Source organism: Streptomyces sp. NPDC001100 (assembly GCF_053598575.1).
In genome coordinates, this window is record NZ_JBSFKO010000023.1 from 54,917 (window position 1) to 112,587 (window position 57,671).

The following is a 57,671-nucleotide window of genomic DNA, read 5'->3' on the forward strand; positions in this document are numbered from 1 at the left end:
CCCTGGCCGAGTTCTCGGCCGCGTTCGGGTACGAGTGGTGCGCCGAGATCGGGGGAGCGGTTCCGCTGGCGCTGCCGACCGGAGACGCCGTTCTGGACATCAGTTGCGCCTCCTCCCGGACACTCCCTCGACTGGAGATCGTCCGACGGGTGCCGGGCACCCTGTGGGAACCGGTGGCCGGTGGGGGAGTGCACCACGTCGGCTACTGGTCGGACGACGTCTCCGCCGATGCCGCCGAACTCACCCGGCAGGGCTTCGTGACCGAGGCGCGCCGGACCGGCTCCGGGGGCGCGCCCTTCGCCTTCCTGCGCGGCCCCAGCGGTCTGCTCGTGGAACTCGTGGACCGGGTGGCGCGGCCGGGCCTGGAGAAGTACTGGAGCCACGGAGGAGGGACCGCATGACGACCGTGGGCATCGCGACCGGGGCCGGGCGGGGCATGGGACTGGCCTGCGCACGACGGCTCACCGGCCTGGTGGACACACTGCTGCTGGTGGACCGCGACGAAGCGGCCGTCACCGCGGCGGCGAAGGAACTGTCGGCCGCGCACGGGGAGGTGCGGATCGAACCCTTCGTCCTCGACGTCACCGACCCGGCCGGACTCGATCAACTCGCTGCCGTTGCCGCCGAGTTGGGCACCCTGAGGGCCGTCTCCCACGCCGCCGGGATCTCGCCCACGACGGCCGACTGGCGACGCATCTTCGAGGTCGACCTGGTCGGCACCGCGCGCCTCGCGGAGGCCCTCCGCCCGCTCGCCACCGAGGGGACGGTACTGGTGTGCTTCGCCTCGATGGCCCCGCTGCTCGGCAACCTGGAGGCCGACTCCGCCGTAGCGGCGATCCTCGACGACCCGCTCCGGGACGACTTCCTCGACCGGCTCCGGGACGCCCTCGGGCCCGCCGTCGAGAACTCCGGGCTCGCCTACGCGTGGGCCAAGCACGGGGTGCACCGGTTCGTACGGCGGGAGGCGGTACGGCTGGGGCCGTACGGCGCCCGCGCGTGTTCCGTCTCACCGGGTGTCATCGACACCCCCCCCAGGGGCGGCAGGAGGCAGCGGCCCAGCCCGCGATGGCCGTGCTGGTGGAACGCACGCCGCTCGGCCGGACGGGCCGGGCCGAGGACGTGGCGGCGGCGGTGGCGTTCCTGCTGTCGGACGAGGCCGCGTTCATTTCCGGGATCGACGTTCTCGTCGACAGCGGGGTGTGTGCGGCGGTCCGGTGACACCTTGCCGCGTCAGCGCCGACGCCCGCTGCGGCGCGCGGACCAGCCCGTTCCCAGGCCGGCCGAGTGCGCGGCGAGGAAGGCCAGTCCGAGGAGCATGAGGCTCGTCGGGGTGAAGACCAGTTGGGTCGATGTCTCGGTGACTCGGATGAGGAAGGCGATGACGAAGAGCGCGGCAGCCACGAAGGCAAGCATGTGAAACCCCTATGAATGGACGACGAGCCACCGGTGACCCCGGCGGCTCGTCGTTCCGTGTGCCCCCGATGACGCCGATCAGTCGTGCCCGCCGCGCCTGGTGCACTCAGGCCCAACTCGCCGATCAGACAAGAGATTCCGAGCGCTGGACGGTACCCGTGAGGCCAGTGGCGTCCTGACCCGCGAGGAACACCGCGGCCCTCGCCATCGCCTCCGGCGGCTCCACCATCTCCGGTGGGATCTCCCGGCCCCCGCCGCCGGCCTGCCAGCCCTCCGTGAGCACCACCCGTGAAGGCGCGAGGCAGTTGACCGCGATGTTGTCCTTCCGCAGGTCGGCGGCGAGCCCCAGATAGAGGCGCTCGACCGCCGCCTTGGACACCCAGTACGCGTTGGCGCCCCGGTCCGTCATGCCCACCCCGCCGGTCGTCACGGCCACCAACGACCCACCGCCACGCGCCCGTACGTGCGGAATCACCGCCCGGGTCACCAGGAACACCCCGGTCAGATTGACGTCAAGACACAGCTGCCAGCGCTTGAGCGGTGTCGACTCGACCGGGCCGAGCCACAGCACCCCGGCATTGGCGACGAGGATGTCGATCCTGCCGAACTCCTCGACCGTCGCGGCGACGGCCGCGTCGACCGACGCCTCGTCGCTCACATCACAGGGCACCGGCAGCGCGCGCCCGCCCTCGGCCTGGATCCGGTCAGCGACCGAGTGGATCGTCCCGGGCAGCCGACCTTCCTGCTCGGAGCGCGCGGCTACGGCGACCGAGGCGCCCGCCTCGGCGAGCGCCAGCGCGACCGTACGGCCGATGCCGCGGCTGGCGCCCGCGACGAAGGCGACCTTGCCCGTGCAGCAGTGCGGCCGGGCTGCGATGGACCCGCAGGAGATGAGCGTGCGCCGGATCACGGGACGTACCGAACTCGGCGAGGTCGCCCCCGCTGCAGAACGCGGGACCGTTCCCGTACAGGTCGACTCGGGTGATCGACGGGTCGGCCACGGCCACCTGGAGCGCCTCGCACAGCGCGTCCCGCGTCGCCGCGTCGAACGCGTTGCGCACCCAGGGCCGGTCCAGCGTGACGACCAGCCGGGAACCGTCGCGACCGAGCCGTACGGGAGTCTCGGCCGGGCGGTGCGTGCGCGGGGGAGCGGCGGCCAGCCAGGACCGGAAGTCCGCTCCGCCCTGGAGCGTCGAATAGGCGAGGGATTCGAGAACCAGCCTGTCCGGGACCGAGAGCCCGCGGCCCATCCGCAGTACCTGCACCAGCGCGACGGCCGCGGCGGGCCGGCTCTCGACTACGTGCCCCAGGTCCCGAGCCGTGGCATGCGGATCCGCACACCACACCCACGGGCCGGGCGGATCGGGGACGGCGGTGAGCAGTACGTCGTACCCGTCGATCGAGTCCTTGGGTGCTGCGGCCACACCGATCACGACACGGTCGCGGGTGTCTGGTTCCCATGCGGGGGTGCGGTCGAGATCGACGATCACGAAGGGCGACTCCACGGTGATCTCCCTCCAGGCGTGGACCGGAGTGCAATTTGAGATCACCTGTGGAGAGAAGGGGGTTCGGTTCATGGAGAATCGCGCTCTCCACGCCTGGATGGAAACCGTCGAGCCGTACCTGGCCCCCCTGACCGACGTCGCCCGTTCGTTCACCGAGCTGACGGGCGTGCCGGTTGATCTGCCGAGCGCACTGTTCCTCCGGGCCCAACTGGCCGGTCTGGAACGCCCGGGCAGGACCTCGGCCAACGGCTCCTGCCACCTCCTGCGAGCCGCCGACGGCTGGGCCGCCGTGAACCTGGCCCGCCCCGACGACCTCGCCGCCGTACCCGCACTGCTGGCACTGCTCGGTTCACCGTTCGCCGGGACCGGGGGCCTGCACGAGGCCGCACAACGGGTCACGGCCGCCGAAGTGGCCGAGGCTGCGCAGCTGGTGGGCGTCGCGGCCGCGGTAGCCGGATCGGCCACCCAGGACGCGCGGCCTGCGGTACGCGCCGAGCGCTGGGGCGAGCGGCGTGTGCGTGCGACGGCCGAGCTGCGGATCGTCGACTTCTCCGCACTCTGGGCGGGGCCGCTGTGCGCCCGGCTGCTGGGGTTGGCGGGCGCGCGGGTCGTGAAGGTGGAGAGCGCGACACGACCGGACGGCGCGCGCCTCGGGACACCGGCCTTCTACCGCTGGCTGCACGACGGGCACGACAACCTGGTCGTGGACTTCGCCCCCGGCGCGCTGGACGAACTCGTCGCCGAGGCCGACGTCGTCATCGAGGCCTCGCGACCGCGCGCGTTGCGGCGACTCGGGCTTCGCGCCGAGGAGTTCCTCGCCGCCCGCCCCGGCCGGGTCTGGGTCGGCATCACCGGTTACGGACGCGAGAACGACCGTATCGCTTTCGGAGACGACGCCGCCGTCGCCGCCGGTCTGACCGGCCTGGACCCGAACGGCGATCCCGTCTTCCTCGGCGACGCGCTCGCCGACCCCGTCACCGGCGTCTTCGCCGCCCACGCGGCGGCCCGCTCTCTCGCCGACGGAGGCGGAGAACTCCTCTGCGTCTCCATGGCCGCCTGCGCCGCGGCCCTCGCGGACGCGCCCGCACGGGTCCGCCCGCCGTGCTGATCAGAAACGTGGAGGTGGCGGGCCACGCGGCGCCGGTGGACGTACGGATCACGGGCGGGCGGATCGCCGAGATCGGGACCGGACTGCCGGGGCGGGGTGAAGTGGACGGTCGGGGCGGTGCGTTGCTGCCGGGGCTGCACGACCATCACGTCCACCTCGCGGCGTTGGCCGCCGAAGCCGCGTCCGTGCGTGTCGGACCGACGGACGTACGAGACCGTACGGCCTTTGCGGCGGCCCTGGCGAGTGGGCCGCCGGGGGAGTGGGTGCGGGCCGTCGGCTACCACGAGTGCGTGGCAGGGGAGTTGGACCGGTGGACGCTGGACGCGCTGGTCCCCGATCGGCCGGTCCGGGTGCAGCATCGCACCGGCGCCCTCTGGGTGTGGAACAGCGCCGCGCTGCGGGCGGCCGGGCTGGAGGGCGACGGACGGTTCTGGCGCGAGGACGAGCGGCTGCGCGGGTTCGTGCCGCCCGTACGGCTGGATCTGGAGGGTGTGGGGCGGCGGGCGGCGGCACTCGGCGTCACGGGGTTCACCAACGCCGACCCGCACCCGGCCGGCGGACTCACCCGGATGCTGTCGGTCCTCCCGCAACGGCTCCTGGTGATGGGCGTCGACGAACCCGTGAAGCTGCTGCTCGACGATCCGACGCTTCCCACCCCCGCCCAACTCGCCCACGCCATAGGGAAGATCAGGCCCAGACCGGTCGCCGTGCACTGCGTGACCCGGGTGCAGTTGCTGGTGACGCTGCTCGCCCTGGACGAGGTGGGCCCGGCCGACGGCGACCGCATCGAGCACGGCTCGGTCATCCCGGCCGAGACGATCCCGTGGCTGCGGCGGCTCGGGGTGACCGTGGTGACCCAGCCCCACTTCCCGGTCGAGCGGAGCGCCGCGTACGCCACCGACGTGGACGCCGACGACCGCCCCCACCTCTACCGCTGCCGGACCCTGACCGAGGCCGGCATCCCCCTCGCCGCGGGCACCGACGCGCCCTACGGCACCCCGGACCCCTGGGCGGTCATGCGGGCGGCGACGGAACGGGACGACGGTGAGCGGGTCCAGCCCGAGGCGGCGCTGCGGCTGTTCACCGGCGAGCCCCGACATCCCGCCCGCACAAGGCGGTTGGCGGTCGGCGCGGTCGCCGACCTGTGCCTGCTCCACGTGCCGTTGCGCGCGGCCCTCGACGCGCTGTCCGGTGAACTGGTACGCGCCGCATACGTGTCGGGCCTCCACATCCCGCCCGCATGACCTCTACACGCTGTAGCCGCCGTCAACTCCCAACGCCTGTCCGGTGATGAACCCGGCCCGGTCCGAGGCGAGGAACGCGACAGCCTCCGCGATGTCCGTGGCGTCGCCGAAACGGCGCAGCGGGATGTTGCGCCGGGTGACGGCGAGGGCGTCCTCGTCGAGTTCGCCGGAGCTGATCAGACGGCCGGCGATACCGTCGTTGAGCATGCCGGGCGCCACACAGTTCACGCGGACGCCGTAGCGGCCCTCCTCGGCGGCCAGCGCCCGGGCCACCGCCTCGACCGCGCCCTTCGCACCCGACGACAGCCCGTCCCGTACCGGGAAGCGGCGGGTGGCGACGGTCGTCACGGCGACGATGTTGCCCCGGCTCTCGCGCATCAGCGGCAGCGCGGGATGCACGAGGTTGAAGAACGCCGCCGCGTCGCCTTCGAGTTGGGCGCGGTACTCGCTCGGTGTCACCCGGCTCAGGTGTCTCATCGGGACATGCGGGCCCGCCGCGTACACGAGGGTGTGGATGCCGCCGGTTGCCTCCGCCACGGCCTTGGCAGTGGCGGACTCGTCGGTCAAATCGAGCCGTATCGCCCGCACTCGACGGCCCAGCTTCGTCACCTCGGAGGCGACGGCGTCCGCCGCCTCCTGGTTGGCCCGGTAGGTGAGGACGATGTCGCTGCCCCGCTCGGCGAGCAGTCGTACGACCGCCGCCCCGATCCCGCCCGAGCCGCCCGCCACGAACGCGACACCTGGTCTGCTGGAGAAGTCCGGCACCGTAACCGCCTCACAATCCGAGGGACTTGGCGATGATGACCTTCATGACCTCGCTGGTTCCGGCGTATATGCGAGTGATGCGAGCGTCCGCGTAGAGCCGGGCGATGGGGTATTCCAGCATGTAGCCGTAGCCGCCGAACAGTTGCAGACAGCGGTCGACCGCGCGGGCCTGCATCTCGGTGCAGAACAGCTTGACCTTGGCGGCGTCGGGTCCGCTCAGTTCGCCCCGGACTAGTTCGAGCACCGCACGGTCCAGCATGGCCTGCGCGGCCTCGATCTCGGCGGCCACCGCGGCGAGTTCGAACTTGGTGTTCTGGAAGGAGGCGACCGGCTTCCCGAACGCCTTGCGCTCCTTGACGTAGACGATCGTCGTGTCCAGGGCCGCCCGCGCCTGCGCGACCGATCCCACCGCCACAGTCATCCGCTCCTGCGGGAGGTTGTGGCCGAGATAGCCGAAGGCGGCGCCTTCCTCGCCGAGCCGGTTGGCGACCGGCACCCGCACGTCGCCGAAGGCCAACTCCACCGTGTCCTGCACCTTGATGCCCAGCTTGTGCAGTACCCGGCCCCGCGTGAAACCGGGCATGCCGTCCTCGACGACCAGCAGGGTGAGCCCGGCACGGCGGTTGTCCGGGTCGGTCGACGTGCGGGCCACGGCGATGACCAGGTCGGCGAGAAGCCCGCCGGTGATGAAGGTCTTGGTGCCGTTGAGGACGTACGCGTCCCCGTGGCGCACGGCGGTCGTACGGATCCCGGCGAGATCCGAGCCCGTGCCCGGCTCGGTCATCGCGATGGCGGTCAGGAGCTTCCCGGAGGCCAGGCCGGGGAACCAGCGTGCGCGCTGATCGCGGTCGGCGTAGGTGAGGAAGTACGGCAGCACCACGTCGAGTTGGGTGCGGACGGTGCCCAACGTCACCAGGGCGCGGGCCGCTTCCTCCTGGAGGACGACGTTGTAGCGGTAGTCGTCGAGGCCCGCTCCGCCGTACTCCTCGGGCACGGCCGTGCCCAACAGGCCCAGCGAGCCCAGCTGTTCGAAGAACGTGCGGGGGAGTCGGCCGGTCTCCTCCCACTCGGCGTAGTGCGGGACGACCTCCTTGGCGATGAAGTCCCGCGCGAGCCCGCGGAATGCCTCGTGGTCGTCGGTGAAGACGTCTCGGCGCACAACATCCCCTGTCAGGAAGCGAGTTCGACGACGGTGGCGTTGGCGGTGCCGCCGCCCTCGCACATGGTCTGCAGGCCGTAGCGGATCCTGTGGTCCCGCATGTGGTGGAGCATGCGCGTCATCAGGACGGCACCCGACGCGCCGAGCGGATGCCCGAGCGCGATCGCGCCCCCGAGAGGGTTGAGAAGGGCGGGTTCCGCACCGGTCTCGGCCAGCCAGGCCAGCGGGATCGGCGCGAAGGCCTCGTTGACCTCGAAGACGCCCACCTCGGAGAGGGCCAGTCCGGCCTTGCGGAGCACCTTCTCGGTCGCCGGGATCGGTCCGGTCAGCATCAGCACCGGATCGGAACCGGTGACCACGCCCGCCCAGTAGCGCGCGATCGGCGTCAGCCCCAGCTCACGGGCCTTCTCCGGGGTCGTCACCAGCAGCGCCGCCGCACCGTCGGAGATCTGCGAGGAGTTGCCCGCGTGGATCACCCCGTCCTCCTGGAAGGACGGTTTCAGCTTCGCGAGAGTGGCGCTGCTGGTCCCTCGCCGTATGCCTTCGTCCAGGGTCACCGTGCCTCCCGTGCCGTCGGGCACCGGCACGATCTGCGCGTCGAACGCCCCGCCGACCTGTGCCGCCGCCCGCTCGTGCGACAGCGCCGCGAACTCGTCGAGGACATCCCGGCCCAGCGCCCACTTCCGTGCGATCAGCTCGGCCGAGACACCCTGGTTGAAGGAGAAGTCCTCGTAGGGCCTCGCGCATCAGGTCGTCGGGCGGGACCGTGCGGTTGGCGAGGCCGAACTCGACCGCCTTGGCCGCCGGGATGCGGTCACCGGTGAAGAGGTACTCCTTCACCCGCAGCAGGCTGGTGAGCAGCGGCCACAGGATGACTCCGCCGTCGCCCGCCACCAGGCCGACCGACACATGCGGGTCCGCGAAGTAGGCGTCCTCGGCGATCAGCACGAGATCGCAGGCCAGCGCGAGGCTGCAACCCAGGCCCACCGCCGGGCCGTTGACGGCGGCGATCACCGGCAGCGGGAAGCGGATCATCTCGGTCTGGATGGTGCGGTCGGTACGGATGGACCGCTCCCGCAGCTCCGCATCGGTGTGGTGCCGCAGGAGATGGTCGAAGTCGCCGCCGGCGCTGAACGCCCGTCCCGCGCCGGTGAGGACGACGGCCTGGGCCTTGGTGTCGTCCGCGAGCTCGCGCCGCACCTCCGACAGCCGTCGGTGCAGCTCCTCGGACACGCCGTTCAACCGGTCGGGGCGGTTCAGGGTGACGATGCGGACGTCTCCGTCTGCGGCCACGGTCAGCACGGAACTCACCTTGCTCATACCGCCGATGGTATTAAAGGTCAGACTGAAAATGCCAATGGTGTTGCACGAATAAGAGAATCACATTCTCATCCCTGCTGGGGTCAGTTCTCCGGATCTGTCAGCTCCACGCCGTCCCGTCGGTCCACCTCGGCGGCCGCCCGGGCGAAGCCGCACAGATGGCGGGTCATACGGCGCATCGCCGCCTCGCTGTCGCCGTCCCGGATCGCCTCGGTGATCCGGGCGTGCGCGCGGGCGGTGAGCCTGCGGATGTCCGCGTCCATGAACTGCTCGATGTCGGTGGCCGCGTGAATGGACTGCGAGAGAGCGCTCATGAAACCGATGAGAAGCTCGTTCTCACCGGCCCTCGCCACGGCATTGTGCCAGTGGATGTTCGCGCGCAGGAACCGCTGGATGTCGTCCCCCGCCGCGACCAGCTCCGCGTGCGCGTCGTCCAGCTCCGCGAGGTCGGCGTCCGTGCGGCGCCTGGCTGCCAACGCCGCGCACGCGGGCTCGATCGCCTCCCGGGTCTCGTGCAGGTCCTCCAGGCGGATCCGCTGCCCCCGGATCACCAGCCGCACGGTGTTCGCGAGCGATTCACGCCCGGGCCGGTGCACGAAGGCGCCGCCCCCGCGCCCCGGCCTGATCTCCAGGAGCCGTTCGACCTCCAGGACCCGCAGCGCCTCGCGCACCGTGGCCCGGCTCAGTCCCGTCTGCTCGACCAGTTGCCGTTCCGGCGGCAGCGCCATGCCCTCCGTGAACTCCCCGGAGAGGATCCGCTCGCGGACCTCCGCCGCCAGCACGTCCGACGCCTTGGGAACCGTGAGCGTGTCGAAGCGCGGCCGGGGCTCACCGGCCGCGGCGCGCCCCCGGGCGGTGCGGGAAGGGTGCTCGGCGCTCTGCACAGGTTCGGGCCTCTCGTCGCAGGCCGTGCTCCTCGGCCTCTTTGGCTGAACCATTCAACACAGGACGCGCCAACTGTCACATCACGGGCCCGCCCGTCACATCACCATTCCGCCGTCCACCGGCAGCACCTGACCGGTGATGAAGGAGGCCGCGTCCGAGGCGAGGAACACGAAACTGCCCGCGATCTCCGCCGGCTCCGCCCACCTGCCCAGCGGAATCCGGGCGAGCATCTGGGCCGCGAACTTCTCGTTGGTGCGAATGGTCTCCGTCATGGGTGTGGCCGCCAGCGGGGCGAGCGCGTTCACGAGGACCCGCCGCCGCGCCAGTTCGCGGGCCAGGGACTTGGTCAGCCCGATGATCCCGGACTTCGCCGCCGAGTAGTTGACCTGTCCCAGTGTGCCGACCAGGCCGGCCGACGAGGTGACGTTGATGATCCGCCCCGTCCCGTCGTCCGGCAGGAACGGCAGTGCGGCCTGCGCGCAGTGGAAGGTCCCCATCACATGGATGTCGAGGACCCGCCGGAACGCCTCCTCCTCCAGCTTGTCGAACATGGCCGGGGCGATGACCCCGGCGTTGTTGACCAGGATGTGCAGCTTCCCGCCGGCGAGCGCCGCCGCGCGCCCCACGGCCGTATCGGCGGCGGCCGGGTCCCGTACGTCGAGGGCGGCGCTGTCCGCGGTGAGCCCCGCCGCGTTGGTCTTCCCGGCGACGGCCGCCGCGGCCGACTCGTCGACGTCGGTCACCAGCACCGCGGCCTCGCGGAAGTAGCGGGACACGCCGTACTCCTCGGCGTATCCCATGCCCCCATGGGTCTGCAGCGCCCGGTCGGCGGCCGTGAACCCGGCGTCGGCGCACAGGTACTTGGCGGTGTTCGCCTCCCGCCCGCAGGGCTTCCCGTTGTCGTGCAGCCAGGTCGCCTTGCGCAGCACGAGTTCGGCGGCGTCGAGGCGGGCCAGGGAGTCCGCGAGGGGGAACTGGATGCCCTGGCCCTCCTCGCCGACGCGGTCCTCGACGGGGATGCGCAGGTCGTCGATGAAGAGTTCGTTCGAGGTGACGGCGTTGCGGCCCATCTTCGGGATGGGGCGGATGTCGATCCGGTCCCGGTCGATGTCCGTCAGGAACAGGGTCATCCCGTCGGTCTTCCTGGCGACCTCGTCGGCTTTGCTGGTGCGGGTCAGCAACAGGATCTTCTCGGACTCCATCGCCTTGGAGATCCACACCTTGCGGCCGCTCGCGACGTAGTGGTCGCCGTCCCGTCGCGCGTACGTCGTGATGCTCGCGGTGTCGAGCCCCGCGCCCGGTTCGGTGACGCCGAAGCAGACGTGCAGGTCGCCGTCGGCGATGCGCGGGAGTGTCCGGCGCTTCAGCTCCTCGGAGCCGTGCACCACGACGGGATGCATGCCGAAGATGGACAGGTGGATCGCGCTGGCCGCGTTCATGCCGCCGCCCGACCGCGCGACCTCCTCCAGCAGGAGGCTGGCCTCGGTGATGCCGAGGCCGTGGCCGCCGTACTCCTCCGGGATCGTGATCCCGAGCCAGCCGCCGGCCGCGACGGTCTCGTAGAACTCCGTCGGGAACTCGTGCGCCTGGTCCTTCTCCATCCAGTACTGGTCGTCGAAGTCGCGCAGCAGTCCGGCGACGGACTTGCGGATCGTTTCCTGGTCCTCGGTCAGCTCGAAGTCCATGCACGGACCCTTCTCCGGTTCCGGATGCGAAACATGTCAAAGGTCAGACCGAAATCGTAGGGGCCAGTCGAAGAGTGGCGCCTACCGTCGAGTAATATCGCGCGGCAGGCCATCAGAGGAGGAACCGTGCCACGGTCCGAACGCTCGTCGCTGCTGCTCGCCGGACTGCTGGCGACCGCGGGGGTCGCCCACTTCGCCTCGCCGAAACAGTTCGACGCGACCATCCCGCGCGCCCTGCCGGGGGCGCCCCGGACCTGGACGTACGCGAGCGGTGCCGTCGAACTGGCGCTGGCCGCGGGGATCGCCGTGCCGCGCACCCGGCGCCCGGCCGCACTGGCCGCGGCGGCGTTCTTCGTGGGCGTGTTCCCCGCCAATGTGCAGATGGCGCTGGACTGGCGGGACCGCCCGGCCCCGCAGAAGGCGGCGGCCCTCGGACGACTGCCCCTGCAGATACCCCTCGTGCTGTGGGCCCGTAGTGTCGCGAAGAACAATGGGGAGGGACTGACATGAGCGATCGCCCGAACGTCGGCGACAAGGTCGAGGACTTCACGCTGCCGGACGAGACCGGCGCGGAACGCAGCCTCACGGAACTGCTCGCCGAGGGGCCCGTGGTGCTCTTCTTCTATCCGGCCGCCCTGTCCGCCGGCTGCACCGCCGAGGCCTGCCACTTCCGTGATCTGGCGGCCGAGTTCGCGGCCGTCGGCGCCCGGCCCGTCGGCATCAGTGGCGACACGGTCGACAAGCAGAAGGAGTTCGCCGGAAAGAACACCCTCGGCATGCCCCTCCTCTCCGACGTCGACGGGACGATCCGGGAACGGTTCGGAGTGAAGCGCGGGTTCTCGCTGGCACCCACCAAGCGGGCCACCTTCGTCATCGGCGAGGACCGCACGATCCTGGAGGTCGTCTCCAGCGAACTCCGGATGAACACCCACGCCGACCGCGCCCTCGCCGCACTTCGCGCCCACCGGAAGTGACACAGGGGCCGCGAATGCCGTATCGCGGTTGATGCGGTGCGGTACAGGGACCATCCTGGACGATATGGAGCAGGTCGCCGCCACGGCGGTCATTGATGCCCGGGGCATCGTGACGGGGTGGAGCGAGGGTGCCCGGACGCTGACGGGATACCCGGCCGAGGAGGCCGTGGGCCGGTCGGTGGCGGCACTCCTCGCCGAGCCTCCCGCCGCCACGTCCGTCGCCGCACTGGCCGGCCCGGTGGTCCTACGGCACCGGGACGGCTCCCCGCTCGCGCTCACCGTGCGGGCCTGCGCGGTGCTCGGCGCGGACGGTGCCCCGGACGGATACGTCCTCACCGCCGAACCGCCCGCCGACCCCGGGCCCAGCCTCGCCGAGCAGGCCTTCCAGCAGGCGTCGATGTCCCTGTCCGTCTTCGACATCGGGCAGCGCTATCTCCGCGTCAACGACGTCGCCTGCCGCGTGATGGGAGTCCCCGAGGATGCCCTGATCGGCCGGTTCTTCCCGGAGAGCGTCGAGGACGCCGAACACAGCAGGGGTTTCCTCCGCAACCTGCGCCAGGTGGTCGAGACGGGCAGACCGCTCCGCTACGACAGTTGGACGGCCGCCCCCGCCCTGGACCGGGAGCACGCCTGGAGCATCGAGATGTGGCCCCTCAGGGATGCCTCCGGCGAGCTGACGGCGGTCGCCCTCGCGGCCTTCGACAGCACCGAGCAGTACCTCGCCCGACAACGGCTGGCCCTGCTGAACGAGGCGGCGACCTGCATCGGCACCACCCTCGACGTGGTGCGCACCGCCGAGGAACTGGTGGAGCTGCTGGTGCCGCGCTTCGCCGACTTCGCCAGCGTGGACCTGCTGCCGTGGGTGCTCGGCGCGGACGAACCGCCGCAGGCCCCGGACGACGAGATCGTGCTGCGCCGGGTGGCCCACGGTTCCGTCACCGAGGGTGTGCCGGACGCCGCCGTGCACCTCGGGCAGGCGGACGTCTACCCACTCTCCTCGCCGCCCGTGCGGTCCCTGCGGGAGGGACGGGCGGTACGCGGCCAGGCCGGCGAACCCGACTTCGTCCGCTGGGTCGACGACCGCAACGCCCGCTCCCCCGAAGGGCGTTCGCACCGTAAGGGGGTCCACTCGATGATCGCGGTGCCGTTGCGGGCACGCGGCACCACCCTCGGCGTCGCGGTGGCCGTCCGTATGGCGCACCCGGACGACTACGCGGAGGACGACGCCGTACTCGCCGAGGAGTTGGCCAGCCGGGCCGCCGTCTGCATCGACAACGCCCGCCGCTTCGCCCGCGAACGCAGCACCGCGCTGGCCTTGCAGCACACCCTGCTGCCCCGAGGACTGCCCGGACAGGCCGCGGTCGAGGTGGCGCACCGCTACCGTCCGTCCGGCTCGCTGGCGGGCATCGGCGGCGACTGGTTCGACGTGATCCCGCTGTCCGGCAGCCGGGTGGCCCTCGTCGTCGGCGACGTCGTCGGACACGGCATCGCGTCCTCGGCGACCATGGGCCGCCTCTGCACGGCCGTCCGCACGCTCGCCGACGTGGACCTGCCGCCCGACGAACTCCTCACCCACCTCGACGACCTGGTCACCCATCTCGCGTCCGACGACGCGGGCGACGAGGTCGCGGAACTCGGCGCGACCTGCCTCTACGCCGTCTACGACCCCGTCTCGCGCCGCCTCGCCATGGCCGCCGCCGGACATCCGCCGCCGGCCCTCGTGCTGCCCGACGGGACCGCGAGCCTCGTTCCCATGACCGCGGGACCACCGCTCGGAGTCGGCGGACTCCCCTTCGAGGCGGTCGAGTTGGAGCTGCCCGAGGGCGCCGTGGTCGCCCTGTACACGGACGGACTGATCGAGGACCGGGACCGCGACGTCGACCACGCCACCGCCGAACTGTGCCGCGCGCTCACCGCCTCCGCCGAGTCCCTGGACGCGCTCTGCGACTCGGTGCTGAAGTCCGTGATGGCGGAGGAACCGAGCGACGACGTGGCCCTGTTGCTGGCGCGCACCCGCGCGCTGGGCGGCGACCGGGTCGCCACCTGGGACATCGAACCGGACCCCGCACGCGTGTCCGGGGCCCGGCAGGCCGCCACCGACCAACTCGCCGCCTGGGGACTGGAGGAGGAGGCCTTCGTCACCGAACTCGTCGTCAGCGAACTGGTCACCAACGCCATCCGCTACGGCCAACCGCCCATCCAACTCCGCCTGATCCGCGACCGCGCCCTCATCTGCGAGGTCTCCGACGGCAGTTCGACCTCACCGCATCTGCGCCGCGCCCACGCCTTCGACGAGGGCGGGCGCGGACTTCTCCTCGTCGCCCAGCTCACCCAGCGGTGGGGGAGCAGACAGACCGGCAGCGGTAAGACGATCTGGGCGGAGCAGCCGCTGCCGCCGGACTGACGCGAGGGCCTATTCGAAGGGGCAGCCCGGGTTCGGCGCGTCCTCCGAGAACGGCGATCCGTGCGGCAGGACGTACAGCACGTCCAGGACGAGAGGCGTCTTCCCCAGGTTGCGGCCGATGTGCACGTTGCCCGCCCCGGCCGGCTCCTGGATGGTGCTGCCCTTGCGGTAGACGCCGTCGGAGGCGCAGCTGGAGTCGAAGTGACTGAGCGTGCCCTCCTTGACGATTCCGTACAGCGGGCCGTCGTGGTAGTGCCAGCCGGTGGCCTGGCCGGGCGGAATGGTGATCTCGCGCACCGTGTAGTCGGTGTCGCCGATCGTGGTCTGGCTGATCAGCTTGGCGGTGACACCCGGCCCGGCGGGGGTCGCCTGGGCGGTGCCACCGGCCAGCAGGGCGGCGGTGGCCACCGCTCCGGTCACGGCGGTACGGAACGCGGTGCGCATACGGGAACCTTCCGGTGAGATCTTGAGCCTCCGCCGTGAACATAGAGGCAGGGAAGGCGAGTTGGGGGTGGAAACACGCAACTTCCACCCCGGGACTCTCAGAATTCCTCGTGCGTTTCCGGGTCCCCGCCCAGGCGCTGCGGGGCGTGGTCGGAGAGGGCGGCCCGCTGGGCCGGACCGAGTTCGAAGCCGAAGATGTCGAGGTTGGCGCGCTGCCGTTGCGGGTCGGCCGACTTGGGGATCGGGACCGCCCCGAGCTGGGTGTGCCAGCGCAGCACCACCTGACCGGGCGTGACACCGAAGGCCTCCGCGACCGTGACGACGGTCGGATCGTCGAGCAGCGCGGTACCGCGCCCCAGTGGACTCCAGCTCTCGGTGAGAACGCCCTTCTCGGTGTCGAAGGCACGCAGTTCGTCCTGCGGGAACAGCGGATGCAGCTCGACCTGGTTGACGGAGGGCAGCACGCCGGTCTCCTTCTCCAGCCGTTCGATGTGCCCGGGCGTGAGGTTGGAGACACCGATCGACCGGACGAGACCCTCCTCGCGGAGCTTGATCATCGCCTTCCAGGAGTCGACGTACTTGCCCACGCGGGGCAGCGGCCAGTGGATCAGATACAGGTCCACGTAAGCCACGCCGAGCCGCGCCCGGGACTCCTCGAACGACGCGAGGGTCTCCTCGTAGCCCTGATGGCGGCCCGGCAGCTTCGTCGTCACGACGATCTCCTCGCGCGGCACAGCACTGCGGGCGATGCCCCGGCCGACACCGGCCTCGTTGCGGTAGTTCGTCGCCGTGTCCACCAGGCGATAGCCCATGCGCAACGCGCTGTCGACAGCCTCCTCGGCCGTCGGGTCGTCCATCGGCCAGGTGCCCAGGCCGATGGCGGGGAGCTTCGTTCCGTCGTTGAGGGTGTGCGTCGGGATGCTGATCACGATCGACCTTCCCTTGGCTGCGCGGTAGAGCCAGTATGGGCGCCAGGGAGCCCTGTCGCCTTGTGCGGTGATCGCTGTCACGATCTTCTTGAACCCGGTACGACCTGGGTACGACCCGGTGGGCACGACCGACCGAGCAGGTACGACGACGGAGCGCGCATGACGAAGGACAGCGGTACGACGGACGAGGCGGTGCGGGGGGACGGCCTGGAGGTGAAGCCGGCCGCCGGACACATCGGGGCCGAGATCACCGGTGTCGATCTGGCCGGTGAACTCGACGACTCCGTGGTGGCCGCGATCCGGGCGGCGGTGCTGCGCTGGAAGGTCGTGTTCTTCCGGGACCAACGGCTCGACCATGCCGGGCATGTGGCCTTCGCGCGGAGGTTCGGCGAACCGGTCGTGCTCGGCCGTCGCGGCAGCGCCTCACCGGCAGGCTTCCCCGAGGTCGAGACGACCGCCGACCGGCTGGAGTTGGGCGGCCGGTTCGGCATGGAGCACGAGGAGTGGTTGGAGCGCCGCAGGCACACTCTGCTGCGCGGCTGGCACTGCGACCACGGCGCCCGTATCGATCCGCCGGCCGCGACGATCCTGCGCGCGGAGACGGTCCCGCCGTACGGCGGCGACACCACGTGGTCCAACCTGGCCGCCGCCTACGCCGGACTGTCGCAGCCGGTACGGGAGTTCGTGGACGGACTGCGGGCCGAGCACCGGCTCGGCGTCGGCTATCAGCCGCGGCCCGGCGACGACGCGTACGTCCGCCATCTGCTGGACCACCAGGTCGCCTCGGTGCACCCACTCGTACGGGTGCATCCCGAGACGGGGGAGCGGGTGCTGTACGTCAACGGCTACTACCTGGAGCAGATCACCGACATCTCCCGCGCGGAGAGCGCCGCGATCCTGGACATGCTGCTCGCACAGGCGACCCGGCCCGAGTACACCGTCCGCTTCCGCTGGGAGCCGGGCAGCGTGGCCTTCTGGGACAACCGGGCCACCATCCACCTCGCCCCCAGCGACAACGCCCACCTCGGCTTCCCCCGGACCATGCACCGGGTGATGCTCACCGGCGACATACCGGTGGGCGTCGACGGCAAGCCGTCGGAGCCGATCGTCGGTACGGAGCCGGGCCGCTGGTGAGGTCAGACGGCGGGCTGCCAGCCGAGTGCCGGTCCGAGCCTGGTCGCCATGTCCGTGAGGATCTGCACGTAGTCCTCGTGCTCGAAGGTGAACGGCAGCGCGAACGCCACCTCGTCGATCTCCCTGAACGCGGCGTGGGCGCCCAGGAGTTCGGCGATCTCCTCCGAGGTGCCGACGATGTCCGGCGCGAACATCAGCCGGGCCGGGCCCTGCGGTGACGTCGTACGGGGAGTGCGCTTACGGGCGAACTCCTCGTACTTCGCCCGCTGTTCGGGCGACGCGGAGTCGGTGGGGATCACGACCAGCCCCTGGGAGACGCGGGCGGCCTCCCCGTCCGGGTGGTGGGCGCGGAACGTACGGATGTGGGAGAGCTGGATCTCGGCGAAGTCCCTTGACTCGTCCGGCCCTTCGGCCTTGACGACGCTGCTCGTCAGGAAGTTCATGCCGTGCTCGCCGGCCCACTTCGCCGAACTCGCGCTGCCGCCGCCGTACCAGAGGCGACGGCCCAGACCGGGGGAGTGCGGTTGCACCCGGTCCGAGAACACCTCGAAGCCCTCGACGCCGCTGAAGTCGGTGGCCGGCTTGCCGCGGACGAAGTCCACGAGCCGCCGCACCCGCTCGTAGCCGAAGTCCTCGGCGTCGGCCGTGTCGGGGTACAGCGCTTCCTTGACCTGGCCGTAGTGCATCGGCGGGCCGACGCTGACGCCCGGGTTGATGCGGCCCCCGGACAGGATGTCGACGGTCGCCAGGTCCTCCGCCAGCCGCAGCGGGTTCTCCCAGCCGAGCGGTGTCACTGCGGTGCCGAGTTCGATCCGGCTGGTGCGCTGCGAGGCCGCCGCCATGATCGCGACGGGGGAGGAGATGCCGTACTGGAGATGGCGGTGGCGCAGCCAGGCGCTGTCGAAGCCGAGCCGTTCGCCGAGTTCGATGATCTCCAGTGTCGACTCGTGACCCCGGCGCGGATCGGCCTCGTCGAACAGGCCGATCGTCAGGAAGCCCAGCTTCCGCAACGGGCGTGAGGTGGGCGGCACGGGCTCCTCCGGCGGTCGTACGTCAGTGCTGTTCTGTCCCGATTGTGGCAGGTGAACATTGCGGGCGTGTGATCAGCGCAGCGGGATGGTGATCTCGTCCTCGACCGGCGGGTCGATCTCCTGGTCGCGGTTGCCGGTGGCCGCGAAGCAGCGCAGCCGGACCGCCTCCGGGGTGACGTCCAGCCGCAGGAAGCACTTGAAGAACGGCGGGCTGTACGTCACCGAGCTGGGCGAGAAGAGTTGCGTGTAGATCTTGCGCACCGGGAGGCGGAAGCGCGAGGTGCGGTCCGGACGGCCGCCCGCGCCCAGCAGGCTCGCGACCAGCCGGATCCGCCGGGTGATACGGACCGGTGGGCCCGGGGTGCGGGTCGGTGGGATGCCGAGGCGCTCGCAGATCACGGCAGACGCCTCGGCCTCGGTGAGGGTGAAGAAGCGCCGCAGGTGCAGTCGGCGCCCGTAGAGCCTGCTGTAGAAGGCGAGGGAGTCGCCGCGCAGCGGATAGCAGCGGAAGTCCTGCTCGGTGACGTTGCCGATGTCGACGCGGGGGACGGTGTGGGTCGCGTGCATGAACGCGCCGCCGCCGCCCGAGACCACGTACTGGAGCGTGCGCCCGTCGTCCAACCGCACCGGATAGCGCTGGTAGTTGTGGATGTCGCCGCCGATCGCCGCCACGAAGTGGTGGTCCGGATCGCGGACGATGTCGTCGACCGTGCCGCCGCCCTCGATGGCACAGGGGTCGTACTTGCCGTCCACGTACAGCGGCGAGCCCGTGACGAGGATCTTCGGCTTCGGCCCCTTCGCCGCCTCCCGCAGCCAGGCGCCCTGTTCGGCGTCGATCGTGCCCAACAGACCCGTGTCGATACCGATGATCCGCACGGGTCCCGCGTCGATTGCCCAGTACGGGCCCGGCTGGATGGCCTGTTGGAGCGGAGAGGAACGCAACTCCCGTTCCATGTTCAGGTGTTCGCCGTCGTTCGGGCGGGGGTGGTGCCACAGCAGCGAGCGCCACCAGGCCCGGGTCAGCGGGCGCGGCTTCGACTCCGGTGCGGGCAGCGCGGGCGCGTCGTCGCAGAAGACGCGCATGAAGCCGCCGAGGCCCTCGTACCAGTCGTGGTTGCCGGGTATCGCGTAGATGGGTGCCGGATAGTCCTGGTACGGCCGGAAGAACTTCGTGCCGTAGTCGTCCGCGGTGCCGACGGGATAGATGACGTCGCTGGCTATGACGGCGAAGTCCGTCCCCTGACTGGCCTTCAGAAACCCTGGCACGACGGCGTATTGGGGATCGTCGCCCTCGCCCGTGTCACCGATGACCATGAAGGAGAAGGTGTCCGCGTCGTCGTGCCGGATCACCTTGTCGGCGGGGGCGCCGGCTGCCGTGCGCTGCGCGACCCAGCGGCTGCGGGTGTCGCCGGTCGGGTCCCCGAACCAGGAGGCCAGCACACCGTTGCGCGCGGCCCACAGGGTCTTCGGATCGAGCCACGAGACCTTCTGGACGTGGGTCGGCATGAGTTGCTGGTACGCGCCGCGCTCCGCGGTGCCCCAACCGGCACCTTCGGCGGTATCGCGTGAGGATTCAGACACCGGCGAACCGTAACAACGAGCCATGGCGGGGCGAGAAGCGGGGGCCTGGCAACATCAACTCGACGACGCTCAACCGAAAGGCCCCCGCATGCCCGGCGAAGCCGACTTCATCGATCTGCTCCCCGACCCCGAACTCCGGTCGGACCGGCTGCTGTTGGGCATCCGCCACTTCGACGAACCCTTCCTCCTCACCGTCTCCCTCTCCCAGGGCCTCGGCTCCAGCGACCTGTGGCTGGACCGGGGCAGAGCCGGCAAGGCGCGGCTCGCGGAGTTCCGCCGGATCGGCGACCGGGTCCTGCTCGCCGTACGCAACAAACACTTCCTCACCTCTGGCGACGAGGCCGCCGTACGGGCCGGGGACGAGTCGTTCGCGCTGTCCGTGGTATGGAGCGGGCCCGTGCTGCGGGAGGAGAACGGGGCGGCGGTCGTCGACGCGACCGGCCTGGTCGTCGCCGACCACGACCGGGTCGCCGAGCATCTGCACGCACACGAGCAGGGCGACTACGCGATCGAGGAGTCGGCGAGCCTCCCGCTCGTCGCCGACAGCCGCAGCGGGCCGCGCGCCGTCCGGCTGCCCGCGCTCCTCACCTTCCGGGGCCCGGGCCGGGGCCGGGCGGTCCAGGCCGTGGCCGCCGACCCGCGCGCGATCACCGTCGTCCAGCAGCTCAACCTGATGCGGCTGCCCGCGACCCCGCTGCCCGTCCGCCGCTACCACCCCGCCTCGGGCGGCTACGGCATCGGCTACGCCGACCACGGCCTCGTCGGCCGGGCGGGCACCCAGGTCAGATTCCAGCCCCGCTTCCGAGCGGAACCCGGCGGCGACCCGATCGTCTTCCAGGTCGACCCGGCCGTCCCCGAACCCTTCCGCTCGGCGGTCGTCGAGGGCGGCAACTGGTGGCAGCGGGCCTTCGCCCGGACCGGCCTCCCGGACGCCTACCGGGTCGAGCCCGGTGGCGCGGGCTTCGACCCCTACGAGCCCGGCGTCAACGGCGTGGTCTGGGTGCACCGGGCCGGCCGCGGCTGGTCGCTGGGACAGGGGCTGACCGACCCGCGCACCGGCGAGATCCTGCACGCCCGGGTACGGCTCGGCTCCCAGCGCGTCGAGCAGGTCCGCGCCCTCGGCGAGGCACTCCTCGCCCCCTACGGCCACCCGGACGAGGCCGAACGGCTCGCCGCCGTCGAGGAGTTGGTGCTCGCCAGGCTGCGCCAGTTGGCCGCGCACGAGATCGGCCACGCACTCGGCTTCATGCACAACTTCGCCGGTTCGGGACACCCCGAACCGTCCGTCATGGACTACCCGCACGCCCGCATCCGCGTCACCGAGGACGGCGATCTCGACCTCTCCGCCGCGTACGGCACCGAACTCGGGCCGTGGGACCACTACTTGGTCGCGCACGCCTACGGACGGTTCGGCGAAGGCGAGGGCGAGGAGGAGACCGCGCTCGCCGCGCTGCGCCGGGAAGCCGCCGAGGCCGGTCTCACCTACGTCTCCGACGAGGACGCCCAGGGCCCGCACGCCGCGCACGCCGACGCAGTGCCCTGGGTGAGCGGATCGGACGCCCTCCAGTCGCTGGAGACGATGCTGCGGGTCCGCCGTATCGCCCTGGACGGATTCTCCCGGGGAGTGCTGCCGCCCGACCGGCAGACCGGCGAACTGGAGGAACGTGCCGCCCTGTTGCACCTCCTGCACCGGCACGAGGTGGCGGCCGTGGCCAGGCTGGTGGGCGGGGTGCGGTACGCGTACGGTCTCGCGGGCAATGCCGGCCGGGGCGCGGAAGCCGTCGACGCGGCCACTCAGCACACGGCACTGACCCGGCTCGCCGAACTACTGCGCGCCGAACAACTCGCCCTGCCGCGAACGGTGTTGGACACCCTCACCCCGCCCGCGATCCGCTACGGCCGGACGGAGCAGTACCTCGACACGGGTGCCGGACGGATCTTCGACCCCTTCGAGGCCGTACGGGCCGCGACCGCCCTGGTGACCCAGCAGTTGCTGGAGCCGGCCCGGCTCAACCGGGTCGCCTGGCAGCACGCGGCCGACCCGGCGGTGCCCGGTGTCGCGGAGATCGTCGACGCGCTCCTCGCGGCGACCTGGCGCCGCAGCGACCCCGTAGCCGGTGATCTGCTCGGCGGGGCCGCCGTGCAGCACGCGGCGGACTCGACCCTCCTCACCCACCTGCTGACCCTGCTCGACGACACCGCACTGCACACTCCGGTGCGCATGTCGTTGCGCGGTGCCGTGCGGCGGCTCGCGACGGAGCTGCGCTGCCAGGGCGACGAACAGGCCCGTGAGGCAGGGGAGTTGATCCGCGCCTTCCTCGCCGACCCCGGCTCGGTGCGGCTCGACCCGCTGCCCTGGGTGCCGCCGGGCGCGCCCAACTGAGTCGCCGCTACCGGGGTCTGCGGCGACCGGGGGCCGGACTCGGGCCGCGGCGACCGCTGTTGGTCACCACGGCCCGGGGTGCCGAGTCCCGTGCGGTGAGGGCCGGATCCGCTCGCTCGTCAGCCGTTTCCGGGGCGACGGGATGCCGGGCGAAGGAACGGTCCCAGTTGCCCTCGCCCATCACCAGCAGCGGGTCGAACATCACGACGACCCCGGCCAGCAGCAGGAAGATGATCGGCCCCAGCAGCATGGGCAGCAGCAGCGAGGTGGCCGAGTCGCCCGTCCACGCCCCGCCGGTGCTGTGCAGATGGACGCTCACGGCGGCCATCGCCGTGTAGTGCATACCGGACACGGCGACACCCATCACCAGGCTGGCGCCCAGACTCGCGAGGAAGCCCCGGATGGAGACGGCCGCCCACAGGGCCGCCGTCGCGGCGACGATGGCGATCGCGATGGAGAGCGCGACCGTGCTGGTCCGGTACTCGATGTTGCCGTTCAACTGCAGGGCCGACATGCCCAGATAGTGCATCGCGGCGACCCCGAGACCGGTGATCACACCCGCCCCGGCGAGCGTGCCGGTGGTGGCGCCGCGGTACCCCACGGCGAACACTCCGACGGCGACCATGACGATCGCCACGGCCAGACTCAGCACCGTGAGGCCGACGTCGTAGCCGATGCGGGTCTCCTCGACCCGGAAGCCGAGCATCGCGATGAAGTGCATCGTCCAGATGCCGCTGCCGATCGAGGTCGCGCCCAGCGCGAGCCAACCTGCCTTCCACGAATGTTTGTTGTGCAGGGACCGCACCACGCAGCGCAGTCCCAGAGCACCTCCTAGGCAGGCCATCAGATATGCCGCCACCGGAGTCACCGCACCGTAGCGGAATCCGTCGATCGTGCCTTGCATGAGCCAACTCCCCCCAGAGTCCTGGCTTTCTGTGGGGGAGTATGTACGAATCAAGGCCCGGCCGCGCACCGCTTTCACATCTGTACTTGACCAAGTCTCCACTTTCAGGGACCACTTGGGGCGCATCGAGGGCGATACACGGACAGATGAGGTCAGGCGGTCAGGGCTGTTGCGGCTTCTCGCGGTCGATGTAGTCGTTGGCCTTGTCCTGCGCCATGTCGACCTGTTTGGCGTGCTTGCCGCCGGTGCGTTCGTCGATCATGTCTCCCGCGCGGTCCACGCCCTGCTTGGCCTTGTCGGGATGCTGACCCAGCATTCCCTTGACCTTTTCCATGAACGACATGGGTGTCCTCCTTCGGACGTGCGTTGGCCCTCCCAGCATCCCCCGCGTTCACCGAAGCCGCATTTCGGTGCCGGGCGGGGTCGGCCGCCACCCGGCATCAGGCGGGTACGAGCGGTTCGTGTCCGTCGGCGACACGGGCCTCGCGGGTGCGGGACGCGGCAAGCGCGACTGCCTGGAGGACCGCTCCGGTCAGCCCAACGGACAGGGCGAACCGGTAGCCGACGTGGTCGGCGAGGAGTCCGCCGAGGGGTGCCCCGATGGCCACCATTCCCCAGTTGAACGAGCGGATCGTGGCGTTCGTCAGGCCTCGCAGCCGGTCGGGCGTGACCGCCTGGCGGTAGCTCATCTCCAGCGGGCTTTCGAGCGAGATCGCCCCGGACACCACGAAGAAGGCCGCGGACGTGCCGACCAGGGCCGCTGGTCCGCGGTGGGCGAGGACCAGCGGCAACCAGCCGACGGCGGCGAGGACGCGGCCCGCGATCAGGGTGGCGCCGACGTCCAGCCTCTTCGCCACCCGACCCGAGAACGCGCCGCCTGGCACTCCGCCGAGTCCCGCGCAGGCGTAGGTCACGCCCAGACCGAAGTCCCCGATCCGCAGGTCACGCGGCGCGAAGACGACGAAGACCGTACTGACCACGGTGTTGAAGAGGAGCATCAGGTGCGAGGTCAGCGCGATGGACGCCACGATCCGGTGCCGGTAGACCCAGGCCACCCCCTCCCGCAGCTCGCGGAGGAGACCGCGCCGCGCGCCCCGGTCGGGCACCGGATCATGGGCGCGCACCGAGGTGAGCAGCAGACCGGAGGCCAGATAGCTGGCCGCGTCCACGAGCACGGCGAGCGATGCGCCCAGCAGCCTGATCAGCACGCCGGCGATCAGCGGCCCGGTCGATCCGGCCACCGCGTCGGCCTGTCCCACCCGGGCGTACCCCGCGTTCAGGAGTTCTCGGGGGACCAGCTGCGGTACGTAGGAGTGGTTGGCCGCGTCGAAGAACAGACAGAGCACCCCGAAGGCGAAGACGCATGTGCACAGGGTGGCGATGTCGAGCCGGTCCAGGGCGTACAGCAGCGGAATCGCGCCGAGCAGAGCGGCCCGGCCGAGATCCATGGCCACCAGCACCGGCTTGCGCCGGCAACGGTCCACCAGGACCCCGGCCACCAGGCCGAAGAGCAGACAGGGCGCCCGGCGGGCCGCGTTGACCAGGCCCACCTCGGTCGCGGACGCGCTCAGTGTGACGACGGTGAGGATCTGCAGGGCGAGCCCCGACACCTGGGAGCCGAACGCCGAGACGGCGGAGGCGGTCCAGAAACGTGTGTACCCGGGGACATCCACCAGACGCGGCATGATCGGCCCGTACCCGGCGAGAATCCCCCGTCACCTTCGGGGATCGCAAGTGGCCGGTCCGCGACGCAAGTTGGGCCGGGTGACAGAGGGAAAACCCTTGAGTGCCCCGACCCTGCGTGACATGGACGGGTCAACGCTGTCATCCTCCACGCAGCTACCCCACGGATCCTCCATGGATCGGTCAAAGTTCGGTCGGCCCCGCACAGCTCAGCTCTCCCGGACAGCAGACCCGGCTGTCCGGTCTGTCACCGGCCGCGTCCGCGGCCGTCGCAGGAGGAGTACGAGTGAGACGCATCCCCCGCAAGCGGACCGCGGTTGGAGCCCTGATCTCCACCGCCGCGCTCCTCGCCGTCGGCATCCAGTCGGTTCCGGCGAGCGCGAAGCCCGCGTCCCCCCACCCCAGCCCGCTGCGCACCGGCAGCCTGGAGGCGAAGCTCACCCCGGCACAGCGCACCGCCCTGGTGAAGAGCGCCACCGCGAACAGCACGAAGACCGCCCGCACCCTCGGCCTCGGCGCCAAGGAGAAGCTGGTCGTCAAGGACGTCGTCAAGGACAACGACGGCACCGTTCACACCCGGTACGAGCGCACCTACGCCGGTCTGCCCGTCCTCGGTGGCGACCTCGTCGTGCACACCCCGCCCGCCGCGCAGGCGACCGGCACGGTGAGCGCGACCTTCAACAACAAGCACACCCTCACCGTCCCCTCCACCACCGCGTCCGTCGCCAAGTCGGCGGCCGAGACCAAGGCGCTCACCACCGCGAAGGCCCTCGACGCCAAGGCGCCGAGCACCGACAGCGCCCGGAAGGTGATCTGGGCCGGCGACGGCACCCCGAAGCTCGCCTGGGAGACGGTGATCGGCGGCTTCCAGGACGACGGCACGCCGAGTCAGCTGCACGTCATCACCGACGCCACCACCGGCAAGGAACTCTCCCGCTTCCAGGGCATCGAGACCGGCACCGGCAACACCCAGTACAGCGGCACGGTCTCGCTGAGCACCACGCTGTCCGGCTCGACGTACCAGCTGTACGACACCACGCGCGGCGGCCACAAGACGTACAGCCTCAACAACGCCACGTCCGGCACCGGCACCCTGATGACGGACGCGGACGACGTGTGGGGCACCGGCTCCGGCTCCAACACCCAGACCGCGGGCGCCGACGCGGCCTACGGCGCCCAGGAGACCTGGGACTTCTACAAGAACACCTTCGGCCGCAGCGGCATCAAGAACGACGGCGTCGCCGCCTACTCCCGCGTCCACTACAGCACGGCGTACGTCAACGCGTTCTGGGACGACAGCTGCTTCTGCATGACGTACGGCGACGGCTCGGGCTCCACGCACGCGCTGACCTCGCTGGACGTGGCCGGCCACGAGATGAGCCACGGTGTCACCTCCAACACCGCCGGGCTCAACTACACCGGTGAGTCGGGCGGGTTGAACGAGGCGACCTCCGACATCTTCGGCACCGGCGTGGAGTTCTACGCCAACAACAGCAGTGACGTCGGCGACTACCTCATCGGCGAGAAGATCGACATCAACGGCGACGGCACGCCGCTGCGTTACATGGACAAGCCGAGCAAGGACGGCGGCTCCGCGGACAGTTGGTACTCCGGCGTCGGCAACCTCGACGTCCACTACTCCTCGGGCCCGGCGAACCACATGTTCTACCTGCTCTCCGAGGGCAGTGGCACCAAGGTCATCAACGGCACCACCTACACCAGCACCACCTCCGACGGCGTGGCTGTCGCGGGTATCGGCCGCGCCGCGGCCCTGCAGATCTGGTACAAGGCGCTGACGACGTACATGACGTCCAGCACCAACTACGCCGCAGCCCGCACCGCAGCGCTCAACGCGGCAGCGGCGCTGTACGGCACGAGTTCCGTGCAGTACGCGGGAGTCGGCAACGCCTTCGCCGGCATCAACGTCGGCAGCCACATCACCGTGCCGACCAGCGGGGTCACGGTCACCAACCCGGGCAGCCAGTCCTCCACCGTCGGCACGGCGGTCAGCCTGCAGATCGCGGCAAGCTCCACCAACAGCGGCACCCTGACGTACGCCGCGACCGGACTGCCGACCGGTCTGTCGATCAGCTCCACGGGTGCCATCACCGGGACCCCGACGACGGCGGGCACCTACAGCACCACGGTGACCGTCACCGACAGCACCGGGGCGACCGGTACCGCGTCCTTCACCTGGACCGTCAGTTCCAGCGGTGGGGGCGGCAGTTGCACCTCGACGCAGTTGCTGGGCAACGCGGGCTTCGAGTCCGGGAACACCACCTGGACCGCGACCAGTGGGGTCATCACCACGGACACCGGTGAGGCGGCCCGCACCGGTTCGTACAAGGCGTGGCTCGACGGCTACGGCTCGACCCACACCGACACGCTGTCCCAGTCGGTGACGATCCCGAGCGGCTGCACCGGGACGACGTTCACCTTCTACATCCACATCGACACGGCCGAGACCACCACCAGCACCGCGTACGACAAGCTGACGGTCACCGCCGGATCGACCACCCTGGCCACCTACTCCAACCTCAACGCGGCCAGCGGCTACGTGGCGAAGTCCTTCAGCCTGTCGGCCTTCGCGGGCACCACGGTCGCCCTGAAGTTCAGCGGGGTCGAGGACTCCTCGCTCCAGACCAGCTTCGTGATCGACGACACCGCCGTCACGACCAGCTGATCGGCTCCACCTGTTCCGTCCGGCACCCCGCACGCGCCCCCAGGCGTGCGGGGTGTTCCGGTCTTGTTCAACTCAGCGGGTCCAGCGTGAGATAGGCCTGCTGCGGGTTTCCGTCGTTCACCAGGGACTCCTGGGCGCCGACGTCGTCGAACGCGAAGGCGTACGCCTTGCCGTCCGCCATCTGCGCGTGGATCTTGCGCGCGTAGTGGTTGGTCACCGTGTCCTGGTAGAAGTTCGCCGTGGTGGTGTCCGGCTGGTTCGGGTTGACCAGGAGCGTGGAGCGGTTGAAGCCCGCGCACAGTGTGCGTGAAATCGGGCCGCGCACCAGGTCGTTGGGGGCGTCGAGGTACTTGTAGCAGCCGAAGATGCTCGCCGCGTCCGGCTTCTGGAACGTGGTGACGACCGCGCCGGAGCTGTTGGTGAAGTTCATGACGTTGCCCGACACCCGGCCGTAGTACTTGGTGTTCGGCTGGTCGGCGAACGGCGTCACGGTCAGGGTCGACGACGAGTACTTCGACCAGACGCGGTTGACGTAGTCGTCCATCACGGTGCTGGGCAGGGCGCCCGTCTCAATGCCGTAGGTCGGTGAGAGCGCTCGCAGAACCGTGCCGTCCGACCGGGTCTGGATCAGGTTGGCCCAGCCGCCGGGCTGTCCGCGCAGCGCGTTGAAGAAGCCTGTGTAGCCACCCGACTTGAGGTGTCCGGTGCTGGCCGTGCTCCCGTCGGACCGCTGCACCCCGACCGCGTACGGCGCGGAGAACATGTCCACCTGGGTGCTGTTGATCCACAGTCCGGAGTCGTTGAGCGTGTACTCGGACCAGTTGAAGAGGATGTCGCGGTTCGGGTCGGTCGGGTTCTGCACGGCCGGCTGCACCAGACCGCCGGTGGTCAGCTTGAACACCAGCTTCTGGCCGTACGAGAAGTAGATGCGGCCCGAGAACTTGGGGATCCGGACGGTGGTGGACTGTCCGGCCGCCGGGCCTGCGATCGACGCGTCCGGTGCCGGGGTGGGCGGGTTGCCGCCGGCCGGCCAGGCGTGGAACGTGCCGGCCGCGTCGGCCCAACCCTGCTGGCCGGTGGCCAGGTTGGTGCCCAGGTTGTAGATGTAGACCGCGTCGCCGCGGCCCGAGTTGTTGGTGATCTTCAACGGGATCGTGGCGGGCACCGCCGCGTCCGCCGTCAGCGGTGTGGCCAGCGCGAGCATCGTGGCCACCGCGGTCGCGGCGCCCAGTCGGCGCAGGATTCTGCCGAGCACTACTCACCTCCGTGTGGGGGGTGTACGAGAAATTGGTCCGTACCTGTGTGAGAGCGCTCTCAGCGTCGCGCCGGGTCGAGAGCATGTCAATGAGTTGAACGAAAGGTGCCCACGGCAACTCGCTTCGTGGGCACCTGGATTGAATCAGTGAAAGCGGTCTGTCGATCAGAACGTACGGTTCAGCAGGTCGAGCAGCGCGACCCAGTGACGCTCGTCGGCCTCCGCGTCGTACGCCGAGGTGTCGGCCTGCGTGTAGCCGTGGTGGGCGCCCGGGTAGACCTCGCAGCGGTGCCGGACACCGGCCGCGGTCAGCGCGTCCTCGAACCGCTTGATCTGGTCCTCGGGCAGCGAGGGGTCCTGGTCGGCGTGGCCGAAGTACAGCTCGGCGGTGATGTGTTCGGCGGCCAGGTGCGGGCTGTCCGGGTCGTCGGTGGCCAGCCGCCCGCCGTGGAAGCCGCCCACCGCCGCTACCCGGTCCGGGTGCGCGCCCGCGGTGTAGAGCGCGAGGCGGGCGCCCATGCAGTACCCGGTGATCGCGACCGGCCCGTCGACCACCAGCGGGGACTCGGCCAGCCAGCGCAGATAGGCCTCGGAGTCCCGCTCGATCAGTTCGGGGTGCCGGGCGAACCCCATGATCAGCGGGCCGACCTTCTCGAAGATCTCCGGACGTCCGTCGTGATCGATGAACTCGGGCAACTCGACCACGGGCGCACGCCCCTGCCGGTAGAACACGTTCGGCACCAGGACCGCGTAACCGGCTCCGGCCAGCCGGTCGGCCATCGACCGCAGATGCGGGCGCAGCCCGAAGGCGTCCTGGTAGGGGTCCAGCCAAGGTGAGGCCAAAAGCCGCAACGGGAATGATCTTGGGGGCCGTGGGCGGCTTTCCTGGTCCGACATCTGAGACTTTGTCATGAGTATGGCGATTGGGCCTTCATGGGAGGCCCGTGACCGCGACGATGCCCCCGCGGGCGCGGGTGTGACGCCTGCGTTCACTGTTGGCCACGGGTCGTATGGGGCATGAATGACGTCGATCGAGCGGACCGCGTATCCGCGGTTTAAGCGGCTGATCACCGCGCGTGAGCTGCACCTGTTCTTCTCGCCGGGGCTTGAGGAGAGCCAGTGGGCGGTTGAGCAGACGAACTCGAAAGAGCACCAGCTCGCGCTGTTGCTGATGTTGAAGTCCTACCAGCGGATGGGGTGCTTCCCGCGGCTGGAGGAGATCCCGGACCTGGTGGTGGACTTCGTGCGGCGGGCGGTGGATCTGCCGGAGGGCATGCTGCCGCTCTACGCGTCGCAGCGGACGGCTGAACAGCACCGGACGTGGGTGCGGCGGCGGGTGGGGGTGCGCTACGACGGCAAGCGGGCCCGTGAGTTGGCGCGGGAGACGATCCGGGTGGAGGCGGAGTCGAAGAACAATCCGGCGGACCTGATCAACGTGGCGTTGGAGAAGCTGGTGGAGGCGGATCTTGAGCTGCCGGCGTTCTCCACCCTGGATCACATGGCCTCGGCCGTGCGCGCGGAGGTGAACACCGGGATCTGCGCGGGCATCTGGGAGCGCATGGGCGAGGACCGGCGGGCTGGTCTGCTGCGGCTGCTGGAGGTCGACGTCCTGGTGCCGGGGGCGAAGTCGCCGTTCAACCGGCTCAAGCAGCACGCGCAGCGGGCGACCTGGTCGCACTTCAAGGACCAGATGAACCAGCTGGAATGGGTCGATGAGCTGGGCGAGACGGGGTCCTGGCTGGAGGGGGTGGCCTCGGGGAAGGTCACCGACTTCGCAGGGGAGGCGGCTGCGGCCGATGCCGGGGTGCTGCGGGACTACGCCGTGGTCAAGCGGGTGGCGGTGATGGCCTGCCTGGCGCACAAGGCGAGGATGCGGGCGCGCGACGACCTGGCGACGATGTTCTGCAAGCGCGTGGCGATCAAGGTGAAGAAGTCGAGGGACGAGCTGGAGGAGATCCGCAAGCACCAGCAGGCGATCGTGGAGGCGCTGGTGGCGAACTACCGCACCTTGCTGCTGCAGGTCGACGCCGGCGGCCCCGCGCAGGAGGCCCAGGCCAGGGCCGCCGAGCTGACCCGGGACGCGCTGAAGGCGCTGAAGGGCCTGGACCCGCAGGCCACCGCCGGGGACGTCGCCAGGCTGCTGGGCGGCGGCAGCGGGGTCTCGCCCGCGCTGCTGGCGCTGATCGGGGCATTGCGCGCGCAGGCCGGGGGCCTGGGCGCGGTGACCGCCGCAGTGGACGCCTTCGGGGGCTTCGCGCAGCAGTACCAGCAGATCGAGAAGGTCACCGCCCACCACGGCGACAACTGGGAGGTGCTGCTGTACGGGCACCTGCAACGGGACCGGGCGCTGATGTTCGAGCTCACCGACAAGCTGGAGCTGACCGCCACCAGCGAGGACTCGCGGGTCCTTGCTGCCCTGGCCCATGCCAAGCGGCACCGGACCTCGCGGGACTACATCCCGGTCCTGGACGAGGCGGGCAAGCCGGTGGACACCTCGTTCGCCACCCAGAACTGGAACAAGATCATCCGTGACAGGTCGCGGCCGGGCTCGTTCGTGCGCCGGCACTTCGAGGCGATGGTGTTCTGCAACCTCGCCGACGAGCTGCGGACCGGGGATGTGGCGGTGGTCGGCTCGGAGGAGTACGCCGACTGGAGCGAGCAACTGCTGCCGTGGGCGGAGGTGGAGGCGAAGCTGCCCGCCTACCTGGTCGAGGTCGGCCTGCGCGAGGAGGGCGAGGTGTCGCCGTTCGGCGCGGGCGAGTTCCGCACTCAGCTGGAGGCGATGCTCACCGGCGCGGCGGCGGCCGCGGACTGCGGGTACCCGGACAACGAGGACCTGTTCATCGACCCGGCCACCGGGGCGCCCACCTTGAACCGGCGCAAGCGCGACGACGTGCGCGCCTCGGCGAAGAAGCTGGAGCAGGCGATCCGCTCGCGGATGCCGGAGCGCTCGCTGATGGGGATCGCGGCGCGGACCGCCTACTGGATCGAGTGGTGGCGCCGCTTCGGGCCGATGTCGGGCAACGACCCCAAGCTCAAGGACCCCTTCGGCCGGTACGTCATCACGACTTTCGTGGGCGGCACCAACATGGGTTCCTACGAGGCGGCCCGCCACATCCCCGGCGTCAGCGGCCACGAGCTGTCCGCGACCGCGAACCGGCACTTCTCGATAGCGAAGCTGAACGAGGCGATCACCGACCTGGTCAACGCCCACGCCAAGCTGGACCTGTCCCGGGCCTGGGGGGACGGCACCACCGCCGCGGCCGACGGCACCCACATGGACACCTACCTGAACAACCTCCTCGCCGAGACGAGCGTTCGATACGGGAAGCCCGGTGGGATCGCGTACCACCACATCGCGGACACCTATATCGCCCTGTTCACCCACTTCATCCCCTGCGGGGTGTGGGAGGCGGTCTACATCATCGAGGGGCTCCTGAAGAACGTCTCCGAGGTGCAGCCGACCACGATCCACGCGGACACCAGGGCCAGAGCCTGCCCGTGTTCAGTTTGTCGTGTCTGCTGGGGTTCGAGTTGATGCCCAGGATCAGGAACTGGAAGGACCTGAACTTCTACCGCCCCGCCAAGCAGGCCGCCTACGTCCACATCGACGCACTGTTCGGCGAGAGCGGTGCGAACGTCATCGACTTCGACCTCATCGAGGCCCATTTCAGGGATCTCATGCGCGTGGCGATCTCGGTGCGCGAGGGCCGGCTGTCCTCCTCGCTGCTGCTGCGGCGCCTGCGCTCGGGGTCCAAGCGCAACGCCCACTACACCGCGTTCCGCGAGGTCGGGCGGGTGGTGCGGACGGTGCAGCTGCTGAGGTACCTGACCGATCCGGCGATGCGCCGGCGGGTGACGGCGGCGACCAACAAGGTCGAGGCTTTCAACGGCTTCTCCGGGTGGGTGCGGTTCGGCAACAGCGGTGTGCTGACCGACAACGACCCCGTCGAGCAGGAGAAGGCGCTGAAGTTCAACTCGTTGCTGACCAACGCCGTCATCTTCCACAACACCCTGGACATCGCCGACGTCGTGCGCCAGCTGCAGGCCGAGGGCGAGATCGTCGAGCCCGAGGACCTGGCGCAGATCTCCCCCTACCTGACCGAGCACATCATGCGCTTCGGCGTGTACTCGACCCACGAACTGACCGTGGAGCCGGACGCGTACGAGCCCCACCTGGACGTCGACTTCACCAAGCTGGCCGACGACGAGCAGGACCAGGCCGCTTGAGGACCGGATGCCGGTCGCCGGGCGGACACGGCGAAGCCACCGGCGGCGCCCTCGGGGGAAGGGCGTCCGCCGGGGGCGGTCTCGGGGCTGTGGCGGACGGGGTCGCCGAAGGCGGGGGTCCCTGGGAGGAGACGGTTCCGGGCAGCAGTGCGCCGCTGGCGGTGCTGTCGCCCTCGACGGTGACAAGGACGCGGGCGTGGCCGTGGAGCCAGCCGCCGAGGGTGGTCAGGATCTTCGCTCCGGGCCGGTCTGGGCGAGCCAGGCCCCGGGAAGCTGGCGGACCGAGCTTTGCCGCATGCGACAGGGTTCCGCTGCCGACGAGTCCACCGCCGCGGGATCTACGCGTCCAGGAACTCGTGGACGTCGGCCGCGAAGGCCTGCGCGTGCTGGAACAGGAACCCGTGGGCCGAGTCCGGGTACAACTTCACGGAGGCGTTCGGGATCAGGCTCGCGGTCAGGTGCGAGTACCAGGGCAGGATCATCGGGTCGCTGTCACCGTTGGCGATGAACACCGGCTGCTCGATCGCGGCGAGTCGTTGCAGCAGCCCGAAGTCGGGGGTGCCCCACTTCACCACCGCGTCGTACTGGGTGTTGCGGGTCTGCCAGGTGGTCGGCGCGTCCCCGGCGCACGGTGGCGGGTCCGACGCCAGGCGCTTCGAGCCGGAGGCGGCAGCCTACACGCGCCTGTACCTGGCCGATCCCTCCGCGTCCGATGAATCCATACTCCAAGCCCCTGCACTTCGCGTTGCGGCCGCCGAAGGGCGCATCGCGCTTCAAGCAGCCAAGCAGCCAAGCGGGTGCGGGTGGCCGAGCGCACCTTCTGACCCCGACGGCAGCACGCGTCCGCAGTGCGCCGCCGGGACAAGACGTCGCCGCGTCCTACACGGGGAACTTCACGCCGCTGAGATCCTCGGACACGGCCCAGAGGCGTTGCTGGACGGCCATGTCGTAGGACCCGGGACTGGAGGTGACCAGCCGCGGGTGGCCCCGGGGTTCGCCCAGCCGCTCCGGACCGTAGTACTGGCCGCCCAGTACGGCCGGGTCGGTGGCCGCGCGCAGCATCGGTAGCGCTCCGAGTCGGCGATCCGGCGCATCGCGAGTTCGGGCAGGTAGGCGACTCTGCAGCCGGCGTCCCGGGCGACGGTCAGGGGCAGGGCGCCTATGGATGCGTCCTGGTCGACGACGACCAGGACGGTGCCGAACTTCTCGGTCAGCTTGTCGAGGACGGCCCGCAGTTTCGGGTCGCTGTTGGGCAGCTGCTTGTCGAAGACCTTCTTCCCGGCTGGGGTGAGGCCGTGGCCGTGATGAGCGGTCTTGCCGACGTCCAGGCCGAGGAAGACGCCCACGTCGCCGGTGTCGAACATCGTGCTTCAACTCCCTTGCTTCGACTGGCCTTTGGCGTCGGTGTCGTGCGCGCGCATCCACGTTATGCAGACCTGCCGCCCGCGAACTGTCCAGCGTTGCGCCGGACCGGGCGGTGGCCGGACCTCTTATCAGCGTCTCCGACGGCACCTCCCGGGCCCGGTGACACCCCCCCGGTCATGCCTTCGACAGGGGGACACAGTCATGCCGGGCCCGGAGGCCAGCGGTCCCGTTGCAGGACCGCGAAGAAGGTAACGGGGTCAGCTTTTCAGAAAGCCCAGGATGTGGTCGGCGACCGTCTTGGGATGCTCGAGGTGCGGGAAGTGTCCTGCGCCGGGCACGATGATGCGTTCGAAGCCGCCTGTGAACACGGCCTCCATGCCGTCGCTCGTCTCCACGGACACGCTGTTGTCGTCGGCCCCGTGGAGGTAGAGCGACGGGACGGTGATGGCACCGCTCGCCCGGGCTTCCAGGGCCTGGCCCGCCTCGTCCGCGGGGGGCGTGAACAACTGGCGGTGGTAGCTCAGGGTCTGGGTCAGAACCCCTTCAGCGCGGAGGGTGTCCTTGAGCGCGGCACGCTCCGCCTCTGGGAACTCGTAGCCGGGTGACCATTCCCGCCGGAGCCGGTCGATGAAGGCGAAGTCGTCGAACTCGACGGCCATCTCCGCCATGGCTGTGTGAAAGAAGAACATGTACCAGCTGCGTCGCTGCTGTTCACCGTTGGTGGCGAAAGCGGTTCCCACTTGAGGGCCGTAGGGAACCGACATCCCGACAAGCTTGCGGACACGTGTCGCGTCGAGGCTCGCTGCCGCGTACGCCGCCATGGCACCGAAGTCGTGACCGATGAGATCCGCCTGCTCGCGCCCGAGCGCTTCGATCATGTCCAGGACATCCTGGCCGGTCGATGGCGTGCGGTAGGAGCCGTCGGGCGCCGCGCCACCGGGCCAGTATCCGCGCTGTGCGGGCGCGACCGCCCAATACCCTTCCTGTGCAAGGCGGCCGAGAAGCCCTTTCCAGCTGGCGGCATGGTCGGGAAAACCGTGGAGGAGAAGGACCAGCGGCCCGCTGCCGGCCTCGAAGATCGGAACCTCCAGCCCGCCTGCCTGAACCGTCCGCTGGCGGATACGGTCGACTGCCTGGGACTCGCTGGTCGGAGAGTCCTCGCCAAACGGCGGTTGCTGTGTCGTCTCTGTCATGAGTTCAACCTCCTGGCCGCCTTCGCGGCGTCGCGGTCCTGGATTCCCGGACCGGGTAGTGAGTTCTGTGTCCTGCTTCAGCCGAAAGATCGACGTCCCTGAGGAGCTGTTGTCTTTCCGGACTTGAGGACTGCGTTTCCGCTGGTCGGGCGTAGGGGCGGAGGCCCCGTGGGAGTAGTGGCCTGTCATGCAGTCACTTTCCGGGAGGTCGTGGATGCCGTCGGTGGTTGGGCTGCTGGAACAGCGTGAGGTGGATGCTCGGCGTCGCGTTGACGAGCTGCGGGAGGAGGCCGACCGCATCCAGACTGAGTTGGCTGCGGCCGAGCGGGACTGGACGCGGTGGGTCATCGCCCGTTTGCGCGTCGGCGAGGTGCTGGCTCCTGCGGACAAGATGGTGCAGGACGCGGCCCAGGCCGACCGGGCCGTGCCGGCCGCCGGGGAGCGGACCGGGAAGTCGTCACAGGCGACCGAGGCGGCGAAGGCGAGGTCGCAGGTACCGGTGTGGCGTGAGGGTCTGGCCTGCTCGGTGCTGTCGGTCAACTGCACCGTCAGGGCCCAGCACCCCCTCATGCCCTCAGACAGGGAACTTCACGCCGGTGAGGTCCTCGGAGACGGCCCACAGGCGCTGCTGGACGGTCACGTCATAGGACGCCGGGCTCGACGTGACGACCTGCGGATGTCCCCGGGTCCCGCCCAGCCGGTCCGGGCCGTAGTACTGGCCGCCCAGCACGGCGGGGTCGGTGGCCGCACGCAGGGTCGGCAGCGCGCCCATGTCCGCCTTCTGGCTGATCAGGGGCGTGATCAAGGGGGCGGTTACACGCACGACGGCGGGGGAGTTGCGCATGAGGTCGGTGTTGGAAAACCCCGGGTGTGCCGCCGCGGCGATCGTGGTGCCGTGCCGGGAGAGCCGGCGTTGCAGCTCGTAGGTGAACAGCAGGTTCGCGAGCTTGGCCTGCCCGTAGGCGGCATTGCGGCTGTAGGAGCGCTCGGACTGCAGATCCTCGAAGCGGATGCCGGCACGGGTGCGGTGGGCGATGCTGCTGACCGTGACCACCCGGGAGCCGGGCACGGGCAGCAGCAGGTCCAGCAGCAGCCCGGTCAGCGCGAAGTGCCCGAGGTGGTTGGTGCCCAGCTGCATCTCGAACCCGTCGCGGGTGGTCTGCTTCGGCGTGTACATCACGCCCGCGTTGTTGATCAGCAGGTCGATCCTGCCGTGGGTTGCACGCAGGCCGGAAGCGGCGGCGCGGATCGACTCAAGAGAGGTCAGGTCCAGTTCCTGCACGCTGACGTTGCCGGTCATGCGCGCAGCCGCGTTCTTGCCCTTCGCGACGTCCCGCACGGCCAGCACTACGTGCGCGCCGTGCTCCGCCAGGGCCCGGGCGGTGTCGAAGCCCAGGCCGGTGTTGGCGCCGGTCACCACGGCGACCCGCCCACTCTGGTCGGGAATATCGCCTTCGGTCCACTTCATGTCAGGCTCCTACAGTTCGTCACTGGTACAGCGAACGCTTTACTTGATGATGGCACATCGCAAGCCACAAGTACAACGACCGCTATACTTGAGTGCGTGACCAGTACCGAGACGATCAGGCGGGGCGGGCGGGGCGCACGCAACCGCATCCTGCGGGCCGCGGCGGAGTTGTTCTTCCGAGACGGCATCCACACCACCGGCATCGCCCGGCTCACCGAGGAGGCCCACGTCTCCACCCGCACGCTGTACCAGCATTTCCCCAGCAAGGACGCCGTCGTCGCCGCCTACCTGCGCGGCTTCATCGCCGACCCGCCGGTACCCGCCGTCGCACAACTGGCCCGCAAGGACCTCGACCCGCGCGCGCGGATGCTCGCACTGTTCCGCGAACCCCCGAACCTGCCGGACGGGGTCATGCGCGGGTGCCTGTTCCACAACGCCGCCGTCGAGGCCGCCGGCACCATGCCCGAGGTGGCGCAACTGGTCAAGCAATACAAACAGGGGCTGACCGACCGCCTGGCCGAGGCCGCCGGCGAAGCAGGCGCCCGCGACCCGCACACCCTCGCACGGCAACTGGCCCTGCTGTTCGAAGGAGCCTCGGCCCTGGCGACCTCGCTCAACGACAGCGAGCCGCTCCACGACGCCCACGAACTCGCCACGACGCTGATCGACCACGCCATCGCCCCAGCCCGAACCTGACCTCCCGCGATCTTCTGGTCGGCGGTGAGCCGGCCGTCGATGTGGCCAGGGTCGACGGCGAAGTCCAGGAGGAGGTTCTCGATCTCCATGACGCCGCGCATCGCGTCAGAGGCGACGGCCAGGTAGCCGGAGGCGGTTGCCTCCACCGCGGTCTCGAAGTCGGCAGCACTGCGTGCGACGAGGAACGAGAGGCGGGAAAGCTGGTCAGATCCTCGGTGATCTCCCGGGTCCGCTGATGACCGAGACCCGCAAGCTGCTGGCAGCCCGGGCGATCGGGCTGCCGGACAAGGTGCCGCTCGTGCACGTACGCGGCGATCAGCATCAGCGCCGACTACCGGGACCGGCGGCGCAGGCGCGAGGGCGACTCCACCGCGCACTGGCCCCGCCAGCCGGCCAGCACCTGAGGCGGCCTCGGAGTCCTAGCCCAGACACCAGCCGCAAAGTAGCCGGGCGATCACGTGCTCACCGCCTTGGCGGCCTGCTCGTCGTGTTCGCGAAGCATCCGCATGACCGTGGCGGGCGAGGGGTGCTGGCCCTTCTTCGTGCCGGTGGTGATGACGAGCCGCTTGGCAATGTCGCGCAGGCTCATCTCCTGGTCGCGCAGGTGAAGGGCCATGGACAGCATGTCCTCGTCGGTGACGCCCGCGCCACCGATGGTCTTGCCGCGCTTGCGGGCGGACTCGTGGCCTTCGAGGGTGCGGTCGCGGATGTACTCGCGCTCCATCCCGGACATCGCGGCCAGCACCGTGAACACGATCCCGGAAGGGTCGTGCGAGCCTTTCAGCTCTCCGGTGAGGAACTCCAGGCCGACGTCGCTTGCCTTCAGCTCCTCGGCGAGCAGGGCGAGTTCGATGCCGCGGCCGAGCCGCTTGTGCTCGTGGACGACGAGGGTCACGGCGACGCCGGAGGAGCGAATCTCCCCAGCAAGTTTCACCGCGGCCTCCAGCTCGGGGCGCCGGGTGGCGCGGGTGGAAATCTTCTCCGAGAAGACCCGGGTCACCCCGGCCTCGGCGAGGGAGTCGAGCTGCGCGTCGAGCGACTGCCGGGCGGTCGAGGCCCGTGCGTAGCCGAGGCGGACGTGCCCGACCGGCTCGGCGCCGGCGCTCACCGGTCGGGGCAGCTCGGTCCACACCGCCCCCGGCTTGCGTACGGCCGGGGTCGGCACGCTGAGCGTCTTGGCGAGTTGAGGGACGAGGCGGAAGCGGGCGGTGTGGTACTGGATGGCCACTTTGCCTTTGCCGGTCCGGCACGGGGAGCCCGCGGGGGCCGCACAGGTGGACATCGGACAGTCGCGCGATTCCACGCGCTTGAAGTCGTCGCTCACGCTCCGGAGCGTTTCATGAGGGTGTTTCATGAGTCCAGCCGTTTGCAACAACTTATGAAACATGATCGCCGCAGGTGGACTGCGGGGGCGGGCGAGTGTTTCACGAGCGACCACCTATGAAACAGCCAATCCGGCCTGACGGAAAGTCAGAGATTATTGCGGTAGCAATCATGTCCGTCGCCGCCCACTCGTGCCCCCGGCCGTCGCGGAACCTGGCCAGCCGCCCACGCCCCCCAAGATCATTCCCGTTGCGGCTTTTGGCCTCACCTTGGCTGGACCCCTGGTAGAGCAGCACGGCCGGACGGGGCCGCCCGTCACCGGGATGCACCCAGTAGGCGTCGGCGATGCCGTCCTCGGTGGGGATGTCCACGGCTGTGCCCTGTACGGCGGTCATGGCGGGGGTGCCTCCCAGCGGATCGGCGCCGGGCCGGCTGCCGGCCCCGCGCGGCGTGTTCGATCATCCTGGCACGCCCGATCACGGCCCGGCCGCCGGGGTCACTCGAAGCGGGAGACGTCCCCCGCGCCCTTGCGGACGATCTCGGCCTCGCCGCTGGAGAAGTCGATGACCGTCGTCGGTTCCGTGCCGCAGTCCCCGGAGTCGACCACCGCGTCCACCACGTGGTCGAGCCGGTCCTTGATCTCCCAGCCCTGGGTCATCGGCTCCTCCTCGTCGGGCAGGAGCAGGGTGCTGGACAGCAGCGGCTCGCCCAGCTCGGCCAGCAGGGCCTGGGTGACGACATGGTCGGGGATGCGCACGCCGACGGTCTTCTTCTTCGCGTTCAGCAGCTGGCGCGGCACCTCCCTGGTCGCAGGAAGGATGAAGGTGTAACTGCCGGGCGTGGACGCCTTGATGGCCCGGAACACGTCGTTGTCGATGTGCACGAACTGGCCCAGCTGGGCGAAGTTCTGGCACACCAGCGTGAAGTGGTGCCGGTCGTTCAGATGCCGGATCGTACGAATCCGCTCCATGCCCTCACGGTTGCCCAGCTGGCAGCCCAGCGCATAGCAGGAGTCGGTCGGATACGCGATCAGCGCACCCGACCGCACACTGTCCGCGACCTGCGAGATGGTGCGAGGCTGCGGGTTGTCCGGGTGCACGTCGAAGTACTTGGCCACCCGCCGAGCTTATGCCGTACGGCCACGGGGCGCCGCGCGGGCCCTCACTCCGCCCGGTTCGCACGGGCGTACCCCGGCGAAACCGGGGAATCCGACCAGTGCGCTCGGGGCTCCCCCCGAACCCGGGCAGCACGGCTCCGCCGGCGGCTCCCCTCCGAGGCCGCGGCGGAGCCGTTCCGGCGCCGGGCGCGCGAACGGCCGTACGGATTCGACGTCGGCGCTCAGCCGCGCAGCCGTACCGGGATCTCCTGCCAGCCGAAGGCGATGAAGGACGGCACCTGGCGCAGGGTGTCCGGGGCGACGGCGAGGCGGGCGTCCGGGAAGTGGTCGAAGAACGCGGGCAGCGCGGTCAGGGCCTCCACCCGGGCCAGCGGTGCGCCGATGCAGCGGTGCACGCCGATGCCGAAGGACAGGTGGTCGTCGGCGCCGCGGGCCGCGTCGAAGACGTCCGCGTCGGGGCCGTAGTGCGCGGGGTCGAGCCCGGCCGCCGCGTAGGTGGTGATGATGGCGTCCCCGGCCGGGACGGTGATGTCGCCGACGGTCAGGTCACTGACCGCGAACCGCAGCGGCAGCGAGGCGATGGACGGGTGGACCCGCAGGGTCTCGTCGACGACCGCGTCCCAGCCGATCTTCCCGGAGCGCACGTCCGCGAGCTGCTCGGGGCGCTTGAGCAGGGCCACGATCGCGTTGCTGATGAGGTTGACCGTCGTCTCGAAGCCCGCGCCGATCACCAGCAGCAGGGTGTACAGCAGTTCCTCGTCGCTGAGCCGGTCGCCGTCCTCGTCCCGTACCCGGATCAGTTCGGTGGTGAGGTCGTCGCCGGGGTGCTCGCTGCGGTGGGCGATCAGCGCGGGCAGCACTGTGCCGATCTGCTGCTGCACGAACGCCGCGTGCTCCGGAGAGGGGTCCGAGGTGTCCATGATGGCAGCGATCAGCCGCCCGGTGTCGGCCACCAACTCGTCGGGCACACCGAAGAGTTCACAGATGATCCGCATCGGCAGGGGATGTGCGAGGGCGGCCCTGATGTCGATCACCTCGGCGTCGTCGGCCGCCACCGCGTCGAGCAGCTCCGCCGTGATCGCCTCCACCCGGGCCCGCATCGCCTCGGTGCGCCGGTGGGTGAAGCTCGGCGCCACGAGTTTGCGCAGGCGGGCGTGGTCGGTGCCGTACGTGGAGAGCATGTTGACGACGCCGATCCAGCCCAGCACCCAGCCCCAGGAGGGGTGTTCGCCCATCTCGGGCCACAGGCGCCAGTGCAGTCGGGGGTCCCGGCTGACCTGCGGGTCGAGGATCAGTTCCTTCAGGGTGTCGTAGCCGGTGGGCGCCCACGCGGGGATGCCGCCGGGCAGTTCGACGGGCACGATCGGGCCGAGGGCACGCAGCTTGGCGCTCTCGGCGGCCATGTCGGCGCCGAACGGGTCGAGGGCGATGCGGTCGGACACGGTCACGACGGGTCTCCTGGCTGGTCGGGGGAGCGGGGGCTGAACCGCACGGGCAGCGACGTGAGCGAGCGGTGGAAGGGTCCGGGACGCCAGGTCAACTCCGCGCGCGGCACGACGGGTTCGAGGTCGGGCAGCCACAGGGTGAGCCGCTCGATCGCCTCCGTCGCGATGAGCAGCGTGTGCCGCTTGACCGGGCAGGCGTGCGGGCCCGCCGACCACGACAGGTGCGAGGCGTCCTTGGGGTGTCGGCCGCTGACGACCTCCTGCTCGGCGAAGTGTGCGAGCGCGCCGTACGAGACGACGACCGGGATCGCCGGTCTGATCCACGCGCCGTGGAACGTGACGGGCGAACGGGCGTAGTGGATCCCGTAGTTGGCGAGAGGGGTCTCGTGGTGCAGGACCTCCACCACGGCGTCCGTCACCGGGCGGGCGCCGCTGGTCAGTGTGGAGTAGTAGACCGAGGTGCCGAGGACGCGGGACAGGGCGTTGGACACCAGGTTCGCGGTCGGCTCGTGTCCCGCGCCCAGGGTGAGGAACACCTGCCAGGCGACCTCCTCCGGACTCAGCCCGGCGGGATGGTCCAGGAGCCAGCTCGGCAGGTCGTCGCCGCGCAACTCGGCCTTCGAGGCGATGAGTTCGAGGACGTATCCGCCGAACTCGGCCTCGCCCTCGGCCGCTTGGGAACCGCCCTCCATCATCATGCCGAGCGCGCGGTCAAGCCGCTCGCTCTGGCTGTCGGGCAGTCCGAACAGGCTGTTGAAGACCAGTGCCATCAGCGGCCGGGCGAACTCGCCCACCAGATCGGCCTGTCCGCGCGGCCCGATCCGGCTCACCAGGACATGCACCGCCCGGTGCACCCGGTCCCGCAGGTCGTGCGGCTCGATCCGGTCGAAGGCGTCGATCAGCGAGGCACGGTAGCGGACGTGCGCGGCGCCGTCCGCGAACAGGGAGTTGGGCCGCCAGCGCATCATCCCGAGGACCGGCGAGTCCTCGGCGACCGTCGACTCCCACGGCCGGGGATCGTGCGAGAACGTTACGGTGTCGCGCAGCAGCTCCAGCGCGGCACGCCGCTCGGTGACGACGTACGCCGGTACGCCCGGGGCGAGTTCGGCCCAGCCGACCGGACCCTGGGCGCGCAGGGCGGCGTAGTAGCCGTAGGGATCCAGCGCGAAGCCGTCCTCCCACAACCGGACGGGTCGGGTGGGCGAAGCGGTGGTCACCGGTGCTCCTGGAGGTCGCGGTCGATCAGGTGCTGGACCAGGGCGAGCAGCGCGTCGACCGAGGAGTCGGCGTCCCGGGCGTCGCAGGTCACCAGAGGGGTGCCGGGCACCAGGTCCAGGGCGGCGCGCAGTTGTTCGTCGGTGTGGTGCCGGGGCGCGTCCGGAAAGGTGTTGAGGGCGACGGCGTACGGCAGTCCGCTCTCCTCCACCAGACCGAGCATGTCGAAGGAGGCGTCGATGCGGCGGCTGTCGACCAGGACCAGCGCCCTGAGCGCGCCATGCGAGATGTCCTCCCACAGCGCCCGGAACCGCTCCTGCCCGGGCGTGCCGAAGAGGTACAGCACGATCCCGCCCGGCAGGCTGAGCCGCCCGAAGTCGATGGCGACGGTCGTCGTCGACTTCTCCCGCACCCCGTCGAGATCGTCCACATGGACGGACGCCTCGGTCAGCTGCTCCTCGGTGTGCAGCGGCCGGATCTCCGACACCGAGTCGATCAGGGTCGTCTTGCCCACCCCGAACGGGCCCGCGACCAGGATCTTGACCAACTCCTGTGCGGTGTCCGGCAGATGGATGCCGCTAGTCGTGCTTGAGGGCGCGTAGGCCATCGGCCACTCTCTTCAGCAGGTCGGGGTCGGAGCGTTCGGCGGGCGGGATCGGGGCGCGGGCGAGCACCAGGCCCCGGTCGAGCAGACCGGCGGCCAGCACCCGCACCGCGGAGACCGGCAGCTCCAGCAGGACCGCCGCCTCCAGCACCGTCAGCGAACCGTCGAACAGGGCGTCCAGCAGGGCGAGTTGGGCCGCGGGCAGCCCGGCAGGGACGGGTTCGCCGCTGCCGGAGAGCACCGTCAGCCGCTCCAGCTGCGGGCGACTGGGTCGGGCCACCCCGCCGGTCGACAGATACGCGGGGACCAGAGGACGGCCGCCGCGGCGGCCCGTCATGCCGACGCGCCGCCGTCAACTCCCCGTGGGGCGGCGGCCATCGTCTTCTCGCCCAGCCGTGCCACCTGCGAGTGCACCCGGTGCGCGAGCAGGTCCAGACGCACCTCGGTGTCGCCGTAGGCCGCCACACAAGTCCCGTGATCCGTGGGGACGATGAGCACGTACCCGTGGTCCGACTCGATCACCACCTGCCGGATCTCGGCGTCCTCCCGGTCGGCGAAGGCCGCCGCCGCGGTACGGCACGCCCCCTGCACCGTGCTGGTGATCGCGGCCACCCGCTCGCCCGAGGCCTGGGACAGCGCGTCGGTGTACCCCCGCACCAGCCCGTCCCGGGTCAGCAGCACCGCGGCCACCACGTGCGGCACCTCCAGGATCGGATCGAGCACCCATGCCGTGTCGCCCCCATCGCGGCTGATCATCTAGCCGCTCCCCCCTCGTAGTCGTTCCCGTTGTTCTTCTGATCGAGGTCGTGCACCGCCGGTCGCGACGGAGCGGGCTCCTCCGCCGCGGCGGTCCCGGAGCCCGCACTCGCGGCGCGCGCGGCGGCCGTGCCGGACTGGAGCGCGCCGAGCGCGGCGGCGGCCTGCTCCGGCCGCCACTCCGGTTGGGCCGGGGCGGCCCGCGTGTCCTGGGCCGGAAGGGCGTTCCGCGCGTTCGCGGTGGCGACCGCGGCGCGGCGGCGCCGTCGCGGGAGCCCGCCGGCGTCGGGCAGGGCCTGGTGTCCGGGCACGTCGGCCGTGGCCTGCTCGTCGCGTTCGGAGCCGTAGGAGTGGGCCGGGGAGGGTGCGGGCGAGCGGGTGGGAGCGGGGGCCGGGCGGGTGGAGCGCGCGGCGCCCGCCGCGGGTGGCTGCCGCTCGGGGTCGATCCTGCTGAGGAGGTGGCTGTCGATGCGCAGGACCGCGCGGACACCGCCGTACGGGGAAGGCGAGGACACGTCCACACCGAGGTCGAACTGCCGGGTGAGACGGCCGATCGCGGCGAACCCCATGCGCGGCGGATCGCCCAGGTCGGTGAGGAGGACCGGGTCGGTACCGGCCACCGTCCGCCGGGCGTGCTCGCGTTCGTCGGGGGTCATGCCCACGCCCGCGTCGTCGACGGTGACGCAGACGCCGTGATGGACGTGCTCCAGGTTGACCAGGACTTCGGTGTCCGGAGCCGAGTGCCGCAGCGCGTTGTCGAGGAGTTCGGCGACGATGATCGCGACCGGCTCGACCGCGTGCGAGACCAGCGCGGTACCGGCTTCGAGGTGGTTGTGCACCCGCACCCGGTGGTATCCGGCGAGCCGGGCCTGCCCGCCGGTCACCGCCTCCACGAGGTGCGAGTCCTCACGGGCGAGCCCGACCCAGGCCCCGCACACGACGGCCGTGACCTGCGCCCGGCGCAGCGACTGCTCGTTCTCGTGGTCCAGCATGAACAGGGTCTGCGTCAACTCCGGGTCGTCGTAACGCTGTTGGAGCGCGCGCAGGGCGTCCTGCAGGCGGTACAGCGCGGCCTGGATCTCCCGGGTGGCCCCGCGCATCCCGGCCTGCGCGGCGGCGTCGATACGGGTGCGCTGCGCGGTGAGCTCCGAACGCGCCGTGCTGAGCACGCTTTCGAGGGCGATCCCGAGGGGAGAACCGATGAACTGCGGCTGCGCCGGTCCCGGCACGGCCACCCGCGGATGCGTCAACTGCCGGGCTGCGGCCGGGATCCGCTGAACGGCCAGATGCTCGACCTCGGCCACGAACGCCGTCTGGACACCGGCCAGACGGTCCCGCAGCTCCGCGATCTCCGCGCGCTGCAGGGCACGTCGACGCCGCGACCGCAGCAGGCCGGCGCCGAGCGCCAGCGCGGACAGCGTGCCGGCGGCGAGCGCACCGGTCACCAGGTCCGGTAATTCGGTCATCGAATCGAGTCCAAGAGAAGTCGGGCAGGGGTGAGTTCGAGCCCCTGAGGCGGGGTGCCCGGAGCACAGTACACACCGTCATCGACCGCTCTCGCACGGTGTAACAGGAGTTCCCTTCGAAACTGACAGCTCTCTGTTCACTTCTGCGTCAAGTGTCTGAAATGGCCTGTGAGGAAAGGGAGTTGAGTTGCCGGGGTGGGTGCATCGGGCGCGCAGCCGGAGCGGGGCGAGGGGTGTCGCGCGCTTGCCGAACCGAGCGAGCCGCGCGACGAGGTGCGCGCACGAATCAATCGTGACAGCAGCTGATTCAGCGGCCATGTCTTGCCTCCACGATGCTTTCGGCCGTATCGTCCGGACATTCCGTCGTCGACACCACCGGGGTATCCCATGGACCGCACTCGCCTCCAGGACCTGCTCGCCCAGGAGGGCGCCGAGGCCGAGCGGCGCAATCCGCGCTCGAAGGCCGCCTACGCCCGTGCCGAGCATCTCTTCGGGCGGGTGCCGATGACCTGGATGAACAAGACCGCAGGGGCCTTCCCCCGCTACCTCGACACCGCCCGCGGCGCCCGCGTCACCGACATCGACGGCCACGAGTACATCGATTTCAGCCTCGGCGACACCGGGGCGATGGCCGGCCACTCGCCCGCCGTGGTCGCGGAGGCGGTGCAGCGCCGGTTCGCCGAACAGGGCGGAGCCACGGCGATGCTGCCCACGGAGGACGCCGAGTGGGTCGGCGCGGAACTCACCCGCCGCTTCGGACTGGCCCGCTGGAGCTTCTCGCTCACCGCGACCGACGCCAACCGCTGGGCGATCCGGCTCGCCCGGGCCGTCACCGACCGCCCCAAGATCCTGGTGAACAGCTACAGCTACCACGGCAGTGTGGACGAGTCGCTCATCGTCGTCGGACCGGACGGCCGGGGGACCGCCCGCCCCGGCAATGTCGGCGCCCCCTGCGACGTCACGCTCACCAGCCGCGTCGCCGAGTTCAACGATCCCGCCCAGCTGGAGCGGGAGTTGGCACACGGTGACGTCGCCGCCGTCCTCATGGAACCCGCGCTCACCAACATCGGCATCGTGCTGCCGGAGCCCGGCTATCTGACCGCCGTACGCGAACTGACCAGGAAACACGGCACGTTGCTCATCATCGACGAGACCCACACCTTCTCCGCCGGACCGGGCGGCTGCACCGCCGCCTGGGACCTCGAACCCGACCTGCTCACCATCGGCAAGGCGATCGGCGGCGGTATCCCGGCAGGCGCCTACGGCCTCTCCGCCGAACTCGCCGACCGGCTGCTGGGCCGTGCCGACCTCGACCTGGTCGACATGGGCGGGGTCGGCGGCACCCTCGCGGGCAACGCGCTCTCGGTCGCCGCGATGCGCGCCACCCTCGAACACGTCCTGACCGACGAGGCGTTCGCCCATATGGCCAAGCTGTCCGAGCGCTTCGCCGCCGGTGTGCAGGAGGGCATCGACGCCCACGCGCTGCCCTGGACGGTGAGCCGCCTCGGCGCCCGCAGCGAGTACCGCTTCGCCTCCCAGGCCCCGCGCAACGGCACCGAGTCCGAGGCGGCGGGCGACCCGGAGCTGGAGGATTTCCTGCACCTCTACCTCGCCAACCGGGGCATCCTGCTCACCCCGTTCCACAGCATGGCGCTGATGTGCCCCGACACCACCGAGCAGGACGTCGACACCCACACCCGGGTCTTCGCCGAAGCCCTCGCCGAACTGGCCTTCTGACACAGGGAGTTGGAGAACAAGCACGTGGACGACATCGACCGGGCCATCCTGCGCGAGCTGCAGACCGACGGACGTATCGCCTACGCCGATCTCGGACCGAAGGTCGGTCTGTCGGCTTCGGCCGCCCGGCAGCGGCTTCAACGCCTCCTGGATTCCAAGGCCGTTCAGGTCGTCGGGGTGACCGACCCGATGGCCATGGGCGGCCAGGCCATGGCCATGCTCGGCATCGAGGTGGACGGCGACCCGCGCACGGTCGCCGACGAACTCGCCCTGCGCGACGAGGTGGTGTACTCCGTGCTCACCTCCGGCGGCTTCGACCTGTTGGCGGAAGTGGTCACCCCGGGACCGCGGGACCTGCTCGACTTCGTCAACGACGTCGTGCGGCCGATCGAAGGGGTCGGCGGCGTCCGGTCGTTCCCGTACTTCGGCATCCACACCCACCGGTTCCTGTGGGACGTGGGATGACCGCAGCCTGAGCGCGGGCCCGAGATGCCGTAGTGATCCCGTGGGCGTCTAATGAGGGTGTCGGAAATGTCCCCTGGCGGAAAAGGCCGAGGTCATGACGCCCACGGATTCCAGTGCAGGGGGCAGCAAGGGCGCAGCCAAGGGGGTGCTGCGGCGGCTGGGGGAGTGGTGCGCGCGGCACTTCGTGATCGTCGTCGTGGCCTGGCTCGTCGCGCTGGCCGCGCTCCAGGTACTCAACAGGTCCTTCGGGGGCGACTATTCGGACGACTTCTCGCTGTCCGGCGTACAGTCCCAGCACGGTCTGCAGGTCCTCAAGGACCACGATCCGGCGGCCGGCGGCTACAGCAGCCAGATCGTCCTCCACGACAAGGACAAACAGCTCACCTCACTGAGCTCCCAGATGTCCGAGACGGTCGGCGACCTGCAGAAACTCCCGCACGTCCTGTCGGTGCAGAACCCGCTGCCACAGCCCGGAACGCAGGCGCCGGCATCGTCCGGTCCGAACGTGGGGCCCCTGTCGACCGACGCGAAGACCGGCTACATCACGATCCGCTTCGACGTCCAGCCGTCCACCCTCGGTGACGGCTACCTGCACGGCGTGGACAACTCCGTGAAGCCGCTGCGCGCCGCCGGAGCGCAGGTCGAGTACGGGGGACCGCTGGGCGAACTGGCCCGGCCCGCCGCAGACGACCGGGTCAGTGAACTCATCGGGTTCGCCGTGGCGATCGTCGTCCTGCTGATCGGCTTCGGCAGTGTGATCGCCGCCGCGATGCCCCTGGTGACCGCGCTGATCAGCGTGATCGGAGGGCTCGCCTGCCTCGGACTGCTGGCGGCTGCCTTCACCTTCGCGACGGTGTCACCCACCCTGGCGACGATGATCGGACTCGGTGTCGGCATCGACTACGCCCTGTTCCTGATCACCCGTCACCGGCAGAACCTCATGAACGGCGCGGATCCGGTGCGCGCCGCCGGACAGGCCACCGCCACCAGCGGCCGGGCCGTGCTCGTCTCCGGCTGCACGGTGATCATCGCCCTCGCCGGACTGTTCGTGTCCGGAGTGCCCTTCATCGGCAAACTCGGGCTCGCCGCCGCCGTGACGGTCGTGTCCGCGGTCATCGGCGCGCTCACCCTCGTACCCGCCCTGCTCGGGCTCGTCGGGAAACGGATCGACCGCTACCGGGTGCGCCGCCCGGTCGCCGAGACCGACGCCGAGCCGGGCGCCGAACCCACGGGCACCTGGCACCGCTACGCACAGCGCGTGGAACACCGGCCGTGGACCTTCCTCGCGGCGGGTGTCGCCACCGTCGTCGTCCTCGCGATCCCGGTCTTCTCGATCCAGCTCGGCCACATCGGCGACGGCGCCGACCCCACCTCGTTCACCGACCGGCGCGCCTACGACCTGATGACCGACGCCTTCGGGCCGGGCTCCAACGGGCCACTGACCATCGTCATCGATCAGACAGGCGTCCCCTCGTCCCAGCGCTCGGACCTCACCACCCAGGCGCAGAAGACCCTCGACGGGGTGCAGGGCGCCGCCAAGGTCACCCCGCTGACGGCGACCAAGGACGGGGACGTCCTGGTCGGCACCGTCTACTCCAAGCAGTCCCCGCAGAGCGCCACCACCACCGACCTCACCAACCGCCTCGTCCACGACACCCTCCCGGACGCGGTCTCCGGCACCTCCGCCAAGGGCTACGTCACCGGCACCACGGCCGCGCAGGTCGACTTCCGCGACATCGTGTCGAGCCGACTGCCCCTGATCATCGGCGTGGTCGTGGCCCTGGCCTTCCTGATCATCCTCGCGGTGTTCCGCGGCCTCCTCGTCGCGCTCAAGGCCGCCGTCCTCAACGTGCTCTCGATCGCGGCCTCCTACGGCGTCGTCGTCGCCGTCTTCCAGTGGGGCTGGGGCGGGCCCGCGCTGGGTGTCTCAGGCAAGGTCCCCATCGAGAGCTACGTCCCGATGATGATGTTCGCGATCATCTTCGGCCTGAGCATGGACTACGAGATCTTCCTGCTCTCCCGCGTCCACGAGGCCTGGCTGCGCACCGGCGACGCCGAGGCCTCCGTCGCCCACGCCCTGGAGATCACCGCGCGGGTCATCACCTGCGCCGCGCTGATCATGGTGAGCGTCTTCGCGGCGTTCATCCTCAGCGACAACATCGTGGTCAAGATGCTCGGCCTCGGCCTGGCCGTGAGCGTGCTCATCGACGCCACGGTCGTACGGCTGCTGATGGTGCCCGCGGTCATGACCCTGCTGGGCCGGCACGCGTGGTGGACACCCCGGCTCCTGGACCGGATCCTGCCGCACATCGACGCGGAGGGTGAACACGAGGGGGCGTGAGCCTCAGGCGTCGGATGTCATTCCTCGGGCGCCAGGACGAGCATGGTGACGTCGTCGCGGATCTCCTCCGAGTACCGCAGCACATCGGCCCACACCCGCTCCGCCAGGTCGGCCGCGTCCCCGTCGGCGAGCGCCGCCAGCCGTCCCGTGAACGGATAGAAGGCCCCGGAGGCGTCCCGTGCCTCCCACACCCCGTCGGACGCCAGGAACAGCCGGTCCCCGGGCAGCAGCGGCACGGTGACGGCACCGAGCGGACCCGAGTCGGCCAGACCGAGCCCGAGCGGCGTCCACGGCACGATGTCGATCTCCGCGACGCGCCCCTCGCGGAGCACCACCGGAGCCGGATGCCCGCAGGCCACGATCCGTACGGCCCGCGCGTCCGCCGAGAACTCCAGCAGTACGGCGGTGGCGAACAACTCCGCGTGCGGTGACCGCGCGGAGTCCACCACGAGCCTGCGGTCGAGCCGCGCGGCGACCGATTCGAGCTCCGGCCGGTCGAGCACCGCCTCCCGGAACGCGCCGAGCAGCGAAGCCACCGTCGCCACGGCCGACAGCCCGTGCCCCTGCACATCCCCCATCACCGCCCGCACCCCGAACGGCCCGTCCCGGACATCGAAGAAGTCACCCCCGACCAGCGTCCCGCGCTGCGCCGCCCGGTACAGCCCCGCACACCGCACCCGCCCCACCCGCTCCGGCAGGGGCGGCGCCACCGCCCGCTGCGCCGCCTCGGCGACCGTACGCTCCAGATCGAGCTGGGCGTCCCGCCGACTCCGTACGAACGAGATGAACACGCTCAGCAACGCGACGAAGCAGATGGTCAACAGGTCCGTACTGCCCGGATCGTTGAGGTGGAAGGCCGGCACGGTCAGCAGTGCGACGCTGAGACCGCCGTAGAGCACGGTCGCCACCGGACCGTACGACAGACCGGCCAGCGGCGGAATGGCACCCAGTACGAAGCCGATGTCGAGCCGGTTCGGACTCACCAGCGTCGCCACGCCCACACCGACCACCAGCACGGCCGGCAGTACCCGCACCCACAGGGGTGCCGGAGCGCCCCGCAGCCAGCCGCGCCGGGCCGGCTCCCGGTTCCGGCGGGCCACGAGATCCCGCACCTTTGCCACACCACCACGCTCCTACGACGGGACCGGCCCCGCACGCCGAGCGCCAAATCGACAGATCAACTGAAAGATCCGTCAGATCGGTCGATATTCACCAATCCGCAAGGGGTGACCGTTCCGAATCCTTCAGCGTCAGGGAAGTTGGCACAGAGGACGGACGGTATGACACCTATCGCCAGGAGCGGTGCGCGGCGCAGGAGCCTCGCGACCCTCGTAGCAGGTGCGCTGGCCGCCGGGGGACTCGCAGCCGCCGGCATGACCACGCTGGAACCGGGGGCGGCCTCCGCCTCCAGCCACCGGGAGGCCCCGCTCGTCTCGGGGCACCCCAAGTACGACAACACGGACGTGTACGCCTTCGTCAGCCCGGACGATCCGGAGACGACGACGATCATCGCGAACTGGATCCCGTTCGAGGACCCGGCGGGCGGCCCGAACTTCTACACCTTCGCGGACGACGCCCAGTACGACATCCACATCGACAACAACGGTGACGCGCAAGGCGAGTTGCTGCTGCGCTACACCTTCAGGACGCACACGAAGAACAAGAGGACGTTCCTCTACGACACGGGCCCGGTCACCAGCCTCGACGACCCGGACCTCAACGTCACCCAGACCTACGACATCGACCTGCTCAAGCTGCGCAACCAGAGTCTCGTGTCGAGGACGAGGCTCGCCGACGACGTACCGGTGGCCCCGTCGAACGTCGGCAAGGCGTCGATGCCGGACTACGGCACGCTGCGCCGGCAGGCGGTCCGTCAACTCGCCCACGGAGGGCGGACGTTCGCCGGCCAGGCGGACGACCCGTTCTTCCTGGACCTGCGCGTCTTCGACCTGCTCTACGGCGGCAACCTCTCCGAGGTCGGCAACGACACCCTCAAGGGCTACAACGTCAACTCGATCGCCCTGCAACTGCCCACCGACATGATCACCGAGTCGAAGCAGCAGCCGGTCGTGGGCATCTGGTCGACCACCCGGCGAAAGAACGCCCAGGGCGACTACGAGCAGGTCTCGCGGCTGGGCAACCCGCTGGTCAACGAGGTCGTCAACCCCCTTGGGGACAAGGACAGGTTCAACGCGTCCTCGCCGTGGAACGACGCCCAGTTCCTGAAGAACGTGACCGACCCGGAACTGCCGAAGCTCATGGAGGCCGTCTACAAGATCAAGGCACCCGCTGAACCGCGCAACGACCTCGTCGACGTCTTTTTGAAGGGCGTCAAAGGCCTCAACCAGCCGCCGGGCGTACGACCGGCCGAGATGCTGCGCCTGAACACCTCGATCAAGCCGACCGCCGCGCCGAAGCGGCTCGGTGTCCTCGGCGGCGACAACGCGGGCTTCCCGAACGGGCGTCGGCTCACCGATGACGTCGTGGACATCTCGCTCCAGGCCGTCGAGGGTGAACTGGTCGGCTCCAAGAACGACTTGGGAGACGCGGTCGACGCCAACGACCAGAAGTTCGGCGACTCCTTCCCCTATCTGGCCGAGCCCGTCGCCGGTTCGCGGGGCCCGCTCGCGAAGGGCACGGCAGGGGGCAACAGCGTCCGCGACCAGGTGGGCAACGCCCTGCAACCGACCGGCTCGGCGGACGGCACGGGCAACACCGGCCTGATCGCGGCCTCGGTGGGCTCGGGCGCCGCGGGCATCCTGCTGATCGGCGCGGGCCTGGCGTGGTGGCGTCGGCGTACGCAACGGCCGAACTGAGCGACACGGAACGAGAGAGGGCGGGGGCCGCGCTCCCGCCCTCTCCGGCATCAGAACGGCGTGAGCGTCAGCCGCATCCCCGTCGGTGCCGTGTCCTGGACGTACGACGCGAAGTCCGCCACGTCGTCGAAGGCGAAGCCGTAGGCCCTGCCGTCGGCGGTGGCCGCGTGCACCGCCTGCGCGTAGTGGTTCGTGAGGTCGGTGCGGTAGAACTCCGAGGCGTCGGTGGTCGGTTGGGCGGAGTCCGACAGGAGGGTGGAGCGGTTGAAGCCCGCGCCGAGCACGGCCGCTGCCGGGCCCGTGGTGCCGTCGTTCGGGGCGGCCAGGCTGCCGTCGCAGAACAGCACGTCCCGCGTCGACGGCTTCGCGAAGGAGACCGAGGCGGGGCCGGTGAAGGCGAACCGGTCGGCGCGTACCCGCCCGGTGAACGCGCCCGCGTTGGTGGTGACGGTGAGGTCCTTGCCGGTGTAGGTGCTCCACACCTCGTCGATGTAGGGCGCGAAGTAGTCCGCCGCGAACAGACCCGCGTCCAGCCCGTGCCCCGGCGCGATGACCCGGGTGTCGCCCATGACCAGCGGGGCGAACGCCTCGACCTCCCGCACCGCGGTGAACACCGACGCCCGCCCGCCGTCGCGCAGTGTGCCCGTCGTCTGGTCCTGCGCGCCGGTCAGCCGGATGCTCAACGGCACGCTGAACATGTCGACCATCGTCGTGTTGCAGAACATCCCCGACGCGTTGTGCGTGAACTCGGCGCAGTCGTGCAGGACTTCGTAGTTGGGGTCCGAGGTCACCCAGCCGGCCGGGTACTGGAGCGCCGGGTTGCCGTTGCCGTCCGCCACGGCCTTGAACTTGAGTTTCGCGCCGAGGGAGACGTAGATGCGGCCCGACAGGTACGGGAGTGAAATCGTCGTCTCCGCACCCGAGTTGAGGCTGATCGCGTAGTCCGTGAAACCGTCGGCGCCGTTGTCCGAGAGAGCTATCGGCGCGAGTGTTCCGGCGGGGGTGACCCGCACCTGTGTGCCGTCCAGGTTGCCGACGATGTAGACGTGCACGTTCGCGTTGTCGAACGAGCCGCTGTTGTTGACCAGCGTCAGCGGGAGCCCGCCCGCCTGATCGGCGTTCGTCTCCATGGGCTTGGTGTCCGCGAGGGCGTGCGGTGCCAGGGCGGCGAGTGCGGGAGCGGCCACCGCGGCGCCACCGAGCGCGAGGAGCTTGCGGCGGCCGAGCGTGCGCTGATGGCGGGGGGTCGGGGGAGTCATGTGGGGGCCTCCGGGCGAGTCGGGCCGTGCGGAGCGGACGGTGCCGACGATTTGAGAGCGCTCTCACAGCGTGCGTCGGCACCGCCGCCGAGGCCCGATGTTACGCACGACCGCTGCTTCGGCCAACGGGTCGAGGAGAAGTCGTCACCGCTCTGACCTGCGGGAACGAGGTGGGATGGGTCGCTTAACCCGTGCTTAAGGGCCACTTAAGCGCACGGTGAAGCGTTCACCCGCACTTCATCACCCGTACCCGGGTGCCTCTTCCCTCCCATCGCGCGGCCTCCTAGCCTCACGACGCCCCCTGTCTCTTCGGCCCCATGTCCCTTCCCCGAAAGGCGACTTGACGCATGCGTCACCAACTACTGGGCACGGCAAGGCGGTTCGGCGTCGGAGTCGCGGCCGCGGCGGTCACGACCGCGCTCGCCGCAGCCGCCCCGTTCCCCGCCCTCTCCGCGGCGACCGGCACCCCCGACGAGCTGTCCTCCCTCGTCGACCCGCTGATCGGCTCCTCCAACGGCGGCAACACCTACCCCGGCGCCACCCTCCCGGGCGGCATGATCTCCTGGTCCCCGACCAGCACCACCGGCGATCAGACGAGCACGGGCGCCGCCAACGGCTACGAGTACGGGGCGACCCGCATCCGCGGCCTGAGCCTCACCCACGTCAACGGCGCCGGCTGCAACCCGGGCGCGGCGGGGGACGTACCGATCATGCCGTTCGTCGGCGACGTCACCTCCTCACCATCGGCGGACACCAAGGACGCCGTCTACGCGTCGAACTTCTCGCACGCCGACGAGAAGGCCACCCCCGGGCGCTACACCCTCGGCCTCGCCTCCGGGGCCACCGCCGACCTGGCTGTCGGCAAGCGCGCCGGAGTCGCCGACTTCACCTTCCCCGCCGACCGCCCGGCGAGCCTGCTCTTCCGCGTCTCCAACTCCCTCAACGGCAGCGCGGACGCGCACGTCGACATCGACACCGCCCACCGCCAGGTGACGGGCTGGGTCCTCACCGGCGCCTTCTGCGGACGCCGCGCCAACGGCGGTGTCAACAACCGCAAGAGCTACTACCGGCTCTACTTCAGCGCCTCCTTCGACCGGGCCTTCTCCTCGGTCGGCACCTGGCACGACAGCACCGTGTCACCCGGTTCGACGACCGCCTCGGGAGGCGAGGGATACGCCACCGGCGCCGACCGCGCGGGACGCGGCTCCGGCGGCTGGGTCGGCTTCGACACGACGGCTGACAACGATGTCCACATGCGGTTCGGCATCTCGTACGTCGGCCTCGCCGGGGCCGAGACCAACCTCCGCCGGGAAATCGCCCCGCACGCGCGTGTGGCCGATGTCGCCAGGGCGGGCGCCCGCGCGTGGGACCGCGAGTTGAGCACCGTACGCGTCGACGGCGGCACCCCCGCCCGCCGCCGGACCTTCTACACGGCGCTCTACCACGCCCTCATGCAGCCCAACCTGATCAGCGACACGGACGGCCGTTACTGGGGCATGGACCAGACCGTCCACCGGCTGGCGCGCGGCCAGCGGGCGCAGTACAGCAACTTCTCCGGCTGGGACCAGTACCGCGCCCAGATCCAACTGCTCGCCCTCCTGGAGCCCACCGTCGCGGGCGACTTCGCTCAATCGCTCTACAACTTCGCCCAGCAGAACGGTGGAGTCTGGGACCGCTGGGTGCACATCAGCGGCGCCACCCACGTGATGACCGGCGACCCGTCCGCCGCGAGCCTGGCCACCTTCTACGCCATGGGCGTACGCAACTTCGACTACCAGGGAGCCTTCGACTCCCTGGTCCACCAGGCCACCGTGCCCAACCCGGACGAACTCTCGGACGCCGGCTGCCCCGGCCAGTGCGTGGGCCAACGCCCCAACCTGGCCCAGTACATGACCTCCCACTACGCCGTCCAGGACGCCTGCCACTGCTGGGGCGGCGCCGCCGAGACCCTGGAGGACGCGGTCGCCGACTCGGCCCTCGCGCAGTGGGCGAAACTGCTCGGGCGGGACGAGGAGGCGAAGGACTTCGAGGCGCGAGGCGACTACTGGCGCAATGTCTTCAACCCCGCCACCGGCTACATCCAGGCCCGGAACCTCGACGGCTCCTGGGTGAGCCCGTTCAACCCGGCGAGCGACCTCGGCTTCGCCCAGGGCTCGGCCGCCGCCTACGTGTGGATGGTCCCGCAGGACGTGCGGGGCCTCGCCGAAGCGATGGGCGGACGCGAGACGGCGGTCTCCCGCCTCGACGGCTTCTTCCACACGGCCGACGGCGCATGGTCGGTCAGGGGCGGCGACGCGCTGCGCTACGACCCGACCAACGAGCCAGACATCCACGCCCCTTGGCTCTACAACTCCCTCGGACAGCCCTGGAAGGCCCAGGCGACGGTCCGCCAGATCCTCGACACCGCGTACGGCACCGGCCCCAAGGGCCTGCCCGGCAACGACGACCTCGGCACCATGTCCGCCTGGTACGTCCTCTCCGCCCTCGGTGTCTATCCGCGCACCCCGGGCAGCGCCGACCTCCTTCTCGGCGCACCGCTCTTCCCGAAGGCGGTCCTGGACCGGCCGGGCCGCACGGACATCGTCATCACCGCGCCCGAGGCCGATGACAGCCATCCGTACATCGACGGTGTACGGCTCAACGGCCGCGACCTCACCCGCTCGTGGGCGGGGGCGGACCTGACCCTGAAGGGCGGCAGGCTGGACTTCCGGCTGGCCACCGAGCCGAACACGAGGTGGGCGACCGATCCGGAGGGCCTCCCGAACTGACGGGCGTTGCGGCCGGCGGACTCGTCGTCCGTCGGCCGCCGGAGGCTCGCCCGGACGGCCGGAGGGGTGTCCGGGGGCCCGTTATGACTTCGAACGGGGCTGGGTCGTCGGGATCCGGTGGGTGAAGAACATCGCGAGCAGCGAGGTGAGGGCGAGGATCGCCAGCGCTGCGCGCAGCCCGTCGAGCCGCGCGGCGGAGTTCGCGTCGAGCGCCGCCTGCGTGACGTCCGCGCTCGTGCCCTCCTTGTCGAGAGCCGCCTTGAGCTGGGCGTCCGACAGGAAGGGCACGCCGCTTTGGAGTTCGACACTCGCCGTGCTCTTCACGCGCTCCGGGACATCCGGGTTCTGCTCGATGCTGCTGATGAAGGAGCTCGTCAGTGCGGCGATCAGGATCGACCCGGCGAGTGCGGTGCCGATCGAGGAGCCGAGGTTGGTGACCGCGTTCTGGACGCCGCCGACCTCCGCGCTCCGCTCGTCCGGTACCGCGGACACGGTGACCGAGCCGAGCTGGGACGCCAGCGCGCCCATGCCGAGCCCGATCAGCAGGAGGGGGACGGTGACGATCTCCGCACCCGCGTCGGCGTCGAGCGCGGCCATCAGGACCACCGCTCCGGCGAACAGGGACAGGATCCCGAGCCGCACCACCCGCCGCGGTGAGACATGCGGAAGGAAACGCGGGATGAGGATCGCGGCGGCCAGCAGGGTCAGCGAGAGCGGCAGGATGCGTGCGCCGGTCTTGAGCGCGGACAGGCCGAGGGCCACCGACAGATAGAGGGGTACGACGAAGAACACGCCCATCTGGACGAGGTACTGGAAGAAGAACATCGTCAGCCCGCCGGTGAGCTGGCGGTTCCGCAGGAGTGCCGGATCCACGAGCGGTTCCCTGCGCCGCTCCACGAGCCGCGCCTCCCAGCGGAG

At 70.4% G+C, this 57,671-nt stretch carries 45 protein-coding genes and 7 pseudogenes (2 of these 52 running past the window's edge); 19 read left to right on the forward strand and 33 right to left on the reverse strand.

The window, feature by feature from the left end; genetic code table 11:
- The 3 genes and pseudogenes from ACWDEW_RS29715 to ACWDEW_RS29725 form a co-directional block, all read left to right on the forward strand.
- A protein-coding gene (locus tag ACWDEW_RS29715) for a VOC family protein (RefSeq protein ID WP_450516604.1) crosses the window boundary here: on the forward strand, positions 1-401 show its 3' portion. It extends 55 nt beyond the left edge of the window; the window shows 401 of its 456 coding nt (coding positions 56-456); the start codon falls outside the window, past its left edge; its stop codon occupies positions 399-401.
- Positions 402-436: 35 nt separating this feature from the next.
- Positions 437-988, forward strand: a pseudogene (locus ACWDEW_RS29720) (SDR family oxidoreductase); the annotation flags it as partial.
- Positions 989-1,065: 77 nt separating this feature from the next.
- On the forward strand, positions 1,066-1,218 hold the full coding sequence (locus ACWDEW_RS29725) for an SDR family oxidoreductase (RefSeq protein WP_450516758.1): 153 nt from the start codon (positions 1,066-1,068) through the stop codon (positions 1,216-1,218).
- A 319-nt stretch (positions 1,219-1,537) separates the two neighbouring features.
- Here ACWDEW_RS29725 and ACWDEW_RS29730 read toward each other — a convergent pair whose 3' ends face one another.
- Positions 1,538-2,323: an SDR family NAD(P)-dependent oxidoreductase gene (locus ACWDEW_RS29730; protein WP_450516606.1), complete on the reverse strand. Its 786-nt coding sequence runs from the start codon at positions 2,321-2,323 to the stop codon at positions 1,538-1,540.
- Positions 2,324-2,381: 58 nt separating this feature from the next.
- A pseudogene (locus tag ACWDEW_RS29735) lies at positions 2,382-2,990 on the reverse strand (hypothetical protein); the annotation flags it as partial.
- Between ACWDEW_RS29735 and ACWDEW_RS29740 the strand changes: the two are divergent.
- Together ACWDEW_RS29740 and ACWDEW_RS29745 are read left to right on the forward strand one after the other, a co-directional pair.
- Positions 2,989-4,026, forward strand: coding sequence for a CoA transferase (locus tag ACWDEW_RS29740; protein WP_450516608.1), 1,038 nt, complete (start codon positions 2,989-2,991; stop codon positions 4,024-4,026). The pseudogene ACWDEW_RS29735 and the gene ACWDEW_RS29740 overlap by 2 nt on opposite strands.
- On the forward strand, positions 4,020-5,270 hold the full coding sequence (locus ACWDEW_RS29745; RefSeq protein WP_450516610.1) for an amidohydrolase family protein: 1,251 nt from the start codon (positions 4,020-4,022) through the stop codon (positions 5,268-5,270). The genes ACWDEW_RS29740 and ACWDEW_RS29745 overlap by 7 nt, the downstream gene beginning before the upstream one ends.
- A 3-nt stretch (positions 5,271-5,273) precedes the next feature.
- On the opposite strand, the gene ACWDEW_RS29750 is transcribed toward ACWDEW_RS29745, so the two are convergent.
- The 6 genes and pseudogenes from ACWDEW_RS29750 to ACWDEW_RS29775 all read right to left on the reverse strand — a co-directional run bounded on the left by ACWDEW_RS29750 (position 5,274) and on the right by ACWDEW_RS29775 (position 11,084).
- Positions 5,274-5,999, reverse strand: coding sequence for an SDR family NAD(P)-dependent oxidoreductase (locus ACWDEW_RS29750; protein WP_450516760.1), 726 nt, complete (start codon positions 5,997-5,999; stop codon positions 5,274-5,276).
- A gap of 46 nt (positions 6,000-6,045) precedes the next feature.
- The gene (locus tag ACWDEW_RS29755) at positions 6,046-7,194 is read right to left on the reverse strand and encodes an acyl-CoA dehydrogenase family protein (protein WP_450516612.1); all 1,149 of its coding nucleotides are present in this window, start codon (positions 7,192-7,194) and stop codon (positions 6,046-6,048) included.
- An 11-nt stretch (positions 7,195-7,205) separates the two neighbouring features.
- A complete protein-coding gene (locus ACWDEW_RS29760) occupies positions 7,206-7,889 on the reverse strand; it encodes a thiolase family protein (RefSeq protein ID WP_450516762.1) in 684 nt (227 codons plus the stop codon).
- A 97-nt stretch (positions 7,890-7,986) separates the two neighbouring features.
- Positions 7,987-8,514 (reverse strand): annotated as a pseudogene (locus tag ACWDEW_RS29765) (enoyl-CoA hydratase/isomerase family protein); the annotation flags it as partial.
- Between the two features lie 83 nt (positions 8,515-8,597).
- A complete protein-coding gene (locus ACWDEW_RS29770; RefSeq protein ID WP_450516614.1) occupies positions 8,598-9,398 on the reverse strand; it encodes a FadR/GntR family transcriptional regulator in 801 nt (266 codons plus the stop codon).
- 96 nt (positions 9,399-9,494) lie between these two features.
- On the reverse strand, positions 9,495-11,084 hold the full coding sequence (locus tag ACWDEW_RS29775) for an SDR family oxidoreductase (RefSeq protein ID WP_450516616.1): 1,590 nt from the start codon (positions 11,082-11,084) through the stop codon (positions 9,495-9,497).
- A 126-nt stretch (positions 11,085-11,210) separates the two neighbouring features.
- On the opposite strand from ACWDEW_RS29775, the gene ACWDEW_RS29780 reads away from it, so the two are divergent.
- From ACWDEW_RS29780 to ACWDEW_RS29790, 3 genes are all read left to right on the forward strand, one after another.
- Positions 11,211-11,594, forward strand: a complete 384-nt coding sequence (locus ACWDEW_RS29780) for a DoxX family protein (RefSeq protein ID WP_450516618.1) — start codon at positions 11,211-11,213, stop codon at positions 11,592-11,594.
- Positions 11,591-12,058: a peroxiredoxin gene (locus tag ACWDEW_RS29785; protein ID WP_450516620.1), complete on the forward strand. Its 468-nt coding sequence runs from the start codon at positions 11,591-11,593 to the stop codon at positions 12,056-12,058. Before ACWDEW_RS29780 ends, ACWDEW_RS29785 begins: the two co-directional genes overlap by 4 nt.
- Positions 12,059-12,122: 64 nt before the next feature.
- The gene (locus ACWDEW_RS29790; protein WP_450516622.1) at positions 12,123-14,462 is read left to right on the forward strand and encodes a SpoIIE family protein phosphatase; all 2,340 of its coding nucleotides are present in this window, start codon (positions 12,123-12,125) and stop codon (positions 14,460-14,462) included.
- A 9-nt stretch (positions 14,463-14,471) separates the two neighbouring features.
- Here ACWDEW_RS29790 and ACWDEW_RS29795 read toward each other — a convergent pair whose 3' ends face one another.
- Positions 14,472-14,906, reverse strand: coding sequence for a cupin domain-containing protein (locus ACWDEW_RS29795; protein WP_450516624.1), 435 nt, complete (start codon positions 14,904-14,906; stop codon positions 14,472-14,474).
- A 98-nt stretch (positions 14,907-15,004) separates the two neighbouring features.
- Positions 15,005-15,835 carry an aldo/keto reductase gene (locus tag ACWDEW_RS29800; protein ID WP_450516626.1) on the reverse strand — a complete coding sequence of 277 codons (831 nt, stop codon included), beginning with the start codon at positions 15,833-15,835 and terminating at the stop codon, positions 15,005-15,007.
- Between the two features lie 159 nt (positions 15,836-15,994).
- Between ACWDEW_RS29800 and ACWDEW_RS29805 the strand changes: the two genes are divergently transcribed.
- Positions 15,995-16,969, forward strand: a complete 975-nt coding sequence (locus ACWDEW_RS29805; protein ID WP_450516628.1) for a TauD/TfdA dioxygenase family protein — start codon at positions 15,995-15,997, stop codon at positions 16,967-16,969.
- Positions 16,970-16,971: 2 nt separating this feature from the next.
- Here the strand turns inward: ACWDEW_RS29805 and ACWDEW_RS29810 are convergent, their stop codons facing one another.
- Together ACWDEW_RS29810 and ACWDEW_RS29815 are read right to left on the reverse strand one after the other, a co-directional pair.
- A complete protein-coding gene (locus tag ACWDEW_RS29810; protein WP_450516630.1) occupies positions 16,972-18,000 on the reverse strand; it encodes an LLM class flavin-dependent oxidoreductase in 1,029 nt (342 codons plus the stop codon).
- A 72-nt stretch (positions 18,001-18,072) separates the two neighbouring features.
- Positions 18,073-19,581: a metallophosphoesterase family protein gene (locus tag ACWDEW_RS29815; protein WP_450516632.1), complete on the reverse strand. Its 1,509-nt coding sequence runs from the start codon at positions 19,579-19,581 to the stop codon at positions 18,073-18,075.
- Positions 19,582-19,669: 88 nt separating this feature from the next.
- On the opposite strand from ACWDEW_RS29815, the gene ACWDEW_RS29820 reads away from it, so the two are divergent.
- Positions 19,670-21,964: a zinc-dependent metalloprotease gene (locus tag ACWDEW_RS29820; protein ID WP_450516634.1), complete on the forward strand. Its 2,295-nt coding sequence runs from the start codon at positions 19,670-19,672 to the stop codon at positions 21,962-21,964.
- 7 nt (positions 21,965-21,971) lie between these two features.
- Here the strand turns inward: ACWDEW_RS29820 and ACWDEW_RS29825 are convergent, their stop codons facing one another.
- From ACWDEW_RS29825 to ACWDEW_RS29835, 3 genes are all read right to left on the reverse strand, one after another.
- Positions 21,972-22,868, reverse strand: coding sequence for an MHYT domain-containing protein (locus ACWDEW_RS29825; protein WP_450516636.1), 897 nt, complete (start codon positions 22,866-22,868; stop codon positions 21,972-21,974).
- Positions 22,869-23,028: 160 nt separating this feature from the next.
- Positions 23,029-23,211, reverse strand: a complete 183-nt coding sequence (locus ACWDEW_RS29830; RefSeq protein WP_450516638.1) for an antitoxin — start codon at positions 23,209-23,211, stop codon at positions 23,029-23,031.
- A gap of 97 nt (positions 23,212-23,308) precedes the next feature.
- Positions 23,309-24,553, reverse strand: a complete 1,245-nt coding sequence (locus ACWDEW_RS29835) for an MFS transporter (RefSeq protein ID WP_450516640.1) — start codon at positions 24,551-24,553, stop codon at positions 23,309-23,311.
- A gap of 284 nt (positions 24,554-24,837) precedes the next feature.
- Between ACWDEW_RS29835 and ACWDEW_RS29840 the strand changes: the two genes are divergently transcribed.
- Entirely contained in the window at positions 24,838-27,234 is a 2,397-nt protein-coding gene (locus ACWDEW_RS29840) for a M4 family metallopeptidase (RefSeq protein WP_450516642.1), read from the forward strand.
- Between the two features lie 67 nt (positions 27,235-27,301).
- Here the strand turns inward: ACWDEW_RS29840 and ACWDEW_RS29845 are convergent, their stop codons facing one another.
- Both ACWDEW_RS29845 and ACWDEW_RS29850 read right to left on the reverse strand, forming a co-directional pair.
- Positions 27,302-28,489, reverse strand: coding sequence for a glycoside hydrolase family 64 protein (locus ACWDEW_RS29845; protein WP_450516644.1), 1,188 nt, complete (start codon positions 28,487-28,489; stop codon positions 27,302-27,304).
- 165 nt (positions 28,490-28,654) lie between these two features.
- A complete protein-coding gene (locus ACWDEW_RS29850) occupies positions 28,655-29,386 on the reverse strand; it encodes a dienelactone hydrolase family protein (protein WP_450516646.1) in 732 nt (243 codons plus the stop codon).
- A 124-nt stretch (positions 29,387-29,510) separates the two neighbouring features.
- Here ACWDEW_RS29850 and ACWDEW_RS29855 point away from each other — a divergent pair.
- Positions 29,511-32,719, forward strand: a pseudogene (locus ACWDEW_RS29855) (Tn3 family transposase).
- 338 nt (positions 32,720-33,057) lie between these two features.
- On the opposite strand, the gene ACWDEW_RS29860 reads toward ACWDEW_RS29855, so the two are convergent.
- From ACWDEW_RS29860 to ACWDEW_RS29870, 3 genes and pseudogenes are all read right to left on the reverse strand, one after another.
- Entirely contained in the window at positions 33,058-33,291 is a 234-nt protein-coding gene (locus ACWDEW_RS29860) for an alpha/beta fold hydrolase (protein ID WP_450516648.1), read from the reverse strand.
- A 504-nt stretch (positions 33,292-33,795) separates the two neighbouring features.
- Positions 33,796-34,083: pseudogene (locus ACWDEW_RS29865) on the reverse strand (IS110 family transposase); the annotation flags it as partial.
- Between the two features lie 258 nt (positions 34,084-34,341).
- Positions 34,342-35,277 carry an alpha/beta fold hydrolase gene (locus tag ACWDEW_RS29870; RefSeq protein ID WP_450516650.1) on the reverse strand — a complete coding sequence of 312 codons (936 nt, stop codon included), beginning with the start codon at positions 35,275-35,277 and terminating at the stop codon, positions 34,342-34,344.
- Between the two features lie 214 nt (positions 35,278-35,491).
- Between ACWDEW_RS29870 and ACWDEW_RS29875 the strand changes: the two are divergent.
- A pseudogene (locus ACWDEW_RS29875) lies at positions 35,492-35,818 on the forward strand (hypothetical protein); the annotation flags it as partial.
- Between the two features lie 33 nt (positions 35,819-35,851).
- Here the strand turns inward: ACWDEW_RS29875 and ACWDEW_RS29880 are convergent.
- Positions 35,852-36,745, reverse strand: coding sequence for an SDR family NAD(P)-dependent oxidoreductase (locus ACWDEW_RS29880; RefSeq protein WP_450516652.1), 894 nt, complete (start codon positions 36,743-36,745; stop codon positions 35,852-35,854).
- 96 nt (positions 36,746-36,841) lie between these two features.
- On the opposite strand from ACWDEW_RS29880, the gene ACWDEW_RS29885 reads away from it, so the two are divergent.
- Positions 36,842-37,441 (forward strand): TetR/AcrR family transcriptional regulator, encoded by a 600-nt coding sequence (locus ACWDEW_RS29885; protein WP_450516764.1) that lies wholly within the window; start codon positions 36,842-36,844, stop codon positions 37,439-37,441.
- A gap of 454 nt (positions 37,442-37,895) precedes the next feature.
- On the opposite strand, the gene ACWDEW_RS29890 is transcribed toward ACWDEW_RS29885, so the two are convergent.
- From ACWDEW_RS29890 to ACWDEW_RS29930, 9 genes and pseudogenes are all read right to left on the reverse strand, one after another.
- Positions 37,896-38,765: a recombinase family protein gene (locus tag ACWDEW_RS29890; RefSeq protein WP_450516653.1), complete on the reverse strand. Its 870-nt coding sequence runs from the start codon at positions 38,763-38,765 to the stop codon at positions 37,896-37,898.
- A 280-nt stretch (positions 38,766-39,045) separates the two neighbouring features.
- Positions 39,046-39,159 (reverse strand): annotated as a pseudogene (locus ACWDEW_RS29895) (dienelactone hydrolase family protein); the annotation flags it as partial.
- A gap of 101 nt (positions 39,160-39,260) precedes the next feature.
- Entirely contained in the window at positions 39,261-39,881 is a 621-nt protein-coding gene (locus ACWDEW_RS29900) for an L-threonylcarbamoyladenylate synthase (protein ID WP_200812248.1), read from the reverse strand.
- 221 nt (positions 39,882-40,102) lie between these two features.
- Positions 40,103-41,329 (reverse strand): cytochrome P450 family protein, encoded by a 1,227-nt coding sequence (locus ACWDEW_RS29905; RefSeq protein ID WP_450516655.1) that lies wholly within the window; start codon positions 41,327-41,329, stop codon positions 40,103-40,105.
- A complete protein-coding gene (locus tag ACWDEW_RS29910; protein ID WP_450516657.1) occupies positions 41,326-42,543 on the reverse strand; it encodes a cytochrome P450 in 1,218 nt (405 codons plus the stop codon). Before ACWDEW_RS29910 ends, ACWDEW_RS29905 begins: the two co-directional genes overlap by 4 nt.
- The gene (locus tag ACWDEW_RS29915; RefSeq protein WP_450516659.1) at positions 42,540-43,148 is read right to left on the reverse strand and encodes a GTP-binding protein; all 609 of its coding nucleotides are present in this window, start codon (positions 43,146-43,148) and stop codon (positions 42,540-42,542) included. The genes ACWDEW_RS29910 and ACWDEW_RS29915 overlap by 4 nt, the downstream gene beginning before the upstream one ends.
- Positions 43,120-43,482 carry a DUF742 domain-containing protein gene (locus tag ACWDEW_RS29920; protein WP_450516660.1) on the reverse strand — a complete coding sequence of 121 codons (363 nt, stop codon included), beginning with the start codon at positions 43,480-43,482 and terminating at the stop codon, positions 43,120-43,122. Before ACWDEW_RS29920 ends, ACWDEW_RS29915 begins: the two co-directional genes overlap by 29 nt.
- Complete coding sequence (locus ACWDEW_RS29925) at positions 43,479-43,901, reverse strand: roadblock/LC7 domain-containing protein (protein ID WP_093631113.1); 423 nt, start codon at positions 43,899-43,901, stop codon at positions 43,479-43,481. Before ACWDEW_RS29925 ends, ACWDEW_RS29920 begins: the two co-directional genes overlap by 4 nt.
- Positions 43,898-45,367 carry an ATP-binding protein gene (locus ACWDEW_RS29930; protein WP_450516662.1) on the reverse strand — a complete coding sequence of 490 codons (1,470 nt, stop codon included), beginning with the start codon at positions 45,365-45,367 and terminating at the stop codon, positions 43,898-43,900. Before ACWDEW_RS29930 ends, ACWDEW_RS29925 begins: the two co-directional genes overlap by 4 nt.
- 387 nt (positions 45,368-45,754) lie before the next feature.
- Here ACWDEW_RS29930 and ACWDEW_RS29935 point away from each other — a divergent pair, with 387 nt between their 5' ends.
- The 3 genes from ACWDEW_RS29935 (at position 45,755) to ACWDEW_RS29945 (ending at position 49,910) form a co-directional block, all read left to right on the forward strand.
- Complete coding sequence (locus ACWDEW_RS29935; RefSeq protein WP_450516664.1) at positions 45,755-47,104, forward strand: transaminase; 1,350 nt, start codon at positions 45,755-45,757, stop codon at positions 47,102-47,104.
- A gap of 24 nt (positions 47,105-47,128) precedes the next feature.
- Entirely contained in the window at positions 47,129-47,569 is a 441-nt protein-coding gene (locus ACWDEW_RS29940) for an Lrp/AsnC family transcriptional regulator (protein WP_450516666.1), read from the forward strand.
- Between the two features lie 94 nt (positions 47,570-47,663).
- A complete protein-coding gene (locus tag ACWDEW_RS29945; protein ID WP_450516668.1) occupies positions 47,664-49,910 on the forward strand; it encodes an MMPL family transporter in 2,247 nt (748 codons plus the stop codon).
- A gap of 17 nt (positions 49,911-49,927) precedes the next feature.
- Here the strand turns inward: ACWDEW_RS29945 and ACWDEW_RS29950 are convergent, their stop codons facing one another.
- Complete coding sequence (locus ACWDEW_RS29950; protein ID WP_450516670.1) at positions 49,928-51,031, reverse strand: PP2C family protein-serine/threonine phosphatase; 1,104 nt, start codon at positions 51,029-51,031, stop codon at positions 49,928-49,930.
- Between the two features lie 159 nt (positions 51,032-51,190).
- Between ACWDEW_RS29950 and ACWDEW_RS29955 the strand changes: the two genes are divergently transcribed.
- On the forward strand, positions 51,191-52,726 hold the full coding sequence (locus ACWDEW_RS29955; protein WP_450516671.1) for a DUF4331 family protein: 1,536 nt from the start codon (positions 51,191-51,193) through the stop codon (positions 52,724-52,726).
- A gap of 50 nt (positions 52,727-52,776) precedes the next feature.
- On the opposite strand, the gene ACWDEW_RS29960 is transcribed toward ACWDEW_RS29955, so the two are convergent.
- On the reverse strand, positions 52,777-53,985 hold the full coding sequence (locus tag ACWDEW_RS29960; RefSeq protein WP_450516673.1) for a beta-1,3-glucanase family protein: 1,209 nt from the start codon (positions 53,983-53,985) through the stop codon (positions 52,777-52,779).
- Positions 53,986-54,332: 347 nt separating this feature from the next.
- On the opposite strand from ACWDEW_RS29960, the gene ACWDEW_RS29965 reads away from it, so the two are divergent.
- The gene (locus tag ACWDEW_RS29965) at positions 54,333-56,753 is read left to right on the forward strand and encodes a GH92 family glycosyl hydrolase (RefSeq protein WP_450516674.1); all 2,421 of its coding nucleotides are present in this window, start codon (positions 54,333-54,335) and stop codon (positions 56,751-56,753) included.
- Between the two features lie 81 nt (positions 56,754-56,834).
- On the opposite strand, the gene ACWDEW_RS29970 is transcribed toward ACWDEW_RS29965, so the two are convergent.
- On the reverse strand, positions 56,835-57,671 hold the 3' portion of the coding sequence (locus ACWDEW_RS29970) for an MFS transporter (protein ID WP_450516675.1). 777 nt of this gene lie beyond the right edge of the window; the window shows 837 of its 1,614 coding nt (coding positions 778-1,614); the start codon falls outside the window, past its right edge; the stop codon is at positions 56,835-56,837.

Excerpts from the sequence above, each read along its gene's own strand:
- ACWDEW_RS29925 (WP_093631113.1), bottom strand. The coding sequence starts at position 43,901 with ATGATCAGCCGCGATGGGGGCGACACGGCATGGGTGCTCGATCCGATC.
- ACWDEW_RS29825 (WP_450516636.1), bottom strand. The coding sequence starts at position 22,868 with ATGCAAGGCACGATCGACGGATTCCGCTACGGTGCGGTGACTCCGGTG.
- ACWDEW_RS29850 (WP_450516646.1), bottom strand. The coding sequence starts at position 29,386 with ATGTCGGACCAGGAAAGCCGCCCACGGCCCCCAAGATCATTCCCGTTG.
- ACWDEW_RS29775 (WP_450516616.1), bottom strand. The coding sequence starts at position 11,084 with ATGGACTTCGAGCTGACCGAGGACCAGGAAACGATCCGCAAGTCCGTC.
- ACWDEW_RS29835 (WP_450516640.1), bottom strand. The coding sequence starts at position 24,553 with ATGCCGCGTCTGGTGGATGTCCCCGGGTACACACGTTTCTGGACCGCC.
- ACWDEW_RS29960 (WP_450516673.1), bottom strand. The coding sequence starts at position 53,985 with ATGACTCCCCCGACCCCCCGCCATCAGCGCACGCTCGGCCGCCGCAAG.
- ACWDEW_RS29830 (WP_450516638.1), bottom strand. The coding sequence starts at position 23,211 with ATGTCGTTCATGGAAAAGGTCAAGGGAATGCTGGGTCAGCATCCCGAC.
- ACWDEW_RS29930 (WP_450516662.1), bottom strand. The coding sequence starts at position 45,367 with ATGACCGAATTACCGGACCTGGTGACCGGTGCGCTCGCCGCCGGCACG.
- ACWDEW_RS29725 (WP_450516758.1), top strand. The coding sequence starts at position 1,066 with ATGGCCGTGCTGGTGGAACGCACGCCGCTCGGCCGGACGGGCCGGGCC.
- ACWDEW_RS29870 (WP_450516650.1), bottom strand. The coding sequence starts at position 35,277 with ATGACAGAGACGACACAGCAACCGCCGTTTGGCGAGGACTCTCCGACC.
- ACWDEW_RS29965 (WP_450516674.1), top strand. The coding sequence starts at position 54,333 with ATGCGTCACCAACTACTGGGCACGGCAAGGCGGTTCGGCGTCGGAGTC.
- ACWDEW_RS29955 (WP_450516671.1), top strand. The coding sequence starts at position 51,191 with ATGACACCTATCGCCAGGAGCGGTGCGCGGCGCAGGAGCCTCGCGACC.
- ACWDEW_RS29805 (WP_450516628.1), top strand. The coding sequence starts at position 15,995 with ATGACGAAGGACAGCGGTACGACGGACGAGGCGGTGCGGGGGGACGGC.
- ACWDEW_RS29820 (WP_450516634.1), top strand. The coding sequence starts at position 19,670 with ATGCCCGGCGAAGCCGACTTCATCGATCTGCTCCCCGACCCCGAACTC.
- ACWDEW_RS29945 (WP_450516668.1), top strand. The coding sequence starts at position 47,664 with ATGACGCCCACGGATTCCAGTGCAGGGGGCAGCAAGGGCGCAGCCAAG.
- ACWDEW_RS29880 (WP_450516652.1), bottom strand. The coding sequence starts at position 36,745 with ATGAAGTGGACCGAAGGCGATATTCCCGACCAGAGTGGGCGGGTCGCC.
- ACWDEW_RS29935 (WP_450516664.1), top strand. The coding sequence starts at position 45,755 with ATGGACCGCACTCGCCTCCAGGACCTGCTCGCCCAGGAGGGCGCCGAG.
- ACWDEW_RS29795 (WP_450516624.1), bottom strand. The coding sequence starts at position 14,906 with ATGCGCACCGCGTTCCGTACCGCCGTGACCGGAGCGGTGGCCACCGCC.
- ACWDEW_RS29785 (WP_450516620.1), top strand. The coding sequence starts at position 11,591 with ATGAGCGATCGCCCGAACGTCGGCGACAAGGTCGAGGACTTCACGCTG.
- ACWDEW_RS29790 (WP_450516622.1), top strand. The coding sequence starts at position 12,123 with ATGGAGCAGGTCGCCGCCACGGCGGTCATTGATGCCCGGGGCATCGTG.
- ACWDEW_RS29740 (WP_450516608.1), top strand. The coding sequence starts at position 2,989 with ATGGAGAATCGCGCTCTCCACGCCTGGATGGAAACCGTCGAGCCGTAC.
- ACWDEW_RS29915 (WP_450516659.1), bottom strand. The coding sequence starts at position 43,148 with ATGGCCTACGCGCCCTCAAGCACGACTAGCGGCATCCATCTGCCGGAC.
- ACWDEW_RS29920 (WP_450516660.1), bottom strand. The coding sequence starts at position 43,482 with ATGACGGGCCGCCGCGGCGGCCGTCCTCTGGTCCCCGCGTATCTGTCG.